Origin of the sequence: Methylobacterium mesophilicum, assembly GCF_036441335.1 — a bacterium.
In the GTDB taxonomy this organism is placed as follows: Bacteria; Pseudomonadota; Alphaproteobacteria; order Rhizobiales; family Beijerinckiaceae; genus Methylobacterium; species Methylobacterium mesophilicum_B.
Genome location: NZ_MLBW01000004.1, coordinates 4,788 through 59,237 on the forward strand (window position 1 = coordinate 4,788; position 54,450 = coordinate 59,237).

Genomic DNA, 54,450 nt, shown 5'->3' on the forward strand with positions numbered 1-54,450 from the left:
CGGGTCGAGGCGGAGCCCGAGCATCCCTACGCGTCCCGCGGCGGCCTCAAGCTCGCCGCCGCGCTGAACGCGTTCGGCGTCGATCCGGCCGGCCGCGTCGCCCTCGACGTCGGCGCCTCGACGGGCGGCTTCACCGACGTGCTGCTCGCCCGCGGCGCGCGCCACGTCCACGCCGTCGACGTGGGCCGGGGGCAGCTCCATCCGCGCCTCGCCGGGGACCCGCGCGTGACCAACCGCGAGGGCACCGACATCCGCGGCCTCGGCCCGGACGCCCTCGTGCCGCCCCCCGATCTCGCGAGCGTGGACGTGAGCTTCATCGGCCTGCGCCTCGTGCTGCCGGTCCTGCCGGGCCTGCTCGGGCCGGGGTCTCCGATCGTCGCGCTGATCAAGCCGCAATTCGAGGCCGGCCGGGCCCGGGTCGGCCGCGGCGGCCTCGTGCGCGATCCGGCGGTCCACGCCGAGGTCTGCGCGGCCGTCCGCGGGACCCTGGAGGGGCTCGGGGCCGCGATCCTGGGCCTGATCGACTCGCCAGTGCCGGGCGGCGACGGCAATGCCGAGTTCCTGATCGGCGCGAGGTTGCCGTGAGCGACGCAGTGGACAGCGAGACGGTCATCATCCGGGCGCTCGGCGCCCGCGGCGACGGGATCGCCGAGGACGGGACTCCGGTGCCCTACACGCTGCCCGGAGAGCGCGCGGAGATCCGTCGGGAGGCGCGCCGCGCCGCGCTGCTCGGCATCGCCCAGGCCTCGCCCGACCGGGTCGCGCCGTTCTGCCCGTACTACATGCGCTGCGGCGGCTGCCGCACCCAGCACCTCGCGCGGCCCGCGGAACTCGCCTGGAAGCGCGACCTCGTCGCCCAGGCCCTGTCCCAGGCGCGCCTCGACGTGACGCCCGAGGCGACCCTGGACGCCCACGGGGCGGGACGCCGCCGCCTCACCCTGCACGTGCGCGAGATCGGCGGCCGGGCCGAGGCCGGGCTGATGGCGMCGCGCAGGTGCGCGAAGAACTGCTCGCCCGACGGGAAGCCGCCGGGGATCGAGAAGCGCATGTCGTTGGTGTCGAGGGTGTAGGGCACCACGAGGTGGTCCCGGCCGGCGACGCGGACCCAGTAGGGCAGGTCGTCGGCGTAGCTGTCCGAATCGTAGAGGAAGCCGCCCTGNCGGCGACGCTATAACTTCGGCTCTGTACCTGACCCAACGCCTCAGGACTCGCGGTGGTCGTCGCGCAGCATGGCCGGCGCGCTTCATGGCGCCCTCGGTGCCGTGCCGGCCGAGTTCCTCCTCGGCGAGGCCGGTCACGACGATCGGCAGTTCGTGCGGCGGCAGCGCGTCGGTGTAGTGCAGCACCGAGGTGACCGGCAGGTTCTCGCAGCCGACCGGGCCGTCGATGACGACCTGGAGACCCTTGATCGCCGTGAAGACATAGACCGCGCCCCAGTAACCGCCGGCCCTGTCGTGATCGAGGATGAGCATCAGGCCATCTCCCCGATCGGCTTCTTCGGGCCCTCGATCTTCGGACCCTGGCGCCCTGTTCCGGCGGCCCCTGCTGCCCCCCGAACTCGACGCCTTCGACGCGGTGGTGTTCGACCCGCCCCGGGCCGGCGCGGAGGCCCAGGTCCGCCAGATCGCTGCGGCCCGCGTTCCCCTCGTGATCGGCGTCGCCTGCGACGCCGGAACCTTCGCGCGGGACGCGGCCACGCTGGTCGCCGGCGGGTACCGGCTGGAGACCGTCACGCCGGTCGACCAGTTCCGCCACTCGGGCCACGTCGAGATGGTCGGGGTGTTCCGGCGCGAACCCGCGCGGCGGCGCTAGGCCGCGCAACCTGCGGTCAAGTTTCACGTTCTCCCGGCGACGGGAGAGCTTTCATGATCCGCGGATTCCTCGGTACCGCGACGCTCGGCGCGCTGAGCCTCGCCATCGCCACGCCGCTCGCGGCGCAGACGCGGGCCCCCGACCAGACCGGCACGGGCGGCGGCCCGGCCTCGACGATCACGGCACCGAACACCAACAGCTTCGGCGTCACCAAGCCGCCGGGCACCTCCCTCGGCCCCGGCGAAGTGCCGAGCCGCGAGCAGCGGCGGCGCGAGCGCGCCCTGACCGACAAGATCGAGGGCAGCATCTGCGACGGCTGCAACTGAGGTCGCGGCCGCGTTCGCTCCGGCCCAGAATCCGATCCGGCGACGGCCTGTCCCGGCCGCGAGAACGGCCGGCGGCCCGCCCTCCTGAGACGGGACGTCCCGGCGCGGCAAGCCCGGTGATCGCCGCGTCGGCGCACCCCGCCGTCGCGTGCCCGCGTGGGCGCGCCGCCGACACGCCGCCCCTCGGGCGATCCGGCGCGGCAGGGCGTCGGGCATAACGTCAGATCGCGCCCGCTTCGGCCGCCCCGCCGGTCCGGCCGTGGGGAGGGCCGGGCCACACCGCGCGCCCGATACAGCAGCGCCGCGCGATCAGGATTGTTGTCAGCGCATATTTCCATATTGGCCGAAAACAAGCCCACATTCGCAGGCATTAATCCTGTCTTGAAGTCAATATTTTTGTTTTAAAATCCCAGATACATCTCCATAAATTATATAAAATGCTCGATAAAGTGGCGGATTATCAATCAAAAATCCGGATGACGTTTATTGCTTCGCAACTTTCTGCTTCGTAAGACTTACGTATCGCGGGTCCTAGCCTGGTGGGCGGAGACGTACAGCCGCGACTTCAGGTGAGGGAAGCGCCACCATGGCCCTCGTCAAGAAAGCCGCTCTGTCGGGATCGCACGCGCGGGCCCTGAAGAGTGAGCAGGCCAGTCTCAGCCAGCTCGGGCGCCTCAACGAGGAGAGCCGGCGCAAGGCCCGGACCTTCGCCAAGCAGCAGAAGGCGGCGGAGCGCATCGCGGCGGCGACCACCCAGCTCGCCAGCGGCGTGGCGGAGGCCTCGTCGGCGGCGGAGGAGTTGCGCAAGGCGATGGAGCAGATCGCCGCCGGCGCCGAGGAGGCGGCCGGCGCCTCCGAGCAGTCGCAGCGCGCCGTCACGGTCGTGTCGGAGGCGATCGGCACCGCCCGCAGCGAGGCCGAGACCTCGCGCCAGAAATCGGAGGCGCTCCAGGGGCTCATCGCCGGCGTGAGCCAGCAGATCCGGCTCAGCGTCGGCTCGATCGCCACGGCGGCCGAGCGCCAGGCGGCCTCGGTCACCCTGATCGTCGAGCTGGAGCGGCAGGCGGCGAATATCGGCGACATCGTCCGCGCCGTCGCCCGCATCGCCGACCAGACCAATCTCCTGGCCCTGAACGCCGCCATCGAGGCGGCCCGGGCCGGCCAGCACGGCAAGGGTTTCGCGGTGGTCGCCGACGAGGTCCGCACCTTGGCGGAGACCTCGGAGCGCAGCGCCCAGGAGATCCAGGCGCTGATCGGCCGGATCCAGGAGGACGTGAAGGTCATCGCCGAGGGCATCAACCGCGCGTCCGAGGGCGCCCGTCAGGAGGTCCAGCGGGGCGAGACGATCACCGCCCAGCTCGAGGCGGTGCGGCAGGCCATGGTCGAGATCATGCGCGGCGCCGAGGCCATCGCCCGGGCGGCGGTCGAGTCCGAGAAGGCCGCGGGCGAGGCGCAGAAGGGGTCCGAGCTGATCGCGGCGGCGGCCGAGGAGCAGTCCTCCGCCTGCCAGGAATCGCTCAAGACCATCGAGCAGCAGACCACCGCCCTCGGGGAGAGCGAGCAGGCCGCCACCGAGCTCGCGACCCTGATGGCCGAACTCGGCGGGATCGCCGAGACGACCACCCGGGTGCTCCTCGGGATGGCGCGGACGGACCTCGCCGAGGTCAAGGCGCAGAATGCGGCGGTGGGCCACGAGGTGCTGTCGGTCTTCGGCCAGGTTCAGTTCCAGGACGTCGTCCGCCAGCAGATCGAGGCGGTCGATGCCGCGAACGCGACGCTGCAGCTCTGCCTCGACGGCCTGCGCCGCCGGCTTTCGGGCACCGAGCCGGAGCGGGCGATCACGCCCGCGGAGATCCTCGGGACCGCGCGGGCGCGCTACGTCACCCAGATCCAGCGCCGCGTCGACGCGCAGGCCCTCGGCCAAGACCCCGGCTCCCCCCCAGGCTCCTCCCCAGGCTCCTCCCCCGGCCAGGCTGTGGCCGGCCCCGCGGCCCCCGACATCGAGCTGTTCTGACGGGCCGGACCGCGATGTCACGGAAGCGTCAGAAAACAGCGCCACATCCGCGGCACAGCTTGCATCGGCCATCGTGGTGCCGGATGCGGGCTGCGGCCCCGCGCTGTTCCGTGACCGATCCGCATCCGAGACCCGTACGTGATCTTCATCCACCAGCCCGCCGTCGGCGCCGGAGCCACGCTGCTTGAGCGCCGCGTCATCGATCTCCAGGACACGATCCCCGAGGACACGGTCTGGCTCGACCTGATCCGCCCGAGCCGCGAGGAGGAACTGAAGGTCGAGTCGTTCGCGGGCATCGAGGTGCCGACCCGCGAGGAGATGAAGGACATCGAGCCGTCGGAGCTGCTCTACGTCGAGGACGGCGCCCGCTACATGACCGGCCGGGTGCTCTCGAAGGTCAGCGACGCCGAGGAGCCGGGGCTGGCCGGCATCACCTTCATCCTGCGCGGCAACCGGCTGGTGACCGTGCGCCACGAGGAGCCGCAGGCCTTCCGCATGTACACGCAGCGCGCCGGCCGCTCGATGGGCAACGGCGGCGCGTCGACCCCCTCGGGCGAGTCGATCCTGGCCGGGCTGATCGAGGCGGTGATCGACCGGGCCGCCGACGTCCTGCAGCTCCAGGGCGAGCGCATCGACCGCCTGTCGGGCAAGATCTTCGAGGTGCAGGAGGACCCCTCCGCCCGCAACACCGCGCTGCAGGACACGTTGCGGGCGCTGGGCCGGCACGGCGATCTCATCTCCAAGCAGCGGGAGAGCCTCGTCTCCATGGAGCGGATCCTGCTCTCGCTGTCGGCGACCTACCGGACCAACAAGGCCCCGCGCGACCTGCGCGAGGATGTGCGCTCGACCCTGCGGGATCTTCAGTCGCTGGAGGAGCACGCCACCTTCCTGTCGACGAAGATCCAATTCCTGCTCGATGCGACCCTCGGGCTCGTCAACCTCGAGCAGAACAACATCATCAAGCTGTTCTCCGTCATGGCGGTCGTCTTCATGCCGCCGACCCTGATCGCGTCGATCTACGGCATGAATTTTAAGTCCATACCGGAACTAGATTTCGCGTTCGGCTATCCGATGGCGCTGATAATGATGGTCGTGGCCGCCGTATTTCCCTACTTCTTCTTCCGTTGGAAGAAGTGGCTCTGACAACAAATGCTGGTATAGAGCCGACGGAATTTTAAGACCTCTGCGGGAGCATGGTATGGCCTGAAGGCGCGGCACGGCCGCGAGGACGGAACTTCCCATGCGCTTCTCCCTCAAAACGGTCCTCGCCGGTGCCATCGGCCTGCTCGCGCTCGCCGCGGCCGGCCAGGGGATCGCCAGCGTCGTGAGCCTGTCGGAGATCGAGCGGAACGCCGCGGCGATCTCGCAGCAGGCCCTGCCCGTGCAGAACCAGGCCGAGGCCATCGGGACGGCCGTGCAGGACGCGCGCCTGCGGCTCTACCGGCTCGCGGTGGCCTCGCCCGACGCGGCGGCCCTGGACAGGAACCAGACGGCGCTGACCGACGCCCTCGGCGAGCTGTCGGGCCTTCGGCAGGCCTATCAGGAGCGCCTGACGAGCCCGGAGGCCCGCGCGATCTACGAGCGCTTCACCAATGCCTGGAACGCCTACCAGAACGTCCAGCTGCAAGTGGTCGAGCTGATGATCGCGGGCGACCAGCCGGGCGCCCTCGCGCTCGTCCTGGATCCCGCGACGGGGGCGCAGAACGACGCCGCGGTGGCCAGCCTGACCGAGTCGATCGCGGCGGCCCGGGGCCAGACCGAGGCCAACGTCACCCAGACCGTGCAGGCGGCGACGCGGGCCAAGCTGATCGCGCTGATCGCCACCGTGGTCGGCCTCGCGGTCGCGGCGGCCGCGATGCTGTTCGCCCTGTTCGGGATCGCGCGCCCGATCGAGCGCATGACCGGCGCGATGGGCCGCCTCGCCGAGGGCGACGAGACCGTGCCGGTCCCCCATACGGGCCGCCGCGACGAGATCGGCGCGATGGCTGCGGCCGTGCAGGTCTTCAAGGACAACCTGATGCACACCCGCGCCCTGGAGCGGGAGACCGCGCTGGCGCGGGAGGGCGCCGAGGCGCAGCGCCGGCGCGCGGTCCACGCCATGGCCGAGTCGTTCGAGGCCGCGGTCGGCGGCGTGCTGGCCCNGCCTGCGGGCCGACGCCGAGGCGATGAGCGGCACGGCCACGCACACGGCCGAGCGCTCGGCCACGGTGGCGGGCGCCGCGCAGGAGGCCGCCCAGCATGTCGGCACGGTCGCGGCCGCCGCGGAGGAACTCGGCGCCTCGGTGCAGGAGATCGGCCGCCAGGTCGACGGGTCCGCCGAGCTCGCCCGGAGCGCGGTGGTCCAGGCCGGCGACACGGCCGGCCTCGTGCAGGAACTGAGCGACGCCGCGGGCCGGATCGGCGACGTCGTCCGCCTCATCACCGCCATCGCCGGCCAGACGAACCTGCTGGCGCTCAACGCCACCATCGAGGCGGCCCGCGCCGGCGACGCGGGACGCGGCTTCGCGGTGGTCGCCAGCGAGGTGAAGCAGCTCGCCGCTCAGACCGCCCGCGCCACCGAGGAGATCGCCGGTCAGGTCGGCCGCATCCAGGGCGCGACCGGGCAGACCGTGGACGCGATCGACGGGATCGCGGCGCGGATCCGCGAGATCGACGAGGTCGCGACCTCGATCGCGGCCGCCGTCGAGCAGCAGGGCGCGGCCACCCGGGAGATCGCCCGGAACGTCGCCGAGGCGGCGTCCGGGACCGGCGCGGTCACGGGCACGATCGACGCGGTGGCGCGGGCGGCGGACGATACCGGCACGGCCGCCACGCGGATGCTGGCCTCGGCGTCGAGCCTCTCGGAGGAGGCCGCCGAGCTGCGCCGGGAGATCGACGCCTTCCTGCACACGGTGCGCGCGGCCTGAGGTCCAGCCGGGACTCAGCCGGGGCTCGACAGCTTCATCAGGACGAGCCCGGAGCCGATCAGGCCGGCCGCGACGATCCGGCTGGCGCTCGCCTGCTCCCCGAGCACGGCGATGCCGACCAGGAAGGCGCCGACCGCGCCGATGCCGGTCCAGATCGTGTAGGCGGTCCCCAGCGGCAGCGTGCGCATGGCCAGCGCCAGGAAGCCGACGCTGCCGGCCATCGCCGACGCCATGAGGGCGGTCGGCCAGAGGCGCGTGAATCCGTCCGACTGCTTCATCGCGAAGGCCCAGACGACCTCCAGCAGGCCCGCGGTGACGAGATAGATCCAGGCCATGGCGGCCCTCCCGAAAGGGCCGGGCCGTCCCGGACTTGTGCCCCGCGCGGCGGGGGGAGGACGTGGCCTCGCGGCGCGTCAGCTAGAGAGGATCGACCGGGCCCGCAAGCGCGGCGGCGCCGGAAGCTCCGCACCGCCCCATCCTGGATGCCGCGTCAGCGGCCTCCGGAGGCCTCCTCCGAGGCCTCCGCCGCGCTCCGGCAGACGGGAGGATCCGCGGCGCGGATCCCTCAGGCCACCGCCGCGAGGTGCTTGACCTCGGCCTTGGCCACCACCTTGCCGACCGGCGGCGCCTTGCAGGTCTCGGCCTCGGGCGCCAGGACCGGCGGCTGCACCCAGCGGCCGGCGTCGAGGTCGGCGATCCGGCCGTTGATCTCGCGGATGACGTAGCGCGAGAACGGGTAGACGTGCAGGTAGATCACCATATTGGTGACCACCGCCTCCAGGGCGGCCGGGTTGCGGCGGGCGGTCTCCAGGAACACGCTCCAGAAGTGCTTGGCGAGTTCCGGACGCCGCACGGTCATCCGCCAGCACACGCGCAGCAGCGAGTAGAGATCGTGCGCGACGTGGCGCCAGTTGAGCTTCTGGGCGGCGAATTTCGGCCGCTTCACCTGCCGCGCCACCACCCGCACCCGGTCGAAGAAATTCGGCGGGTCGTAGATCTCCTGGAGGACGTCGCGGTAGTCGCCGAGCACGTCGCGCTGCGGGCGCAGGGTCACGAAGTTGATGCCCTGCGTGCACTGGTCGCCCTGGTCGGCGGTCGTCGCCGCGTAGTTCTCGTAGAGGCGGCCCTCCTTGCGCAGGCGGCGCGAGAGCTGCGTGTTCGGCAGCGCGAAGAGCAGGCCGACCATGGCGATCGGGATGCCGGTCTGGCTGATGCACAGCGACATCGCCTTGCTGATGCTGTCCTTCTCGGTGTCGAAGCCGACGATGAAGCCGGCCGTGACGAACATGCCGTGCTCGTAGAGCTTGTGCACGCTGTCGGCGATGGACCGCTTGGTGTTCTGCTTCTTCTGCGTCTGGATCAGCGTCGCCTCGTCGGGCGTCTCGATCCCGGTGAACAGGGCGAAGAAGTTCGCGTCCCGCATCATCCCGAGCAGTTCGTCATCGTCCGCGAGGTTGAGCGAGGCCTCGGTGGAGAACTTGAACGGGTAGCCGTGCGCCTCCTGCCACTGGATCAGGTGCGGCAGGAACAGCTTGATCGCCTTCTTGTTGCCGATCAGGTTGTCGTCGACGAAGTCGACATGGCCGCGGTAGCCGAGGCCGTAGAGCCGGTCGAGCTCGGCCAGCATCTGCGGCGTGGTCTTGGTCCGCGGGGCGCGGCCGTAGAGCTCGATGATGTCGCAGAACTCGCAGGTGAACGGGCAGCCGCGCGAGAACTGGACGCCGATATAGAGGTAGTGGCTGAAGGTCAGCAGGTCGAAGCGCGGGATCGGGCTCTTGGTGACGTCGGCCTTGAACTTCTCGGCCGTGAGCCGGCCGCGGCGCTCGCCGGCCTCCCAGGCGGCCACGAACTTGTCGAGGATGCCCTCGGCCTCGCCGAGCACCAGGAAGTCGGCCTTGTCGTAGACCTCCGGCGTCGAGGTCGGGGCCGGGCCGCCGACGCAGACCGGGGTGCCGAGCGCAACGCAGCGGTCGATGACCACGAGGCAGTCCGGCTCCTGGGGCAGCATGCCGCCGGTCATCACGAGGTCGGCCGCCCGGATCTGCGCGTCCGTCAGCTCCTCGCAGTTGCGGTTGACCAGCGTCACCTGCCAGGCCGGCGGCAGCATCGCGGCGAGCGTGATGAGGCCGAGCGGCGGCGCGGGCGCGCGGGCGCCCTGCAGCTCCATGGCCTCTTTGAAGTTCCACATGGAGTTTTCGTAGAACTTCGGGAACACCATCAGCACGCGCGGGGCCGTGTTCGCTTCCGACATGCCAGTTTCCCTCGTTCACACGCACGGTCCCGACCCGACCGGAGATCGGAGCGGGCACAGGATCGACCCCTGACCTGCGGGCGAATTAAGGCCGTTTTTCGCTCCCGCAGCAATCGGAGCCGCCGATCCCGACAGGACGCGCGTCCGGGCCCCGCGAATCAACCCCGCCGACGGGTCCCGGGGCGGATCCGGCCCGTTTGCCGCGGGGCTGCGCCATTCGGGCGACAGGTCCCGCCGGAACCGTCACGGCCCGACGCGGAACCGCTCCGGCCGCGTCCCGTCGGCGTCGGTGAAGCCGTAGACGCGCGCGAGGTCGCCGGCGTGCAGCACGGCGCCCGCCCGGGCGGCGATGTCGGGGTCGGCGGCGAGCGCCGCCAGCGCCCGGSCGGCGTAGAGGGGGCTCTCGGTGGCGAGCTGCTCCTGGCCGAGGTCGCGCGCCCGCTCGGTGGCGACGAAGCCCGGCGACAGGCCGAGGGCGGTGACGCCGTGGGGCGCGAGTTCCCGGGCGAAGGCCAGGGTCAGCCGGTTGGTCGCGGCCTTGGCGGAATCGTAGAACACGTCGCCGAGGTAATCCTCGGTCCCGAAGGAGACGAGCGCCAGCAGCCCGGCCCGCGCCGCCACCATGGCGGGGGCGACCGCCCGGGCGAGCAGCAGGGCCGGCAGCGGCCCGGCCTCGAGGAGGCCGATGTACGGCTCCGCCGAGCGGCGCCAGAACGGCGTGCCCCAGCCGGCCCCGTCCGGGTAGCGCTCGCCGTCGTAGCCCTCGTTGCCGCTCCACACGCTGCAGGCCACGACGTCGATCCGCCCGAACCGGCGCAGCGCCCAGTGAACCAGCGCGTCGGTGGCCCGCTCGGAGCGGTGGTCGCACAGGTAGTGGTGCCCGCGCCCGCCGGCCGCGTCGACCGCGCGGGCCGTGTCCTCGATCGCCTCGGCGCGCATCTCGGTGCGCGGGCCGGTCTCGCTGGAGCGGGCCGTGACGATCACCGTGGCCCCCGCCTCGCCCAGCGCCCGGGCGAGGCCCCGGCCGACGCCCCGCGACGCGCCCGCGACGAGGCAGATCTTCTGGGAGAGGTCGGGCGGGGTCACGCCGAGGCGGCGGGCTTCGACCGCGACAGGAAGGCGGCGAGCCGCTCCTGGGATTCGGGCGAGCGCAGCTGCGCGTCGAAGGCCTTCGCCTCCGCCTCCAGGGCCGCCTCCACCTGCGCCTGGTCGCCCCGGATCAGCGCCCGGGACGCCGTCAGCGCCCCGCGCGGCAGGGCGGCGAGGCGCGCGGCCTGCGCGATGGCCTGCTCGACCAGCATGTCGGCGGGCAGCACCGCGTTGACGAGGCCCAGGGCCTGCGCCTCGTCGGCCTCGAGCGGCCGCGACAGGAGCAGCAGCTCGGTCGCCCGGAGCCGGCCGACCCGCAGGGGCAGCAGGTAGCTCGACGCCGCCTCCGGCACGAGGCCGAGTTCCACGAACGGCATGCGCAGGCGCGCCGCCGGGCTCGCGTAGACGAGGTCGCAGTGCAGGCAGAGGGTCGCGCCGATGCCGACCGCGATCCCGTCGACCGCCGCCACCATCGGGGTGCGGGTCCGGGCGAGCTGGCGGATGAAGGCCAGCGCCGGCGAGGAACTGAATCCATCACCGGCATGCCCCATGAAGTCGGCGAGGTCGTTGCCGGCGCTGAACATGCCGGGCTGCCCGGCGAAGACCACGGCGCCGACCGCGTCCGACGCGTCGGCCTCCGCCAGGCCCGCGCGCATCGCGTCGTACATGGCGCCCGTCAGGGCGTTCTTCTTCTCCGGACGGTTCAGGATGATCAGGCGGACGCCGCCCGCGCGGTCGTCGATCGTGACGGGTTCGGCCATGGTCCGCTCCTCAAACCGCCAGCGCCAGGGCGGCGTCGTCCGTGAAGGCGCCGCCCTCGACCACCGCCTGCTCCAGGCCGGAGGCGGCGACCAGGAGGTTCTCGGCGTAGAACCGGGCGAGGGCGATGCGGGCCGCGTGCGCCGGATCCGTCTCGCCCGCCTTCCGGGCGGCGCTCGCGGCCAGCGCACCGCGGGCGAGGCAGGCGGCGCCCAGCGTGAGGCCGAACAGGCGCAGGTACGGCGTCGCGCCGCGCCGCCTCGGGGCGGTTCGAGCTCAGCGCGGCGAGCTGGTGGCTCGTCGCCCGGTCGAGGCTGCCGATCCCGTCGCGCAGCCGCGCCGCCATGTGGCCGAAGGCCGGGTCGCCGGCCTTGAGCAGCCCCTCCGCGGCCCGGCGCATCCAGGCGATCTGCGACCGCGCGGTGCCCCCGCCGTTCAGCGGCAGCTTGCGGGCGGTGAGGTCGATGGCCTGGATGCCGTTGGTCCCCTCGTAGATGCCGAGGATGCGGGCGTCGCGCATGAGCTGCGCCGCCCCGGTCTCCTCCACGAAGCCCATGCCGCCGTGGACCTGCACGCCGAGCGAGGTCACCTCGTTGGCGAGGTCGGTGGCGAAGGCCTTCGCCACCGGGGTCAGCAGCGAGGCGCGGTCCAGGGCGGCCTGCCCCTCGGGCCCCTTCGACGCGTCGAGGGCCGCGGCGGTGAGGTAGCAGATGGCGCGGGCGGCGGCCGTCGAGGCCTTCATGGTGAGCAGCATGCGCTGCACGTCCGGATGGGCGGCGATCGGGCTGGTCGCCTCGGCGGCGCCGACGGCCTTGCCCTGGCGGCGCTCCTGCGCGTAGGCCAGCGCCCGCTGGGTCGCGGCCTCGGCGACGCCGACGCCCTGCAGGCCGACATTGAGCCGCGCCGCGTTCATCATCGTGAACATGCAGGCCAGCCCCCTGTTCTCCTGGCCGATCAGCCAGCCGGTGGCGCCGCCGCCGTCGCCGAACGCCATCGAGCAGGTCGGCGAGGCGTGGATGCCGAGCTTGTGCTCGATTCCGGAGCAGCGCAGGTCGTTGCGGGTCCCGTCCGGCAGCACCTTCGGCACCAGGAACAGCGAGATGCCCCGCGTGCCGGCGGGCGCGTCGGGCAGCCGGGCCAGGACGAGGTGGACGATGTTCTCGGCGAGGTCGTGCTCGCCGTAGGTGATGTAGATCTTGTTGCCGATGATCCGGTAGGTGCCGTCGCCCGCCGGCACGGCCCGGGTGCGCAGGAGGGCGAGGTCGGAGCCCGCCTGCGGCTCGGTCAGGTTCATGGTGGCGGGCCATTCACCCGAGACCAGCTTCTCGAGATAGCGCGCCTTCAGGTCGTCGGAGCCGTGGGCCGCCAGCGCCTCGATGCCGCCCTGGGTCAGGAGCGGGCAGAGGCCGAAGGCGAGGTTGGCGCCGTTCCACATCTCCGTGCAGGCGGCCTCGATCAGCTTCGGCAGGCCCTGGCCGCCGTGGTCGGCCTCGGCCGAGAGCCCGTTCCAGCCGCCCTCCGTGAAGGTGCGGTAGGCCTCGCGCCAGCCGGGCGGCGTGGTGACGCGCCCGTCCGCGAAGGGGGTGCCGTGCCGGTCGCCGACCCGGTTGAGCGGCGCGATCACCCCGGCGGCGATCCGCCCGGCCTCGGTCAGGATCGCCTCGGCGTCGTCGGGATCGACCGCGTCGAGCCCGGCCACGTGCCGCAGCGTGAAGAGCATCTCGGGGACCGGGGCGCGGTAACTCATACGATCCTCCCGTGTGGCGGCCCGCCCGCTCGTTCGATCCGGGGCGGGTTTGACCGCGCCCGCGCACCGGCGCTAGGGCGGGGCGAGGATAGGCGCGAGGGGCTCGCGCCGCCATGACCTCGGAGACGGCTTCCCGCATGAATGATCCCGGGTCAACGGTCCCGGCCGCGACCCGGCGGCTCACCGCCGGCGCGGCCGGCCTCGCGGAGGCCGCCGCGCTCCTGCGGGCCGNGGCGCCCGAGGCGGCGGATGCCGACCGGCCGGCGGGTCCGGGCATGCTCGCCTCGCACTACGCGCCGCGGGCGCGTGTCCGGCTCGACGCGGTGCGGGTCGCGCCCGGCGAGGCGGTCCTGCTGTTCGGCTCGCACCTCCCGGCGGATCACGAATTCGCGCGGGCCAGCCTCAACCTGAGCCCGGCGGGCGATCCCGCCGAGGCCGCGTCCCGGCTGTTCGGCGCCCTGCGCGACCTCGACGCCTCGGGCGCCGAGACCATCGCGGTCGCGCCGATCCCCGAGGAGGGCCTCGGCGAGGCGATCCGCGACCGCCTCGCCCGGGCGGCCGCGCCCCGCTGACGGCGCAGAAATTTTCGCCGTCCGCGGAACAGAGTTCGGCCTGATCCGTTTACTGATCACGAAGGCCTTCTCAGCCCCCAATGGCCTTTTTCCTTTCAGGCTCGGAGCAATCCGAGCCTTTTTTCTTGCCTCCTCAGTCTCGGGCCAGCTTGGCCGCGATGCCGGCCACGTGGCGGCCCTGGAACCGCGCGCCCTCCAGCTCGACGGCGCTCGGCTGGCGGGACCCGTCGCCGTCCGCGATCGTGCTGGCGCCGTAGGGCGTGTTGCCCTTCACCGCCTCGACGCCCGCCTGCCCCTGGAAGCTGTAAGGAAGGCCGACCACCACCATGCCGTGGTGGAACAGCACCGTGTGGAAGCTCGTCAGGGTCGTCTCCTGGCCGCCGTGCTGCGAGGCCGTGGAGGTGAAGACCGAGCCGACCTTGCCGACCAGCGCGCCCTTCATCCAGAGGCCGCCGGTCTGGTCGATGAACTGCTTCATCTGCGAGGCCATGTTGCCGTAGCGGGTCGGCGTGCCGAAGATGATCGCGTCGTAATCGGCGAGTTCGGCGACCGTCGCGACCGGCGCCGCCTGATCGAGCTTGAAGTGGTTCTGCCGGGCAACCTCCTCCGGCACCAGCTCGGGCACGCGCTTCACGACGACCTCGGCGCCCGTCTCGCGGGCGCCCTCCGCGACCGCGTAGGCCATCTGCTCCACGTGGCCGTAGGTCGAGTAGTACAGCACCAGAACCTTCGCCATGGGATGGTCTCTCCTGCGTGTCGGACGTCCGGCCGAATCGACGGCCGGCGGAAGGCCCCTGCATCGCGCATTCGCTGCCTTGCAAGAATGCCCCGACATGCAAGATTGATCTTGCACAGACGCAAGGATTTGGGCGTGACGCTCGACTGGGACGAATTCCGGTTCGTGAAGGCCGTGGCCGACCGGGGCGGCCTGACCGCGGCGGCGGCCGAGCTCGGGATCAATCACTCGACGGCGTTCCGGCGCCTCGCCGCCTTGGAGGCACGGCTCGACACGCGCCTGTTCGAGCGGCTGCGCACGGGTTACCTGCCGACCGCCGCCGGGCAGGCGATGATCGAGGCGGCCGGGCGGATCGAGGCGGACGTGGCGCGGTTCTCCCGCGCGGTGGCGGGACAGGGCGAGACGCCGTCCGGCGAGTTGCGGGTGACCGCGCCGGCGGGCTTCGCCGCCGAACTGCTGATGCCGATGCTGGCGAGCTTCGCGGCGCGCTACCCGGAGATCCGGATCGAGCTCATCCTCGCCGAGGCGACGCTCAATCTCTCGCGCCGGGACGCCGACGTGGCGATCCGGATCAGCCGGGAGCCGAGCGAGACCCTGGTCGGGCGCCGACTCGCCCTCACCGCCTGGGCGGTCTACGGCCGCGCCGATCGCACCTACGGCGACCTCGCCCGCGAGGACTGGGTCAGCCCGGGTCCGGCGGTGGCGGGAGGGACGCTCACCCGGTTCGTTGAGGCGCGGGCGCCGCCCGACCGAATCCGCCTCCGGATCAACGCGGTGCTGGGCCTGGAGGCGGCGGTGGAGGCGGGCCTCGGCATCGGCCCGCTCCCCTGCTTCACGGCCGACGTCAACCCGGCGCTGCGTCGCCTGTCCGGACCGCACCCGGAACTCGGGGCAGATCTCTGGATCCTGACGCATCCGGACCTGCGCCACGCGGCGCGGGTCCGGGCCTTCATGGAGCACGTCGCCGAGGCGCTGCTGCCGCTGCGGCCGCGCTTCGAGGGGCGGTGACCCGCCTCAGCGGATCTCGACCACCTCGACCTCGTGGCCGTTCACCTCGACCACGTCGCCGATCGTCTTGCCGGTGATCGCCCGGGCCAGCGGTGCCACGTACGAGATCGAGCCCTTGTGCGGGTCGGCCTCGTCCTCGCCGACGATCCGGAAGGTCTGCCGGGTCTCCTTGCCGGCCTCGTCCTCGCGGAGCACCGTGACGATGGAGCCGAACTGCACGGTGTCGCCGCCCTTCGGCTCCACGAGCTGCGCGGTGTTCTTCCGGGCCGCCCAGTAGCGCAGGTCGCGCCCGATGCGGGAATCCTCCGCCTTGTCGGCGGGGTCCAGCGAGGCGACCTCCTTCTCCAGGCGCGCGACCTCGGCCTCGATCTGCGCGAGCCCCTCCGGCGTGACGAAGTTCGTGTGCGGCGAGATCGGCCGATCCGGCAGATTCTCGAACGCTTCCCCACCCTCGGGCTCTTTGACGAATGCGACGCTCATGAAGACGCCAACACGCGAGGTACGGCGAAGGTTCCCGCGCGACCGCGTTTCGGCCGGCCCGGCGTTTTCGCAATGGCGCGGGACGGGTACCGCTCGCTAGACTCTCGGGCGAGTCACCCGGAGCCGTCGATGTCGTCCCTGTCAGCCGCCGAGGCCGTCGCCGCCAACCGCCAGGCCTGGGATGCCTCCGCGCCGCTGCACCGGGACGACCCGTCGTGGGACCGGCTCACGCGGTCCTTCGCGCAGGATCCCGGCTTCTCCTGCTTCGACCCGCCGATGGAGGCGGCCCTGCGGGCGATCGGGCTCGCCGGGGCCTCCGTCGCGCAGCTCTGCTGCAACAACGGGCGCGAGACGGTCTCGCTGATGAATCTCGGCGCCCGGTCGGCGACCGGGTTCGACCAGTCGGAGGCGTTCCTCGCCCAGGCCAGGGAGCTCGCCGGCATCGCCGGGCGCGACTGCCGCTTCGTCGCGGGCGACGTGCACGCGATCGAGGCGCGCTACGACGGCGCCTTCGACCTCGCGGTGATCACCATCGGCGTGCTGGGCTGGATGCCCGACCTGCCGCGCTTCCTCGCCGTGGCGGCGCGTCTCCTGCGCCCGGGCAGCCGGATCCTCGTCCACGAGGAGCATCCCGTCGTGAACATGTTCGAGCCGCGGGCGGAGCAGCCGCTCCTGGTCCGGCACTCCTATTTCCGCACGGCGCCGTTCGTGGGCGAGGACGCCATCGTGTACGGCGACGGGCCGGTCCCGCGGGTCGGACCGCATTACTGGTTCGCCCACCCCGTCGGCGCGCTGATCGAGAGCCTGATCGGCGCGGGCCTCGCGATCGAGCGGTTCCGGGAATTCCCCGACAACATCAGCACGACGGCCTGCGACGCGCTCGCCGCCGACCGGCTCCTGCCGATGAGCTACCTGCTCCAGGCCCGGAAAGGCGCCTGACGGACGCCGGACCTACGCCACCGTCACCACGGTCCGGCCCCGGACCTTGCCGGCCAGGATCTCGTCGCCGAGCCGGCCGACCTCCTCCAGGCGGACCGTGCTGGTCATGGCGGCGAGCTTGCCGAGGTCGAGCTCGCGGGCGAGGCGCGCCCAGGCCGCCCGGCGCTTCGGCTGCGGGGTGGTGACGCTGTTGATGCCGAGGAGCGACACGCCGCGGAGGATGAAGGGCGCCACCGAGGTCGGCAGGTCCATGCCCTGCGCCAGCCCACAGGCCGCGACGGCGCCGTCCGCCCGGGTCATGGCGAGGACGTTGGCGAGGGTCGTGGAGCCGACGGCGTCGACGCCCGCGGCCCAGCGCTCCTTGCCCAGCGGCTTGCCGGGCTTCGACAGTTCGGCCCGGTCGAGGATCTCGGCCGCACCGAGCCCCTTCAGGTAGTCGGACTCGCCGTCCCGGCCGGTGGAGGCGATCACGTGCCAGCCCGCCCGGGCGAGGAGCGCCACCGCGACGGAGCCGACGCCGCCCGAGGCGCCGGTGACGATCACCGGGCCGTGCTCGGGCGTCACGCCGTGGGCGTCCAGCGCCATGCAGCACAGCATCGCCGTGTAGCCGGCGGTGCCCACCGCCATGGCCTGCTCGGCCGTGAGTCCCTGCGGCAGCGGCACCAGCCAGTCGCCCTTGACCCGGGCGCGCTGCGCGTAGGCGCCGAGATGGGTCTCGCCGACGCCCCAGCCGGTGAGCACGACCGCGTCGCCCGGCCTGTAGTCCGGATGGTCTGAGGTCTCGACGATCCCGGAGAAGTCGATGCCCGGGATCATCGGAAAGCGGCGCACCACCGGCGACTTGCCAGTGAGCGCGAGGCCGTCCTTGTAGTTCAGGGTCGAGTGCGTCACCCGCACGGTGACGTCGCCGCCCATCAGGTCGGCGTCGTCGAAATCCCTGAAGGCGAGGCTCTGGCCGGCCTCGCCCTTGTCGACCACCCAGGCCTTGAACGTCCCCATCGTCACCTCCCGTGCTGCGCGGTGAGGTGTGGCCGGGACGCCCGGAATCAAGGCGGACGGCGGTCGTTACCGGCTCAGTATCCCTCGTACCGGCTGCCCGTGTAGAAGCCGAGACCGACGCCGATATCCGACGAGCTGGCCCCGGTGATGCCGAGGGCGTCCGGGATGGAGCCGACGAGCGGCCCACCGTAGGCCGCGGGCCGGTAGCCGTAGCCCCCGCCGTACCCCCCGCCGATCGGCGCCCAGCCGGCCCGGGCCGGCGCCACGAGGACGCGGCGGCTGACGCTGGCGTATTCCGGCGGGATCGTCTCGGGGATCGTCTGTGCCGGGCGGACCAGCACGGTCCGGGTGCGGACCGCGAAGCGCGGGGGCGCGGTCACCCAGCAGCCGATCAGCTCGCCGCCGGGGCCGCGGCTGGTTTGCCAGTAGCGGCCGCCGGGCGAGACCATCACGCGCTCCGACACCGTGTCGTAGACCGGCGGCGTGGTGCGGTAGACCGTCCGGGGCGGACGCACCAGCACGTTCTCCTGCACGGTGTCGTAGACCGGCGGCGTGACGACGCGGCGATAGCATTCGGAGCCGTAGCAGCCGCCGGCCTGGGCGGGAGCGGCGAGGAGCGCGCCGCCGAGGGCGGCGGCGAGGAGAGCGGTGCGAGCGACCGGCACGGTCATGGAAGTCCTCTGATACGCATTACTGCGAGACGCGGCGCGAGCGCGGCGCTCGTCTCGACGTACCAGAGGCCAGACTCGTTGCCCGGCGCGCAAGCATTATCGGGAAGGAAGGTAAAATTAACCCTTGGTTTCGACTGCTTAGGCGTCAGCTACCTAGGTAGGATTGTTCGGATCTTCGACAGTCCCTCTTATGAAGTCCGACGCGGCCCGGGTCAGGTCTGGCCGGCCCGGAGCTGGTAGAAGATGTGCCGGCCGATCACGTCCATCTTGCGCAGGCGGCGGGCCCAGCCCGGACGCACGTAGTCGGCGTGGTAGTGGGTCGCGGCGCCGACCTCCGCGAGGTAGGTCCGGCCCTCGATCACCGAGCGGGCGATGCGGGTGGCGGACTCCCAGGCGCCGGCATCGGTGATGCGCAGGGACTTGCCCTCGCAGGCGAAGGAGAACTGGCAGCCCATGTAGTGGTGCCGGTTCTGGTAGACGACGCCGCAGACGCTCGCCGGGTAGAGGCCGCTCTTCACCCGGTTGAGCACCACCTGGGCGACGGCGGCCTGGCCGGCCTCGGGCTCGCTCCGGGCCTCGAAATAGACCGCCTCGGAGAGGCAGCGCTGCTCCTTGTCGAGGGCGTTCGGGTCGATCAGGTCGGCGTAGCGCCGGCGCGCGTCCTCGGGCACCGACTGGGCGCCGTCCGGGCGCTCGGTGCGGATCGCGAAGTCGGGGAGCGCGAGGCTCGCCGCGGCGATCTCGACGGGGATCGCGTCCGCGGGCGCCGGCGTCGTGGACGACAGGGCGATGGCCCGCGGCACCGGCGGGGTCGAGCCGTCGAAGCGCTCGGGGCCGCCATCCTCGGTGAGGTCGGCCGTCCCCGCGCCCGTGGAGGCGGCGGTGCCGCTGCCGGTGGTGAGGCCGAGATCCGGCACGGGGACGAAGGCGGCCTCCGGCTCGGATTCCGGATCCCAGATCGCGGAGCCCTGCGTCAGCACGCCGGTGACGCTGCCGGTGACGTCGCCGAAGACCAGGGCGCCGCCCGCCTCGCGCAGGCTCGCGGCCCGGCGGGCGAAGCTCTCGGCCGGCGGCCGGGTCGGGTCGCCCTTGCCGGCCCGCTGCACGACGGGGAAGACGTGCGCGCCGGTCTTGAAGATCGCCTGGGGCGGCTCGTCGCCGAGGCGGCGGAGGGCCGACCCGATCAGCAGGGTGCCGGGCGGCAGCGGCGGGACCGTGTCGGCATCGATCACCCCGAGCCGGCTCGCCCCGATGGCGTTCTCCGTGCCGGCATCGGCGGTGAACGACACCAGCAGGCCCAGCCCGACCATCCAGGGCGTCAGGGCCGCCGAGAGCCAGCGCAGGCTCGATTCCCGTCCTCGTCTCGTGCCCACGACGCCAGACCCGCACTCACGCACCCGAACCGGCCCGATCCTCCCCGTTTCCAGGGTGTTTCTGCGGCCGCGCCGAATTTATCGCGCGGTATGGTTGAGCCGCCGTTAAGGCCGGATGGACCCGCGTGTCTCGATCCGGCCTCGGATGGGACGGTACCGTCGACGCTTCCGAACCCCTTCAACGCGAGCGCAGCGAAGCGACCCAGGGATCGCCCGGGTCGGGGATCGCGCGCCACCCCGGCCTGCTTCGCTGCGCTCGCGAAGACGGCGGCGCTGAGCGAGGCACGCCACGAAAGAAAAGGGCGGCCCGAAGGCCGCCCTCTCTCGTCTCGGACCTGCCGGCCGCCTCACTCGGCGGCGGCGGGCGGAAGCTCCTCGACCGGCATCGCGCCGCTCTCGGTCTGCTTCTGCTGCAGGATCATCGCGTCGCGGCGGCGGGCGATGGCGCGGATATCCGCCACCATCGAGCCGGTACCCGCCGGAATCAGCGAGCCGACGATCACGTTCTCCTTCAGGCCTTCCAGGGTGTCGACCTTGCCGTTGACCGCCGCCTCGGTGAGGACGCGGGTGGTCTCCTGGAACGAGGCCGCCGAGATGAACGACTTCGTCTGCAGCGACGCCTTGGTGATGCCGAGCAGGACCGGGACGCCCTGGATCGGCTTCTTGCCCTCGGCGAGCAGCTTCTCGTTGTAGTCGGTCAGCTCCGTGCGATCGATCTGGTCGCCCGAGAGGATGTCCGAATCGCCGCCGTCGGTCACCTCGACCTTCTGCAGCATCTGGCGGACGATCACCTCGATGTGCTTGTCGTTGATCGACACGCCCTGCAGCCGGTAGACCTCCTGGATCTCGTTGACGAGGTAGGCCGCGAGCTCCTCGACGCCCTTGATCGCCAGGATGTCGTGCGGCGCCGGGTTTCCGTCGACGATGTAATCGCCGAGTTCGACCACGTCCCCGTCCTGCAGGTGGATGTGCTTGCCCTTCGGGATCAGGTACTCGACCGCCTCCGAGCCGTCATGCGGCGTCAGCGTGAGCCGACGCTTGTTCTTGTAGTCGCGGCCGAACGCGATGGTGCCCGACTTCTCGGCGATGATCGCCGCATCCTTCGGGCGCCGGGCCTCGAACAGCTCCGCCACCCGCGGCAGACCGCCGGTGATGTCGCGGGTCTTGGCCGAGTCGGTCGAGACGCGGGCGAGGATGTCGCCGGCCTTGACCGTCGCGCCCGGGTCGAAGCCGATGATGGCGTCGACCGGGAGGAAGTAGCGGGCGTCCGAGCCGCGCGGCAGCTTGAGCGCCTTGCCGTCCCGGTCGACCACGACCATCGCGGGCTTCAGGTCCGAGGTCCGGGCCGACCCGCGCCAGTCGACGACGACGCGCTTGGCGATGCCGGTCGACTCATCGGTGGTCTCGGTCATGGACTGGCCGTCGACCAGATCCTCGTAGGCCACGATGCCGTCGACCTCGGTGAGGATCGGACGGGTGTAGGGATCCCACTCGGCGATCCGCTGCCCGCGCTTGATCTTGTCGCCCTCGTCGACCCGGAGCTTGGCGCCGTACTGCAGGCGGTGGACCGCCCGCTCGACCCCGTCCGACCCGACGATGACGACCGCCACGTTGCGGCCGGTGGCGATCAGGTCACCGTCCGTGTTCTTGGCGATCGCGCGGTTGCGGATCTTGATCGTGCCCTCGAAGCTCGACTCGATGAAGGACGAGTCGGCGATCTGGGCCGCGCCGCCGATGTGGAAGGTGCGCATCGTGAGCTGCGTGCCCGGCTCGCCGATCGACTGCGCCGCGATGACGCCGACCGCCTCGCCCATGTTGACGGGCGTGCCGCGGGCGAGGTCGCGCCCGTAGCAGGTGGCGCAGACGCCGCTCTTGGTGGCGCAGACCAGCACCGAGCGGATCTTCACCTCCTGGATGCCGGCGGCGTTGATCGCCGGCAGGTGCCGCTCCTCGATGGTCTCGCCGGTCTTGACGATCACCGTGCCGTCCGCGGCCACGAGATCCTCCGCCGTGGCGCGGCCGAGGATGCGGGTGGCGAGCGTCGCCACGACCTGGCCGGCATCCACGATGGCGCGCATCTTGATGCCGCTGGTCGTGCCGCAATCCACCTCGCGGATGACCGCGTCCTGCGCCACGTCGACGAGGCGGCGGGTCAGGTAGCCGGAGTTGGCGGTCTTCAGCGCGGTGTCGGCGAGGCCCTTACGGGCACCGTGCGTGGAGTTGAAGTACTCCAGCACGTCCAGGCCTTCCTTGAAGTTCGAGATGATCGGGGTCTCGATGATCTCGCCCGACGGCTTGGCCATGAGGCCGCGCATCGCCGCGAGCTGCTTCATCTGGGCAGGCGAGCCGCGGGCACCCGAGTGGCTCATCATGTAGATCGAGTTGACCTGCTTGTCGGCGCCCTTCTCGTCCTTCTGGACGCTGGAGATGCGGCCCATCATCTCGGCGGCCAGCTTGTCCGAGCACTTCGCCCAGGCATCGACCACCTTGTTGTACTTCTCGCCCTGGGTGATCAGGCCGTCGTTGTACTGCTGCTCGTAATCCTTCACGAGCGCGCGGGTCGTGTCGACGATCGACCACTTGTTCTCCGGCACGACCATGTCGTCCTTGCCGAACGAGATGCCGGCCTTGAACGCGTGGTTGAAGCCGAGCGCCATGATCCGGTCGCAGAAGATCACCGACTCCTTCTGACCGCAGTGGCGGTAGACGGTGTCGATCATCGCCGAGATCTCCTTCTTGGTCATCAGCTTGTTGACGACGTCGAAGGGCACCTTGGCGTGCTTCGGCAGGGCGCCGGACAGGATCACCCGGCCCGGGGTGGTCTCGTAGGTCTTGGTCAGGGGCTCGCCGTCCGGGCCGATGCCGGTCCAGCGCCACTTGATCTTCGAGTGCAGCGACACGGCCTTGGCGGCCAGGGCGTGCTCCAGCTCGCCCATGTCGCCGTAGACGCCCTGCATCGGGTTCTTGGCGTTGTCGGCCTTGTACTCGCCCGGCGCACCCTCGGCCACGATCGACAGGTAGTAGAGGCCGAGCACGATGTCCTGCGACGGCACGATGATCGGCTGACCGTTGGCCGGGTGCAGGATGTTGTTGGTCGACATCATCAGGACGCGCGCTTCCAGCTGCGCCTCGAGCGACAGCGGGACGTGCACGGCCATCTGGTCGCCGTCGAAGTCGGCGTTGAACGCGGCGCAGACCAGCGGGTGCAGCTGGATCGCCTTGCCCTCGATCAGCTTCGGCTCGAAGGCCTGGATGCCCAGCCGGTGCAGCGTCGGCGCGCGGTTCAGCATCACCGGGTGCTCCCGGATCACCTCATCGAGGATGTCCCAGACCTCCGGCTTCTCCTTCTCGACGAGCTTCTTGGCCTGCTTGACGGTGGCCGAGAAGCCCTTGGCGTCGAGGCGCGCGTAGATGAACGGCTTGAACAGCTCCAGAGCCATCTTCTTGGGCAGGCCGCACTGGTGCAGCTTCAGCTCCGGGCCGACCACGATGACCGAGCGGCCCGAGTAGTCGACGCGCTTGCCGAGCAGGTTCTGGCGGAACCGGCCCTGCTTGCCCTTCAGCATGTCGGCGAGCGACTTCAGCGGGCGCTTGTTGGCGCCCGTGATGACGCGGCCGCGGCGGCCGTTGTCGAACAGGGCGTCGACCGCCTCCTGCAGCATCCGCTTCTCGTTGCGGATGATGATGTCGGGGGCGCGCAGCTCGATCAGCCGCTTCAGGCGGTTGTTGCGGTTGATGACGCGGCGGTACAGGTCGTTCAGGTCGGAGGTCGCGAAGCGGCCGCCGTCCAGCGGGACCAGCGGACGCAGGTCCGGCGGGATCACCGGCACGACCGTGAGGATCATCCATTCCGGCTTGTTGCCGGACATCTGGAAGGCCTCGATGATCTTGAGCCGCTTCAGGAGCTTCTTGGGCTTCAGCTCCGAGGTGGTGACGGCGATCTCCTCGCGCAGATCGTTGGCGATCTTGTCGAGGTCGAGCTCCTGCAGGATGCGCCGGATGGCCTCGGCGCCGATCATGGCGGTGAACGAGTCCTCGCCGTACTCCTCCTGCGCGCGCAGGTACTCCTCCTCCGACAGGAGCTGGCGCTCCTTCAGGGGGGTGAGGCCCGGCTCGATGACGCAGTACGACTCGAAGTACAGGATCCGCTCGAGGTCCTTGAGCGCCATGTCGAGCAGCAGGCCGATGCGGCTCGGCAGCGACTTCAGGAACCAGATGTGCGCGACGGGGGCGGCGAGCTCGATGTGGCCCATGCGGTCGCGCCGGACGCGCGCGAGGGTGACCTCGACGCCGCACTTCTCGCAGATGACGCCCTTGTACTTCATGCGCTTGTACTTGCCGCACAAGCACTCGTAGTCCTTGATCGGCCCGAAGATGCGCGCGCAGAACAGGCCGTCGCGCTCGGGCTTGAAGGTCCGGTAGTTGATGGTCTCGGGCTTCTTGATCTCGCCGTACGACCAGGAGAGGATCTTCTCCGGGGACGAGATCGAGATCTTGATCTGGTCGAAGCTGACCGGCGTGGCCTGCTGGTTGAAAAGGTTCATGACCTCTTGGTTCATGATCCGCTCCTTGTTGACGCCGACAGCCCCGCGCCGGGCCACCGCGTCCTGAAAAAGATCCGGCGCCGCGCCCCGCACGGGCGCTGCTCACCGTCGTCGAACCCTGGAAGGCCCCTCCCCTTCCCGCTCGACCGTGGCGGCGGCACGCCGCCGCCACGGGAGGTTTTCTTCCGGCTTACTCGGCCGCGTCGGCCGGCGGCTCGAGCTGGTCGTTGGCGGCCTTCTTGGAGGACGTCAGCTCGACGTTGAGGCCGAGCGAGCGCATCTCCTTGACGAGCACGTTGAACGACTCGGGGATGCCGGCCTCGAACGTGTCGTCGCCGCGGACGATCGCCTCGTAGACCTTGGTGCGGCCGGCCACGTCGTCCGACTTCACCGTGAGCATCTCCTGCAGCGTGTAGGCCGCGCCGTAGGCCTCCAGCGCCCAGACCTCCATCTCGCCGAAGCGCTGACCGCCGAACTGCGCCTTGCCGCCCAGCGGCTGCTGGGTGACGAGCGAGTACGGGCCGATCGACCGGGCGTGGATCTTGTCGTCCACGAGGTGGTGCAGCTTCAGCATGTAGATGTAGCCCATCGTCACCTTGCGGTCGAAGGGCTCGCCGGTACGCCCGTCATAGAGCGTCGACTGCGCCGAGCGGTCGAGACCGGCCATCTCCAGCATCTGCTCGATGTCGGCCTCCTTGGCGCCGTTGAACACCGGGGTGGCCATCGGCACGCCGCGGCGGACGTTGTTGCCGGCCTCGGCCAGCTCCTCGTCCGTCAGGCCGTCGAGCTCGCCCGGGGAGTAGATCGCCTTCATCTCCTCCCGCAGCGGCGCGATATCCTGCGTCTTCAGATAGGCATCCACCGCCTTCGACACCTTGCGACCCAGGCCCGCAGCCGCCCAGCCCAGGTGCGTCTCCAGGATCTGGCCGACATTCATGCGCGAGGGCACGCCCAGCGGGTTGAGCACGATGTCGGCATGCGTCCCGTCCTCCAGGAACGGCATGTCCTCGATCGGCACGATCCGCGACACGACACCCTTGTTGCCGTGACGGCCGGCCATCTTGTCGCCCGGCTGGATCTTGCGCTTCACCGCCACGAAGACCTTGACCATCTTCATGACGCCCGGAGGCAGTTCGTCGCCGCGCTGCAGCTTCTCGACCTTGTCGAGGAAGCGCTGCTCCAGGCGCTTCTTCGACTCGTCGTACTGCTTCTGCATCGCCTCCATCTCGGTCATGAGACGGTCGTCGATGACGGCGAACTGCCACCACTGCGAGCGCGGGTAGTCGTTGATCAACTCGCGGGTGAGCGGGGTGTCCTTCTTGAAGCCCTTCGGGCCGGCCACCGGCGCCTGGCCGATCAGCACGTCCGCGAGGCGGGCGTAGGTGTTGCGGTCGAGGATCGCCTGCTCGTCGTCGCGGTCCTTGGCGAGCCGCTCGATCTCCTCGCGCTCGATCGCCTGGGCGCGCTCGTCCTTGTCGACGCCGTGGCGGTTGAACACCCGGACCTCGACGATCGTGCCGGTGACGCCCGGCGGCACCCGCAGCGAGGTGTCGCGGACGTCCGAGGCCTTCTCGCCGAAGATGGCGCGGAGCAGCTTCTCCTCCGGCGTCATCGGGCTCTCGCCCTTCGGGGTGATCTTGCCGACGAGGATGTCGCCCGCGTTCACCTCGGCGCCGATATAGACGATGCCGGCCTCGTCGAGGTTCTTGAGCGCCTCTTCCGACACGTTCGGGATGTCGCGGGTGATCTCCTCCGGCCCGAGCTTGGTGTCGCGGGCCATCACCTCGAACTCCTCGATGTGGATCGAGGTGAACACGTCATCCTTCACGATCCGCTCGGAGAGCAGGATCGAGTCCTCGAAGTTGTAGCCGTTCCACGGCATGAACGCGACGAGCACGTTCCGGCCGAGCGCCAGCTCGCCGAACTCGGTCGAGGGACCGTCGGCGATGATCTCGCCCTTCTTCACGAACTCGCCGACGCGGACCAGCGGCTTCTGCGTGATGCAGGTCGACTGGTTGGAGCGCTGGAACTTCTGCAACCGGTAGATGTCGACGCCCGGCTTGTTGGCGTCGGCCTCTTCCGTGGCGCGGATGACGATGCGGGTGGCGTCCACCTGATCGATGATGCCGGCCCGGCGGGCCGCGATGGCGGCGCCGGAATCGCGGGCGACCACCGCCTCCATGCCGGTGCCCACGAACGGGGCGTCGGCGCGGACGAGCGGCACCGCCTGGCGCTGCATGTTCGAGCCCATGAGCGCGCGGTTGGCGTCGTCGTTCTCGAGGAACGGGATCAGCGCCGCGGCGACCGAGACGAGCTGCTTCGGCGACACGTCCATGAGGTCGACGCGCTCGGGCCCCACGACGATCACCTCGCCGGCCCGGCGGCAGACCACGAGGTCCTCCGTGAGCTTGCGGTTCTCGTCCATCTGGGCGTTCGCCTGGGCGACGTAGTACTTCGCCTCCTCCATGGCCGAGAGGTAGGCGACCTCGTCGGTGACCACGCCGTCGCGCACGCGCCGGAACGGGGTCTCGATGAAGCCGTACTTGTTCACCCGCGCGAAGGTGGCGAGCGAGTTGATCAGGCCGATGTTCGGGCCTTCCGGCGTCTCGATCGGGCAGATGCGGCCGTAATGGGTCGGGTGCACGTCGCGCACCTCGAAGCCGGCGCGCTCGCGGGTCAGACCGCCCGGGCCGAGGGCCGAGAGGCGGCGCTTGTGCGTCACCTCGGACAGCGGGTTGGTCTGGTCCATGAACTGCGACAGCTGCGACGAGCCGAAGAACTCGCGCACGGCCGCGGCCGCGGGCTTCGCGTTGATCAGGTCCTGCGGCATGACCGTGTCGATGTCGACCTGGCTCATGCGCTCGCGGATGGCGCGCTCCATGCGCAGGAGGCCCAGGCGGTACTGGTTCTCCATGAGCTCGCCCACCGAGCGGACGCGGCGGTTGCCGAGGTGGTCGATGTCGTCGACCTCGCCCTTGCCGTCGCGCAGCTCGACCAGCGCCTTGACGACCGCCAGCATGTCCTCCTTGCGGAGGGTGCGGACCGTGTCGGCGGCGTCGAGGTCGAGGCGCATGTTCATCTTCACGCGGCCGACCGCCGAGAGGTCGTAGCGCTCGGAATCGAAGAACAGCGAGTGGAACATCGCCTCGGCGGTCTCGAGGGTCGGCGGCTCGCCCGGGCGCATGACCCGGTAGATGTCGAACAGCGCGCCCTCGCGGCTGGAATTCTTGTCCACCGCCAGCGTGTTGCGGATGTAGGGCCCGATGTTGACGTGGTCGATGTCGAGCACCGGCAGCTCGGTGATCCCGACATCCTCCAGGCTCTTCAGGAGCTTGTCGGTGATCTCCTCGCCGGCCTCGGCCCAGATCTCACCGGTCTGCGCGTTGACCAGATCCTCGGCGACGTACTGGCCGACGAGATCCTCGTCGGTCGCCTTGAGGAACTTGGTACCCTTCTCGGTGATCTGGCGGGCGTTGCGGGCGTTGAGCTTCTTGCCGGCCTCGAGCACGACCTCGCCGGAATCGGCGTCGATCAGGTCGACCGTGGCCTTCAGGCCCTTCATGCGCTCGGCGTCGAACGGCACGCGCCAGTCGGCGCCGTCCCGGTCGTAGACGACCTTGTTGTAGAAGGTCGACAGGATCTCCTCGCCGTCGAGGCCGAGCGCGTAGAGCAGCGACGTCGCCGGCAGCTTGCGCTTCCGGTCGATGCGGACGTGCACGATGTCCTTGGCGTCGAACTCGACGTCGAGCCAGGAGCCCCGGTACGGGATGATGCGGGCGGCGAACAGGAGCTTGCCCGAGGAGTGGGTCTTGCCCTTGTCGTGGTCGAAGAACACGCCCGGCGAGCGGTGCATCTGCGAGACGATGACGCGCTCGGTGCCGTTGACGATGAAGGTGCCGTTCTCCGTCATCAGGGGCATGTCGCCCATGTAGACGTCCTGCTCCTTGATGTCCTTGACCGACTTGGCCTGGGTGTCGGGATCGACATCGAACACGATGAGGCGCAGCGTGACCTTCAGCGGCGCCGCGAAGGTGATGCCGCGCTGGCGGCACTCGTCCACGTCGTATTTCGGGGCCTCGAAGGTGTAGCGCACGAACTCGAGCAGCGCCGTCGAGGCGAAGTCGGAGATCGGGAACACCGACTTGAACACGCTCTGCAGCCCCTCGTCGGCGCGCCCGCCCTCGGGCTCGTCGACCATCAGGAACTGGTCGTAGGACGCCTTCTGAACCTCGATGAGGTTCGGCATCTCGGCAACTTCCTTGATCTTGCCGAAGAACTTCCGAATGCGCTTGCGACCGACCAGCGTGTTGGCCATGTGACCTCGCTCCTACCCGCGTGCCTCGCGCCCGGGGAAGCGTTCCCGAAAGGGACCTCCCGCGCCGGGCCGTGACGCGCGCCCCGCCGAGCCGCGCCACCGAACCGAATCTCTCGCCGGCCCCTTCCGGGACCATCCGCCGAAGCGGCCTAAAGCCCGCGGGCGCTGACCCGCGGGCTCCGGTCACGACAGGCCCGAAACGGACCTCCGTGGGGTGATGGGCCGGGACCGGCCCATCGTCGACTTACTTGAGCTCGATCTTGGCGCCGGCCTTCTCGAGCTGGGCCTTGAGCTTCTCGGCCTCGTCCTTGGCGACGCCTTCCTTGACCGGCTTCGGCGCGCCCTCGACCAGGTCCTTGGCCTCCTTGAGGCCGAGGCCGGTGATCGCGCGGACCTCCTTGATGACCTCGATCTTCTTGTCGCCGGCGGAGGCGAGGACGACCGTGAACTCGGTCTGCTCCTCGACGGCGGCGGCGGCGCCACCGGCGGCCGGGCCGGCGGCGACGGCGACGGCAGCGGCGGCCGAGACGCYCCACTTCTCCTCGAGCATCTTGGCCAGGTCAGCGGCCTCGAGCACGGTCAGCGAGGACAGGTCGTCGACGAGCTTGGCGAGATCAGCCATTTTGAATTCCTCTCAGATATCGGTTTGAACGGATGGATTTTGAAGGGCCTCAGGCGGCCTCGTCCTTCTTGGCATAGGCCCCGAACACGCGGGCGAGCTTGGAAGCCGGCGCGTTGACGACCTGAGCGATCTTGGTCGCGGGCGCCTGCACGAGGCCCACGATCTTGGCGCGCAGTTCGTCGAGGGACGGGAGCGAGGCGAGCGCCTTCACGCCGTCCGGGTTCAGGGCGGTCTTCCCCATCGCGCCGCCGAGGATCACGAGCTTGTCGTTGGCCTTGGCGAAATCGACCGCGACCTTCGCGGCAGCGACCGGATCGCCGGAATAGGCGAGCAGGGTCGGGCCCTTCAGGAGCGGCTTGATGGAGGCGACGTCCGTGCCATCGAGTGCGATGCCGGCGAGGCTGTTCTTGGCGACCTTCACGGTGGCGCCGGCCTGCTTCATCTGCGCGCGCAGCTTCTGCATGTCGGCGACCGTGAGGCCCTTGTAGTGGGCCACGACGACGACGGCGCTCTGATTGAACACGCCGTTGAGCGTCGAGACGAGATCAGCTTTAGCTGTCCGGTCCACTGGGCTCTCTCCGGTTGGCGGAACCCGGTCTCGGGTCCGCCGGTTGCACATGCCGCCCGGACGTGGTCTCGGCCTTCAGAAGACCGGGAACGTCCGAACGACGCTTCGCGGCCCTGTCCCCGCGCGTGCCCCTTCGGGCCGCCTCGGGCGAGTTGGTTCAAACCGACACCCCTCCGCGGCGCGAACCGCGGCGAGGCGTTTTGAATTCGGTCTTCCCCGTCTGTGCAGGCTGGCGGATTAAGCCGGCGAACCGGCACCTGCAGTCTCGGACAGGACATGGCCGGGCAAGGCTCCGCGGGGCTCGTCGCCCCTGGGATCCTTCCGGCCAGTGCCACCCGGTTGCCCGGGCGACATTTCGAGCGGAAACCGGCCGATCGGCCGTTCTCCTTCCGTGAGGATGAAATGCGTGAGGCGCGGTGTATAGAGCCTAGCAAGCCGCCTGCCAAGGGCCGGAACGCGACTTTTCCGCCGCAGGCAAGGGGCTGTGCGGAAGATCGGCTTGGGACGCATGTCTCACTTCAGCTCTGACCGAGCCCGGCGGCCGTGTCGCGTTCTGCAAGCCAGGAGGCCGCTATAGGGACGCTTCATGTGGCTGGAGGATGTTGACGACCGTCGTCAGGCCGTTGGCGTCCATTGCAATGAGAAGGTCGGAGGCTGTCATCGTCGGCCTGTTCAAACGCTGACGCATTGTGCGGATCGCCGCCACGGCCTTACCAAGATCCAGAGCGATGGTGTCGGCGATGAACGTGTCCGCAGACCGGGCCTCCAGACCGAGCGGCTCAAGCAGGGCTGGCTGAAAATGCTTCAGGTTGTCGGTCACGATGACTTGGGCCTGCGTCTTCAGGGCCGCAGCGATGACATGGGCATCATCGGGATCAGCACCTTGGCAGATCGGCAGGTAGACGGCGTAATCAGACACCATCGCGTCTTCAAACGCTTGCTCCATCGCTAGGCGCGCGCGTGATGCCTTCTCGACCGCTTGCAGATCACCCTTCCTGGCGAACATGCTCGCGATTGCGCGCTCCGTTTCGCCGAGGATCTGATCCGACCATCGCAGGCGGAAGAACTCCCACTGCGCCAGCGTCAGGATCAGATTCCGCCTGAGCACGCCCGCGAGAACGCAGGCGTCGATCATCGCGGTGAATCGATTCGCGAACACGGGCTACAGCAACTCTCCATCCAATGCGGCCAGTGCCGACAATGCTTCGTTGCGATGCCTGTCTCTGGCCGCCTTGTAGGCGTATAGATCCTCGGCCCTGATGCGCCGGTGGCGCCCGACTGACTCGAAGGGAATCTCTCCCTTCTGCAGAAGCGAGATGAGGAACGGCCGCGAGACGTTCAGAATGTCGGCGGCCTGCTGGGTGGTCAGCATCTGCGACACGGGCACGAGCGTTACCGCGTCGCCGCGACCGATGGGATGAAGAACCTCCATCAGCAGCTTCGAGATCGCTGGTGTCAGGGTTATGTCGGTAATCTTTCCGCCATCATCGGACAGGCGCAGGTTCGCCTCGCCGGAGGCCTGAAGCGCCAGCAGGCGTCGCAGCTGATTGGCCGTTTCACGCTCCAATTCGGAGGGCAAACGCCCCCCGAGCCCCTTGGCGGAAGCGGGCATCGTCATGTCGGCTCCTCCTTGCTCAGCGAACGATGCGTATAATCGCAATAAACGAAACTGACGCAACAGGCGTAACCGCACACCGCGTCGTTCGTTCTCGCAACCGTGTGGATCAATCGATAAGGCAGTCGCGATCCGGGCTCGGATCGAGGTCGGACGAGACCGATGCGAGACCTTCGGGGGGCCTTGTTTTCGGCTACGCCGCCTCGCGCTCCGGCACCAGCTTGCGCCGCGCCGCCTCCCACCAGCTCCGGTCGCGGGCCTCCTTCGCCTCCGCGGCCTTGGCGGCGTAGAACGAGGCGTTGTGCTCGCCGCGCAGGGCCTCGCGGGTGAAGCGGATCAGATGGTGGGCGACGAAGCCCATGTTGAACACCGCCTCGATCTGCCCGCGCTTCAGCGCGTAGCCGGCCGCGCTCCAGAACGGCTTGCGGTAGTCGGAGAAGATCCCGACCCGGGTGATGATGTTGAAGCCGAGGATCAGGCCGCGGCGCAGGTTGGTGAAGGTGAGCTTGCCGGCCGTCGGCGTGGTGATGCGGTTCGGGTAGGTCACCGCGCACTGGTGCTTGAACCGCTCGAAGATCTTCTCGGGCTCGTAGGCGTGCGCGATCGCCCGGCGCCAGCTGCTGACCACCGAATCGTGCGGCCGCTTGAACAGGACGTTCGATTCGAGGCTGGCGTCGTGCAGGAGCCGGCCCTCGCGCTCCAGCCGGTCCCAGAGCGGGGTTTTGGGCAGCGCCTGGAGCAGGTTGATGGTCAGCACGGGAATCGCCGAGCGGTCGATGAAGTCGATCAGGTTCTGCTCGGACTTGTCGGTGTCGGAGTCGAGACCCAGGATGATGCCCGAGGTCACCTCGAGCCCGTAGGAATTCAGCGTCTCGATCGCCTCGTACATCGGCACGGCGGCGTTGTGGGTCTTGTCGATGCCCTTGAGCGCCTCCGCCTCCGGCGTCTCGATGCCGACGAACACCGTCATGAAATTGGCCTGCCGCATCAGCTCGAGGATCTCGGGCTGCTTGGCCATGTTGAGCGTCGCCTCGCAGGCGAACTGGAGCGGGTAGTTGTTCTTCTTCTGCCATTCCACGAGGTGCGGCAGCATCTCGCGGGTCGCCTTGCGGTTGCCGATGAAGTTGTCGTCGACGAAGTAGACCACCGCCGGGTGGCCCGGCTGGCTGACGATGGCGTCGAGCTCGGCGCACATCTGCTCGGGGCTCTTCAGGCGCGGCTGGCGGCCGTAGAGCTGCGGGATGTCGCAGAACTCGCAGCGGTAGGGGCAGCCCGAGGAGAATTGCAGGGAGCCGATCAGGTAGCGCTTGAGCGGCGCGCGCTCGTAGGCTGGGGCCGGGAAGTCGGCGAGCGCGAGGCGGTCCTTCGTCTCCAGCACCACCTGGGCGGGCGGCGGCGTCAGGTCGGCGTCGAGGCGCGCGACGAGGTCGTCGGTGGCGTCGCCGATCTCGCCGATGTGGAGGTAGTCGAAATCGCCGTACTTCTCCGGGGCGCCCGAGACCGAGGGGCCGCCCAGCACCGTGACCTTGCCGGCCGCGCGGGCGCGGTCGCGGATGTCGTGGATCTGCGGCTCCTGGATGTGCATCCCGGAGACGAAGACCGCGTCGGCCCAGGCGAAGTCGGCCGGGCCCGCGCGGCGGATATTCTCATCGATGAACCGGCATTCCCACGCCTCCGGCATGTAGGCCGCGATCAGCAGTAGTCCCTGCGGCGGCATGAACGCCTTCACCCCGCCCATCAGCGGGTAGGCGTGGGAGAATGTCCCGAAGGACGGCGTGTAGGCGGGAAAGACGCACAGGATGCGTCGCTTGGAGGTGACCGTCAGGGTGCATCGCATGGCGGCCTATCTAGCACAGCCGCGGCCTTTGGCGCCCCCCCTCCGTGGTTGAGAATGGCGTGAGGAGCGCGGGTTCGGGGTCGCCGCCGCGGCTTGTCTTCCTGTCGCATCCCGGACCGCGTCCCGCCGGTGCCGCGCGACCCGCGACGGCGACGCCCCCGCGCGGCGCTGCGCCGCCCGGAAAGCGGCGGCGCGCGGCGAGACCGGCTCGGGGATGGGGCATCGGCCATCCCACAACGCAGAGCGCCCGGCCGTTCCCGGCCGGGCGCTCCGCAGCGTGAACGATTCGTCCCGCCTCAGGCGGTCAGGACCGTGTTCGGCTCGACCTTCACGCCCGGGCCCATCGTCGAGGTGACGGCGATGCGCTGGACGTAGGTGCCCTTGGCACCCGCGGGCTTCGCCTTGGCGACGGCGTCCGCGAAGGCCTTGATGTTCTCGACGAGCTTGTCGGCGTCGAACGAGACCTTGCCGACGCCGGCGTGGACGATGCCGGCCTTCTCGACGCGGAACTCCACCGAGCCGCCCTTGGCGCCGGCGACGGCGCCCTTCACGTCCATGGTGACGGTGCCGACCTTCGGGTTCGGCATCAGGCCGCGCGGGCCCAGCACCTTACCGAGACGGCCGACCAGCGGCATCATGTCCGGCGTGGCGATGCAGCGATCGAACTCGATCTTGCCGCTCTGCACGATCTCGAGGAGGTCCTCGGCGCCGACGATGTCGGCACCCGCGGCCTTGGCGTCGTCCGCCTTGGCGCCGCGGGCGAAGACCGCCACGCGCACCGTCCGGCCGGAGCCGTTCGGCAGGTTGCAGACGCCGCGGACCATCTGGTCGGCGTGGCGGGGATCGACGCCGAGGTTCATGGAGACCTCGACGGTCTCGTCGAACTTCGCGGTCGCCCGCTCCTTGACCAGCTTGATCGCCTCGTCGAGCGCGTAGAGCTTGGTCGCCTCGATGCCCTCGCGGGCGGCACGGATGCGCTTGCCTTCCTTAGCCATGCTGCCCTCCCTTACGCGACGACTTCGAGGCCCATGGCCCGCGCGGAGCCACGGATCATCGCGACGGCCGACTCGACCGTGTCGCAGTTGAGGTCGGGCATCTTCTTCTCGGCGATCTCGCGGAGCTGCGCCTCGGTGATCTTGCCGACGGTCGGGCCCTTGCCCGGGGTCTTGGAGCCGGAGGCCGGCTTCTTGCCGAGCTTCAGGCCGACGGCCTTCTTCAGGAAGAAGGTGACCGGGGGCTGCTTCATCTCGAAGGTGAAGGAGCGGTCCTGATACGCGGTGATGATCACCGGGATCGGGGTGCCCTTCTCCATCTGCGCGGTCTTCGCGTTGAAGGCCTTGCAGAATTCCATGATGTTGAGGCCGCGCTGACCGAGCGCGGGGCCGATCGGCGGCGACGGGTTGGCGGCGCCGGCCGGGACCTGAAGCTTCACGTAGCCCGTGATCTTCTTCGCCATGGGACTGCTCCCAATGAAAATCCGCCCCCACGCGGCCTGAAGCGCGGCGGGTCGGACGGTTGCAGGTCGCGGTGCGAGCCGTGGATCCCGGAGGCGAAGCCGGGCGGTTCTCCCGCGGATGGTGCCGCGCCCTCGGCGGAACGCGGCGGCTTCGCGATCCCCGCACCCGGTGGGGATGCGTCGACCGGAAAGGACGGGCGGCCGGAGGGCCGCCGCGATCGGGGGCTCAGGCCTTCTCGACCTGGGCGTATTCGAGCTCGACCGGCGTGGCGCGGCCGAAGATCGACACCGCCACCTTGAGGCGGGAGCGGGCGTCGTCGATCTCCTCGACGGTCCCGTTGAAGCTGGCGAACGGCCCGTCGGCGACCCGGACGGTCTCGCCGATCTCGAAGGAGATCGAGGGCTTCGGCCGGTCGACGCCCTCGGCGACCTGGCCCTTGATCCGCTCGGCCTCGGCGTCCGGGATCGGGACCGGCTTCGACTTGTCGGCGCCCAGGAAGCCCGTGACCTTCGGGGTGTTCTTGATCAGGTGGTAGACCTCGTCGGTGAGGTCGCACTTCACCAGCACGTAGCCGGGGAAGAACTTGCGCTCGGCATCGACCTTCCGGCCGCGGCGGACCTCCACGACCTTCTCGGTCGGGACCATCACCTCGTCGAACAGCTCGGTCAGCCCGCGCTGGGCCGCCTGGTCCTTGATGGACTGGGCGACCTTGTTCTCGAAGTTCGAGTAGGCGTGGACGATGTACCAGCGCTTCGACACGGTTCCGTTCAACTCCGACAAGTCCCCGGGGTCACCCCCGATCGGCGGCGAGCCGCCCTCAGACGCCCAGGATCCCTCAGACGCCCAGGATCAGGCCGACCACGAAGCGCAGGGCCTGGTCCACGACCGTGAAGAAGACGCTCGCGGCCACGACCATCACGAACACCATGATCGTCGTGATCGTGGTCTCCCGGCGGGTCGGCCACGTGACCTTGCGGGCCTCGTCGCGCACCTGGGCGAAGAACTCGCCCGGCGTCGCGCGCTTCTGCGGCGCGCGGACGGGAGTCGCGGGACGGGCGGGCGGCGGATTCGCGGGACCGCGGGCCGCGCCGCGCACCAGGTCCACCTTCTTGGTCGCTTCGTTCGATGCCATGGCGCCAGTGTCTGTGCGTGTTCGGCCCCGAGGCAGAGACCGCATCCGGGAATGCGAATGTCGGCGCCGAGGACCCGGATGGGCCCGCACCGACGGTCGCTTCAGATCTCGGATTGCGCCCGCTCTAGCGCAACTCCCCCGGCTTGTCGACCGGGCCGCCGCGCGGGATCGGGCTGAATGTCTGGCAGGAGTGGAGGGACTCGAACCCGCAACCTCCGGTTTTGGAGACCGGCGCTCTGACCAGTTGAGCTACACTCCTAGCGCACCGCCCAATGCCCCATCGCGGCGCGGCTTGCAAGGGGTCGCGTGCGGGAAGCGCCCGGGTAGAGGCCGCTCAGAGGCCGGGCACAGGCCGGGCACAGGCTCGGCGCAGCCCCGCTGCCCGCCCGGAACGACGACGCCGGCCCCCGTCGGGACGGGGGCCGGCGCCGGAGAGGCGGAGCGGCGCGCGGCGCCGCTCCGGATCGGGTGTCAGTCGTTGATGGCGGCGACGACGCCGGCGCCGACGGTGCGGCCGCCCTCGCGGATGGCGAAGCGCAGCTTCTCCTCCATGGCCACCGGCACGATCAGCGCCACGTCCATGGTCACGTTGTCGCCCGGCATCACCATCTCGGTGCCCTCGGGCAGCGTGCAGATGCCGGTCACGTCCGTGGTCCGGAAGTAGAACTGCGGCCGGTAGTTGGTGAAGAACGGCGTGTGGCGGCCGCCCTCCTCCTTGGTCAGGATGTACGCCTCGGCCTTGAACTTCGAGTGCGGCTTCACCGAACCCGGCTTGCACACGACCTGGCCGCGCTCCACGTCCATCTGCGCCGCGCCCGTGATCATGTTCTTCACGTAGTCGGCGTGACCGGGGCAGTCCACGTGCGCGTAGTGACGGTTCTGCGTCTCGTACTCCACGTGCGCCGTCGAGATCGTGATCCCGCGCGCCTTCTCCTCAGGAGCCTTGTCGATCTGGTCGTAGGCCGTGAACGTCGCCCCGCCCGTCTCGGCCAGAACCTTCGTGATCGCCGCCGTCAGAGACGTCTTGCCGTGGTCAACGTGGCCGATCGTGCCAATGTTGCAGTGCGGCTTGGTGCGGGAGAACTTTTCCTTGCCCATGATTCCCATTCCTGCGGCGGGGACCACGCAAGGGCCCCGAATCCTGGTCAGCCGCCCCGAAGTTCCGACAGGGGCGAAAAACGCGGTCCGCTTAGAGGGTCGGCCGCCAGGGATCAAGCTCCGCGACGCGCGGGAGCCCGCCGACCGGCCCCGCTGTCAAGCCGCCGACGCGAGTCTTGAACGCCGAAACAACAATCACAGGCAGTATCCGCGCCGCTTTCGCGCCACAGTGTGGCATCGCGGGCATAGCGGGATCCGTGCGGCCGAGCTTAAGTGGCGACAACAACGCGTCACCTCGGACCCCCCGCCATGATGAAGAAGCTCCTCCTCGCCACCGCCGCGACGGCCCTGGTCACGACGGCCGCCTCCGCCGCCGACCTTCCGCGCCGTGCCGCGCCGCCGCCGGTCTTCACGCCGGTGCCGGTCTTCACCTGGACGGGCTTCTACGGCGGTCTCGAGTCCGCCTACACCTTCACCGACCGTGAGCGCATCACGACCGTCGGCGTCCAGCCCGGCAACGCCGCCAACGTCGCCCTCGGCCGCCGCCCGTTCGCGACCTCGACCACGCAGGACGGCTTCGCCAACATCGGCGGCACCGCCGGCTACAACTACCAGTTCACGCCGGGCGCCGGCATCGTGGTCGGTCTCGCCAACAGCATCGACTGGACGGACATCACCAAGAACCGGGTCGTGCTCGGCACCGGCAACGTCGCCGGCGGCCCGCCGAACATCAGCCAGTTCCGTCAGAGCCTCGACTGGCTCGGCACCCTGACCGGCCGCGTCGGCTACGCCTTCGACCGCGTCCTGGTCTACGGGATGGGCGGCCTCGCCTACGGCAACGTGTTCCACGACGCCAACTTCTACACCCCGGGCGGCCGCCTCCAGTTCGCCGGCCGCTACGACGACTTCAAGATCGGCTACGCCTACGGCGGCGGCATCGAGTTCGCCCTGCCGACCGACAGCTTCCTGAACACCTTCGCGCTCGGCCGCTACATCGGCATCAAGTACGACGCCATCACGGTGAAGGCCGAGTACCTGCACTACGACCTCGGCAGCCAGAACGTGCTCGTCGGCGCGGTCCCGGGCGTGGGCAACGGCGCGTACATCTCGCGCTTCCGCACCGAGGGCAGCATCGTTCGCGCCGGCTTCAACTACAAGTTCGGCGGTATCTGAGTCGAACGGCGCCGGGGTTTCCCCGGCGGTTACCAGCGAGGGCGGGTGCCGGCATCGGCGCCCGCCCTTTTTCGTGGCGCGCGCGCCGCGCGCGGGCGTGCGGCAGCCCGGCTCGCGGCCCGAGNGCGGCCGCGGGCGGCGATGCGCCGCGCCAGGATCTCGGGGGGCGCCGTGATCTCGACGACGCTCACCCGCGGACCGGCCGCCCGCGCCTGCGCGACGACGCGGCGCGAGACGTTGCAGACCACCACGTGGCCGTCGGCGACGCGTCGGCCGACCGCCTCCGGGAGCGCGTAGCCGAGGCCGTGGGCGCGCCAGCTCAGGGTGAAGCGCCCGGCCGCGCAGCCCGCGGCGAAACCGGCCTCGTCGATCTCGTCGTTGTCCTCGTCGGCCGAGGGCGGGCGGGTGACGAGGCGGCGCGGGAAGACGTAGCGCGGGTCGTCGGCCAGGGCCGCCCGGGCGAGCCGGAGCAGCGTGTCCTTGCCGGCCCCGCTCGGGCCGACCACGAGGACGAGGCAGCCCGCCATCAGGCGACCCGCCGGCCGGCGCGCCAGACCTCGCGGACCACCGGCACGCCCTCGGCCCGCTGCACGCGCACGAGGTCTGCCCGCAGCCCGGGCGCCAGGGCGCCGCGATCGGTCAGGCCGGTGGCGCGGGCGGGGTTGGCCGTGACCGTGGCGAGCGCGGCGGGCAGCGTGATCGCGGGCGCCTGCTCGGGCAGCAGGAAGGCCGCCATCAGCAGGCTCGCCGGCACGTAGTCCGACGAGAGGATGTCGAGGTGCCCGACCTCGGCCAGCGCGAGGGCGGCGACGTTGCCGGAATGCGAACCGCCGCGGATCAGGTTCGGCGCGCCCATCATCACGGTGATGCCCTGCCGGTGCGCGGCCTCGGCCGCCTCCAGGGTGGTGGGGAACTCGGCCAGCCGCACGCCCTCGCCGACCGCGAGCTCGACGTCGGCCAGGGTGGTGTCGTCGTGGCTCGCGAGCGGGATGCCCATCTCGCGGGCGAACTGGACGAGGGCCGGCCGGTTCTTCGCGTTGAGCGCCCGCCCGTCGCGGACCTTGCGCTCGGTGTTGGCGCGGATCTCGTCCATCGGCCGACCGCCGCGGGTGGCGTAGGTGTAGTACTTCTCCATGTCGCGGAACTGCCGCTGGCCGGGCGTGTGGTCCATCAGCGAGATCAGGCCGACCTTGTAGCGGGCCGTGAAGGCCGCCACCGTGTCGAGCACGTCCAGGGAGGGCAGCTCGCAGCGCAGGTGCGTGAAGTGCTCGGCCCGGAACAGGTCCCCGGCGCGCGCGGCGGCGATGGCGCCGGCGAGCTGCTCCAGCTCGGAGCCGAGGCCGCTGCCGTCCGGATCGCTGCCGGCGCGGAGCGAGTCGAACACCGTGGTGATGCCCGAGGCGGTGATCTGCGCGTCGTAGGCCAGGACGGCGCCGAGGGGGTGCCAGCGCACCTTCGGGCGCGGCGCGAAATGGCTCTCCAGGTGGTCGGTGTGCAGCTCGATCAGGCCGGGGATCAGGTGGTCGCCGCCGAGATCGAGGCCGCGCGCGGGCGGGCGCCCCTCGCCGATCTCCGCGATCGCCCCGTCCGAGACCGCGAGCCAGCCGCGCTGCACCCGGTCCGGCAGGACCAGGGTCGCGTTCTCGAGGATGAAGTCGTCCATCGTGCGGATCCTCAGGCTGCCCGGGCGCGCGGCGCGAAGCGGGTGACATCGACCACCCGGGTCGCCACAGCGTCGCGCATCTCGCTGTCGTGGAAGATGCCGAGCACGCCGGCCCCGGCGCGGAGCTTCTCGCGGACGAGCTCGGCCACCACGGCGCGGTTCTCCGCGTCAAGGGAGGCGGTCGGCTCGTCGAGGAGCAGGAGCGGCCGGTCGGCGATCAGGCCCCGGGCGATGTTCACCCGCTGCTGCTCGCCGCCCGAGAAGGTCGCGGGCGGCAGGCCCCAGAGCCGCTCGGGCAGGTTCAGCCGGGCCAGCAGGGTCTCGGCCCGCCCGCGCGCCGCCGCTTCGGACAATCCGCCCTCGCGGCCGGCGGCCTCGACGACGTCGAGGGCCGGGACCCGCGGGATCACCCGGAGGAACTGCGAGACGTAGGCGATGACCCGCGCCCGCAGGGCCAGGACCGCCCGCGGATCGGCCCGGACGACGTCCACGACCGTCGCGCCGTCGCGGACCAGGATCGCGCCGCCGTCGCAGCGGTAATTGCCGTAGGCCATCTTCAGCAGCGAGGATTTCCCCGCTCCGGACGGGCCGCCCAGCACCACGCACTCGCCGGGCTCCACGGACAGGCTGACATCGCCCACCACCGGCAGGACGACGCCGCCGCGCAGGTGCAGGGTGAAGCTCTTGGCGACGGTCTCGAAGGTCAGGAGCGCGGTCATGCGGCGAGCACCGAGGCGACGAGGAGCTGGGTGTAGGCGTGCTCGGGATCGTCGAGCACCCGGTCGGTGAGGCCGGTCTCGATCACCCGGCCGGCGCGCATGACCATGATCCGGTGCGAGAGGAGCCGCGCCACCGCGAGGTCGTGGGTGACGATGATCACCGCGAGCCCCAGCTCGGCCGAGAGCCGGCGGATCAGGTCGAGGAGCCGGGCCTGGACCGAGACGTCGAGGCCGGAGGTCGGCTCGTCCATCAGCACCAGGCGGGGGCCGGTGACGAGGTTCCGGGCGATCTGCAGGCGCTGGCGCATGCCGCCGGAGAACCGCGTCGGCGGGTCGTCGATCCGGTCGGGGGCGATCTCGACCCGGCCGAGCCAGTCGAGGGCCTGGGCGCGGATCCGCCCGTAATGGCGGTCGCCGAGCCCCATCAGCCGCTCGCCGACATTGCCGCCGGCCGAGACCGCCATGCGCAGGCCCTGGGCCGCGTCCTGGCGGACGAACCCCCACTCGGTGCGCATCAGCGCCCGGCGCCCGGCCTCGCTGAGGGTGCCGAGGTCGCGCAGCGCGCCGTCGCGCATCCGGTAGGCGACCGTCCCGGAATCGGGCGCCAGCTCGGTGGCGATGAGGGAGAGGAGCGTCGACTTGCCGGAGCCGGATTCGCCCACGATCGCCAGCACCTCGCCGGGGACGAGGTCGAACGACACGTCGGCGCAGGCGAGGCGGGCACCGTAGCGCTTGGTCAGGCCGCGGACCTGAAGCAGGGATTCGCTCATCGGGTCGCCTCCGCGGCGTCGGGCAGGAAGGGGGGAACGAGGCGGAAGCTGTAGCCGTAGCGCTCGAAGCCGAGGCTCTCGTAGAAGGCGTGGGCCGGCTTGGCGTCGGCGTTCGACGACAGGGCGAGCTTGTAGCAGCCCCGCGCCTCGGCGAGGCGGGCCGCCGCGCGCATCATCGCCCGGCCGAGACCGCCGCCGCGGTGCCGGGACGCGACCACGACGCTCTCGACGAGGGCCGAGGGCGTGCCCCAGTGGGCGATGTTGTCGAGGATGACGAGGCAGAAGGTGCCGACGACCGCGCCGTCGCGCTCGGCCACGTAGAGCCCGTAATCGGGATAGGCCGCGAGCCGGTCGAGGAGCGCCCCGGCCTGCGCCAGGGTCGCGACCCGCCCGCCGTTCAGCTCGGCGTAGAGGTCGAGGATCGCGGGCAGGTCCGGTTTCCCGGCCCGGCGGACCGTGAGGTCGCCGGCGTCGCGTCTCACATCGCCACTCATGCCGCGTCCCCCGTGCCGACATGGCCGTCCGCGCGGCGCCCCTCGCAATGATCGGTGTCCGAGCAGACGAACATCCGCCTTCCGGCATCGTCCAGCAGCACCTCGTCGAGGTAGACGCACTCGGCACCGCACAGCGCGCAGGGATGCTCGAACGCCTGGATCCGGAACGGGTGATCCTCGAAGTCGAGGCTGCGCACCCGCGTGTCGGGCGGCACCGCGTAGATCCGCCGCTCGCGGCCCGCACCGAAGAGCTGGAGCGCCGGGCAGTCGTCCATCTTGGGGTTGTCGAATTTCGGCGTCGGCGACGGGTCCATCACGTAGCGGCCCGCCACCTCCACCGGGTACGCGTAGGTGGTGGCGATGTGGCCGTGGCGGCTGATGTCCTCGTAGAGCTTGACGTGCATGGCGCCGTACTCGGCCAGCGCGTGCAGCTGGCGGGTCTCGGTCTCCCGGGGCTCGAGGAAGCGCAGGGGCTCGGGGATCGGCACCTGGTAGATGAGGGTCTGTCCCTCGGTGAGCGGCGTCTCGGGGATGCGGTGGCGGGTCTGGATCACCGTCGCCTCCGCGGTGCGGGTGGTGGTGGCCACCCCGGCGGTCTTGGCGAAGAAGCGGCGGATCGAGACCGCGTTGGTGGTGTCGTCGGCCCCCTGGTCGATGACCTTGAGCACGTCCGAGCGGCCGAGGATCGCGGCCGTGACCTGCACGCCGCCGGTGCCCCAGCCGTAGGGCATCGGCATCTCACGGGAAGCGAAGGGCACCTGGTAGCCCGGTACCGCGATGGCCTTGAGGATGGCCCGGCGGATCATCCGCTTCGTGCCCTCGTCGAGATAGGCGAAGTTGTAGCCCGGTTCGCTCTCCGGGCGCTGCGCGATCGCGGCGCTCATTCGGCGGCCTCCTGCATCTCGGCGGCGTCGGACCCGCGCTCGAACTCGGTGCGTAGCCGGCGAACAAGTTCCAGCTCGGCCTGGAAGTCGACGTAGTGGGGCAGCTTCAGGTGCTCGACGAAGCCGGTCGCCTGGAGGCTGTCGCAGTGGGCCAGCACGAATTCCTGGTCCTGGGCCGGGCTCGCCACCGGCTCGCCGAGTTCCTCCGCGCGCAGCGCCCGGTCGACCAGGGCCATCGCCATGGCCTTGCGCTCGCTCTGCCCGAAACTCAGCCCGTAGCCGCGGGTGAACTGGGGCGGGGCCGCCCCCGAGCCCTTGAACTGGTTCACCATCTGGCACTCGGTGAGCCGCACCCGGCCGAGCGGCACCGCGAAGCCCAGCTCCTCGGGCACGAACTCCACGGCCACCTCGCCGACCCGGATCTCGCCGACGAACGGGTGGGTGCGGCCGTAGCCGCGCTGCGTCGAGTAGGCGAGTCCGAGCACGAAGCCCTCGTCGCCCCGGGCGAGCGCCTGCAGGCGCAGCGCCCGGTCGGCGGGATAGTCCACCGGCTCGCGGGTGAGGTCGCCCGCTGGCGCGCCGTCGTCCGGGGGCGACGGTTCGATCAGGCCGTCCCGGGCCAGCAGGTCGGTGACCCGCGGGCAGGTGCCGGCATCGGCCCGCGGCTCGGCCTCGGCGGCGGGCTCGATCCCGGCTTCGGTCTCGGCCGCGAGCGCGAAATCGACCAGCCGGTGGGTGTAGTCGAAGGTCGGCCCGAGCACCTGCCCGCCCGGCAGGTCCTTGAAGGTCGCGGAGATCCGGCGCTCGACCGCCATCGCCCCGGTGTCGACCGGCGCCGAGGCGCCGAACCGGGGCAGCGTGGTCCGGTAGGCGCGGACCAGGAACACCGCCTCGACCACGTCGCCGCGGGCCTGCTTGAGCGCCAGCGCCGCGAGGTCCGGATCGTAGAGCGAGCCCTCGGTCATGACCCGGTCGACCAGCAGCGCCATCTGCGCGCGGATCTGCGCGACGGAGAGCTCGGGCACGGCCGGGTCGCCCCGGCGCGCCTCGGCGAGGAGCCGGTGGGCGTTGTCGATGGCGGCCTCGCCGCCCTTCACGGCCACGTACATGGATCAGGCCTCCGTCACCGTCGTGGAGCGCGGCAGGCCGGCCACGCGGCCGGGCGCCGTCAGGATCAGGTCGACGCCCAGGGGGAAGCCCGCGCGGTTCTCGGCGAGCTGCGCCGCGAAGCCGTCCGGCAGGGGCGCCGGCGCGATCCGGGCGGTGCCCCGGATGCCGGGGCCGGACAGGTGGAGCCCCTCCCCCTCCGCGAGCGCGTCGAGGGCGAGCACCAGGGTCGTGGCGGTGTCGGGATAGGCCGGCGTCCCGGGGGCGAACTCCGCCAGCGGCGGGCAGCGTGCCGGGTCACGGACCAGCGCGAAGGCCGCCGCGGCCGGGTCGCCGGTGAGCGGCGCGCCGGTGTGGAAGCGCAGGTATTCCGCGACCTCCGGCGCCGCGGCGAGGGCCGGATCGAGCCAGACCGGCGTGTCGGCGTCGGTGAGCGTCAGCGCGACGGCGGCCAGTTCCGGCGTCAGGGGCGCGGGCGGCGCGAGGCCCGGCGCGAGAGGCCGGACGCGGCCGGGGCGGGCGAGGGCGTCCATCACGGCGCGGAACGTAGGCTCCACGAAGGTGCCCCGGCCCTGGCGGGCTCGTGCGCGCCAGCCAGGGCCGGGGCACCTTCGTGGAGGAGGCACCGCTCGCCTACCCGATCGGGCCGCGGACGCGCTTCTCCGAGATCGTCGCCGGGGCCGGGCGCGAGGCCTGGGGCGACCTCGTCGCCGCGACCACGGTCCCGGCCGGGACCGAGCAGGCGGCGTCCCTCGCCCTCGCCCCCGGCGCGCCGATCCTGGAGCTGTTGACGGTCCACCGGGCGGACGGCGCCCCGCTCTCGACGGCGCTGACCTGGCTGCCGCTGCCGCGCTTCGCGGGCTTCGCCGAGGCCTACGCGGCGCGCGGCTCGATCACCCGGGCCTTCGCGACCTGCGGCGTCCACGACTACACCCGGCTCTCGACGCGGATCCGGGCCCGCCCCGCGGATTCCGCCGAGGCGCAGCGCCTCGACATCGCGCCCGGGCGGGTCGTTCTGGTGGTGTCGAGCGTCAACGTCGATCCCGCCGGCGTGCCGATCCAGGCGAACCGCACCCTGTTCGCCGCCGACCGCGTGGAGCTGGTGATCGGCGGGTGACGCGACGGCGGCGGCACACCGTCCTCGCGAGCGGAGCGAATCAACCCGGGGCAGCGCGACCCGGAGTGATCGCACTCCACTGGTGATGCCGGAGAGCCGAGGCCTCCCTCAGCGCGCCGCCGGCCCGATGATCGCCCGGCGCAGGCGGGTCGAGACCCAGTCGATCGCCGCCACGGTCACGAGGATCATCAGCACCAGGAAGGCGACCTGCTGCAGCTCCAGCACGCGGATCAGCTCGGTGAGGTACTGGCCGATGCCGCCGGCGCCGACGATGCCGATGATCGTCGCCGAGCGGGTGTTCGACTCGAAGAAGTACAGGACCTGGCTCGCCAGCACCGGCAGCACCCCGGGGATCAACCCGAAGCGGATGCGGTGGAGCGCCGAGCCGCCCGAGGCGACGACGCCCTCGCCGGGCCGCCTGTCGCAGGTCTCGATCGCCTCGGAGAACAGCTTGCCGAGCGCCCCGAAATCCGAGCACGCGATCGCGAGCGCCCCCGCGAACGGGCCCAGGCCGACGACGTTGATCCAGATCAGCGCCCAGATCAGCACGTCGACCGAGCGCATCACGTCGAGGCCGCGGCGGACCGCGAACCGCGCGAAGGGGTTGGGCACGACGTTCCGGGCCGCCAGGAACGCCACCGGGAAGGCGAGGATCGCCGCCGCGAGCGTGCCCAGGAAGGCGATGCCGAGGGTCTCGCCCAGCGCGTGCAGGAAGGTCCAGAACTGGCCCTCCGGCGACGGCGGCAGCATCAGCACCGCGAAGGTGCCGAGCCGCCCGAGCCCGTGGAGGATCCGCGCCACCGAGAAGTCGAGGCGCCAGTAGCCGAGCGCGGCGAGCCCGACCAGCACGGCGAGCAGGGCGGCGAGCCGCGCCCGCCCCGGCCAGTCGGTGCGGAACTGCGCGGGGTAGCGGGCGCGCAGGCGGGCGAGGTCGGCCCGGGCCGCCGCCCGCAGGGCCTCGGGACGCGCGCTCATCGGGCGTGCTCCGCGCCGATCAGGCGGTGGCGGACCCGCTCGGTGGCGAGGTCGATGCAGAACACGGTCAGGATGATCAGCACGAGGATCGCGCTCACGTCCGCGTAGTAGAAATTGCGGATCGCCACGAGAAATTCCTGGCCGATGCCGCCGGCGCCGACGAAGCCCATCACCCCGGCGCCGCGCACGTTGATCTCGAAGCGCAGCAGCGCGTAGGAGGCGAAGTTCGACAGCACCTGCGGCAGGACCGCGAAGCGCACCGTCTGGACCCAGGTCGCGCCCGAGGCCGACAGGCCCTCGACGGGCCGCATGTCGATATTCTCGACCACCTCGGCGAACAGCTTGCCCAGCGCCCCCGTGGTGTGGATCGCGATGGCGAGCACGCCCACCATCGGGCCGAGGCCGAAGGCGATGACGAAGATCAGCGCGAACACCACCTCGGGGACGGTGCGGCACAGTTCCAGGAGGCGCTTGGCGCCGACGCGCAGCGCGCGCGACCGCACGAGGTTGGCGGCGGCCACGAAGCTGAGGGCGAAGCCCGCGAGCCCCCCGAGCAGCGTCCCGAGATAGGCCATGAGCAGGGTCTCGCCCAGCAGGCCGAGCCATTTGGGCAGGCCCCAGTACCAGGCGCGGACGTCCTCGAGCGGGTGCGCGAGGCCGATCGGCGGCAGGATCTGCTGGATGTAGGCGGTGAACTTGCCGATGTTCTCGGCGAAGACCAGCGGCCGCACCTCGGCGATCAGGCCGGCGACCACGGCGAGCGCCGCCACCAGGGCGAGGCCCGCCAGCGTGCGGCGGCGGGCCTCGTCGGTCGCCGCCGCGTAGAGGCCGGAGAGGGCGGCTGCCCGCTCCGGCGACAGGGGGGTCAGGCCGCGCAAGGCGGGCGGCTCCGGATCAGGACTTCCGGCGCTGCTCGTCGTTGAACCGCAGCATGTCGATGATCGGCTGGTAATCTTTGAGGGTCACCGGCGTGAGGTCCTGGTCCTTGCCGTCGGACAGCCGGTCGAAGGCGGCCTTGTCGGCCTTCGGCAGGGCCACGAAGGCGTCGCGGATCTTGGCCTTCAGGTCGTCCGGCAGGCTCGCCAGCATGGCGAAGGGCCCCTCCGGTAGGAAGTCGGACTTGAACACGACCCGGAAGTCCGACTGCTGCATCGGCGTGCCGTCGGGCTTCTTGAGCATGCCCTTGGCGGCCATGCGGGTGACCATCGTGTCGGTCTCGGAATTCCACAGGTTGGCGGCAGCGTCGGCGGTGCCCTGGGTGAGCGCCAGGACGGCGTTCTCGTGGCTGCCCGCGTAGAAGGTCTTGCCGAAGAACTTCTCGACGTCGTAGCCGGCCCGCTTGAGGAAGAAGCGCGGCGCCTGGTTGCCCGAGGTGGAGTTCGGATCGACCAGCGCGAGGTTCTTGCCCTTGAGATCCTCGACGGTCTTGTAGGGGCTGGAGGCCAGCACGTAGACCACCGAATAGTAGCCCGAGGCGCCGGTCTCGTGCTTCTGGTTGACGATCGGCTCGATCTTCACGCCGGTCATCACGGCCCGCGCGAACGAGGCGGGCCCGTACCACGCGATCTGGATGTTGCCGGCGCGCTGGCCCTCGATCACGGCGGCGTAGTCGCTCGCCACCCGCAGCTTCACCGGCACGCCGAGCGTCTTGGTCAGGTAGGCGGTGAGCGGCGCCCAGCGGTCGGCGGTGCCCGAGGCGTTCTCGGCCGGGATCACGCCCAGGGTCAGCTCCGGATACTGGGCCTTCCAGTCCTGGGCGGCGGCCGGCAGGCCGAGGAGGGCGAGGGCCGCGGCGGCGGCGGCGAGGGTGCGTCGGGTGATCATCGGGTCGTCCTTCGTGGCGTCGGCGAGGTTCGGCCGGCCAGAGGCCGGTCGGGCGTTTCCAAGACGGTGCGCGTTGGCGGTGCGCTTTGGCGGTGTTCGTTGGGGCCCGGGGCCCGGATCAGGCGCCGAGGGCGGCCTCGCGGACCGGCCGCGCCGGCACGTGACCGGGCCGGCCCGGCATCGCGGCCCGCTGCTCCGACTCGCGCTGCGCGGAATCGTCCAGCACCTCGCCGGCCTCCAGGCCGTAGAGCCGGCGCGCCACGTCCTCGGTGAGGTCGAAGGGGCCGCCCTCGAACACGACCCGCCCGGCCGCGAGGCCGACGAGGCGGTCGCAGTAGGCGCGGGCGAGGTCGAGGGAGTGCAGGTTGCACAGCACCGTGATGCCGTAGCGCCGGTTCACGTCGGCGAGCGCGTCCATCACGAGCCGCGTGTTGCGCGGGTCGAGGGAGGCGACCGGCTCGTCGGCGAGCAGGATCTCGGGCTCCTGCACGAGGGCGCGGGCGATGGCGACGCGCTGCTGCTGCCCGCCCGACAGGCCGTCGGCCCGCTGGCCGGCGAACTCGCCCATGTCGAAGCTCTCCAGGGCGGCGAGGGCCATGGCCCGGTCCTCGGCGGACCATTGCCGGAGCAGGGCGCGGTAGGTCGGCACGTGGCTGAGGCGCCCCATCAGCACGTTGGTCATGACGTCGAGCCGGCCGACGAGGTTGAACTGCTGGAAGATCATGGCGCAGCGGGTGCGCCACTCACGCAGCGGGCGGCCGCGCAGGGTCGTGACCTCACGGCCATCGTGGAAGATGCGGCCCGAACTCGGGTCCGCCAGCCGGTTGATGAGGCGCAGCAGCGTCGACTTGCCGGCACCGGACCGGCCGATCACCCCGACGAAGCTGCCGGGCTCGATCCGGAGCGACACGCCGTCGACGGCGCGCCGGTCGCCGTACTGGCGCGTGAGATCCTCGATAACCAGCATGCCACCATCCGCCGGGGAACGGCCGCACGTAGACGCCGGTTTGACGACGATTGGATGACGTATTCGGGACGATTATATTTGCCGGCGCAGCATCTCGGCCTTTCGATAGCCGACTTAATCTTCGTGGTGTTCCAGGAATGCTTCGATGGGCAGCTCGCGAAAATCCGGCAGCGCCCGGCGCAGGCGCTCGTGGTCCCAGTCCCACCACGCTAAGCGGGTCAGACGGTCCGCGACCGCCTCCGGGAAGCGGCGCCGGACCGGCCTGGCGGGATTGCCGACCACGATCGTGTAGGGCTCGACGTCGCGGGTGACGATGGCGCCCGCCCCCACCACCGCGCCGGTGCCGATCGTGCGCCCGGGCAGGACGACCGCGCCGTGACCGATCCAGACATCGTGGCCGATCGCCACCGGGCTCGCCCGGCGCCGGTCGAAGAAGGCGGGCTCGTCCGGTTCCTCCGGCCAGTAGGCGCGCGCCCGGTAGGTGAAGTGCGCCTGCGACGCCCGCTCCATCGGGTGGTTGCCGGGATTGATCCGGACGCTGGCGGCGATCGAGCAGAACTTGCCGATCGCGGTGTAGATCACCTCGCCGTCCTCACCGATGTAGGAATAGTCGTCGAGCACGGTCTCGGTGAGCCGGGTGCGGGCGCCGACCTCGGTGTAGCGGCCGAGGCGGCAGTCGACGACCCGGGCGCTCGGATCGAGCGCGGGTTCGAGGCCGAGGGGGCGGTCAACCACGGGCCTCTCCGAAGGGCAGGCGCGCCAGGAGCCGGAACGGCCCCGACCCGTCCTGGGTCAGGAGGCTGACGGCGTCGATCCGCAGGGGCTCCGGCCCCGCGGCGGCGTAGGCCTCGGACAGGCGCCGGTGCCAGGGATCGCGCTCCGCCTCCGGCAGGGCGTCGGTCAGGGTCATGTGGAAGCGGAAGGCCTCGAACACGTAGGGATAGCCCCAGCGGTCGAGGAGCGCGCGGCCGCGCGGGTCGAGGCGCTCCGGCCGGCGCTTGGCGCGCTCGGCCTCGGTGAGCGGTGCCCGGAACGGGTCGAGGGCGGCGACGCACTCGGCGGCGAGGAGGCCGAGTTCCGGCCGGCCAGCACCGCGAGATAGCTCTTGGCGATCGAGAAGGTCATGTCGGGGCGGGCCGTGTNATTTCGGCGGCTGGGTCGATCTCGCCTTCCAGCGCTTCATCGAGGTCTGGGGCGGCATCCCGACCCTCTACCTGATCATCATCATCTCGGCCTTCATCGCCCCGGGCTTCTTCGTCCTGCTCGGGATCATGCTGCTGTTCTCGTGGGTCGCGCTCGTGAGCGTGGTGCGCGTCCGCGAGGGCGCTGGCGGCGGCGACGAGGTCGGCCTCCCCGGCCCCCGGGGCGAGGCGCAGCGGCGCCTTGAGGGTGGCGTGGAACCCGTAGACCCGCGCGCCCGCCGTGACGGCGGCGAGATCGCTCAGCCCCTCCGGGTGGGGGACCGGCAGCCCGGAGGCGTTGTCGTGGCCGAGGACGGCGCGCCCGAAGGCTTCGAGGCGGGAGCCCGGGGCGGGCAGGCAGTAGAGGGCGTAGCGGCGCGACACGTCAGGGACTCCGGTCGCCGGGCGATCAGGCCGTCGGCGCGTAGGTGCGCGCGTCGGCGGCCCGCCGCGGACGCACGTCCATGGCGTTGCCCCGCCACACGATGGCGCTCCGCATCCAGGCGCCGACCCAGATCGCCGGGATCAGTGCGTCGCGCGCCAGGAAGGCGGCCAGCGTGCGGGGCGAGCGATGCCAGCCCGCGCGGACCGCGAGCCGGTACTCGGCGGCATAGCACAGGCCGGCGAGGCCGGCAGCGCCCGCGAGGCCCGCGAGGCTGCCGGCCCAGAGGGCGACGAGGAGCGCCGGCAGCAGGACGCCGCTGCCGATCTCGGGGGCGAAGAACAGCGGGAAGGTCACGCGGCGCAGGCGCGCCCAGCGCAGCTGCCGCGACCAGACCTCCCGGAAGCCGCGCGGGCCGAGCGGCTGCTCGAACGGGCTCGCCACGAGGTGGACCCGCTTGCCGGCGGCGCGCACGAGCTTGGTGGCGGCCGCGTCCTCGGCGATCTCGGCCGCCAGCGCCTGGAGGCCGCCCTGCCCCTCCAGGAAGGGCTTGTGCCAGAGCATGCTCTTGCCCTGCGCGAAGCCCAGCCCGAAGGCCTCGGCGGCGTACTGCCAGCGCGCCTGGAGGGTGTTCAGGAAGGCGCACTCCACCTCCGCCATGAAGCTGCCCGGGCGGGCGCCGGCCGGCGTGGAGCAGACGAGGCCGGTATCGGCGCGCCACGCCGCCTGGAGCCGCTGGAGGTAGTCCGGCGGCATGGCGACGTTGGAATCGGCGAGCACCACCCAGTCGTGGGCGGCGGCGCGCCAGCCGCGCAGGCAGTTGTTGAGCTTCGGGTTCGCGCTGACGCGCTCGTCGCCGCGGATCAGGCGGGCCGGCACGTGCGGGTGGGCCTCGATCAGCCGCTCCACCATCGGGACGATCGGGTCCGCCGGGTCGGCCACGCAGAAGATCAGCTCGTAGGCCGGGTAGTCGAGGCGGAAGCTGCGGAGGAGCATCTCCTCGCTGTAGGCCTCGACCCCGCGCAGCGGGCGGACCAGGGAGACGGCCGCGCCGTCCGGGAACCGCGACGGGCCGTGATCCCGGCCGAGGCGCCGGCCCGCGACGGCGATGCTGCCGATCTGGACGACGGCCAGGAGCGCGCCGAGGGACAGGGCCGGCACCGTGGCGTCAATCATGCGGATCCCTCGTGCGATCGGGCGAGCGGTCCGGTCCGCTAGCGGCCGGACCGCGTCAGGCGTGTGACAGCGCCGCCGCCCGACGCTCTCGGACCCGCTCGCCGACGCGGGGCGTCGCGGGCCGTCACCCAACCGTCACCGCGCGGTTTTAATCCCCGTTCACCACGAGAGATTCCGCGCGAGGGTTCATGTCCGATTCCGCCGTGATGCCGTCGGGGGCCGCGGGAGGCCGGAAGGCGGGCGGCCCCCGCCTCGACCACGGGACGCATCTCGGCGGGGTGGTCGCGTTCCTGCTCGTCCTCGTGGCGGGCCTCGGCTACGCGGTGGTGAGCCTCATCGCGGACATGAACGCGGTCGGGGAGGCGCCCCTGGCCTACGGCGCCTTCGCGCTGCTCGGCCTCGCCCTGCTGATCGCCCTCGCCTTCGAGTTCGTGAACGGCTTCCACGACACCGCCAACGCGGTCGCGACGGTGATCTACACCCACTCGATGCCGCCGCTCGTCGCGGTGATCTGGTCGGGCGTCTTCAACTTCCTCGGCGTGATGCTGTCCTCGGGCGCCGTGGCCTACGCCATCGTCACGCTCCTGCCGGTCGAGCTGATCCTCAACGTCGGCTCGCACGCGGGCTACGCGATGATCTTCGCGCTGCTGCTGGCGGCCATCCTCTGGAACCTCGGGACCTGGGCCTTCGGGCTGCCGAACTCGTCGTCCCACGCGCTGATCGGCTCGGTGCTCGGCGTCGGCCTCGCCAACCAGCTGATGAACGGCGGCGACGGCACCGCGGGGGTCGACTGGACCCAGGCGCTCAACGTCTTCAAGGCGCTGCTGTTCTCGCCGGTCTGCGGCTTCGTGCTCGCGGCGCTGCTGCTGCTCGCCCTGAAGGTCACGGTCCGCAGCCAGGACCTCTACGAGGCGCCCGAGGGCGACGCGCCCCCGCCCCCGTGGATCCGCGGCCTGCTGATCCTCACCTGCACGCTGGTCTCGTTCTTCCACGGCGGCAATGACGGGCAGAAGGGCATGGGCCTGATCATGCTGATCCTGATCGGCGCGGCCCCCACCGCCTACGCGCTCAACCGCACCATGGCGGACGACACGACGCCCGCCTTCGTGCAGGCCTCGACGGCGGCGAGCGCGGTGTTCTCCGCCCGCGCGCCCGGCGCGTCGGTTCCGGACGCCGCCGCCGCGCGCCGGACGGTGACGGAGGCGCTCAAGACCAAGGCGCTGAACACGCCGCCCGTCTACGCGGCGCTGGCGGCGCTCTCCGACGACATCGCCGCCAGCGTGAAGAATTACGGCGCGATCCGCACGGTGCCGGCCGCCCAGACCCAGAACCTGCGCAGCGACATGTACCTCGCCGCCGACGCGGTGCGCGTGCTGCCGGGCGCCGGGGCCGATTTCTCGGAGGCCGACAGGGCCGACCTGAAGCGCTACGCGGGCCTGCTCAACGACGGCACGCGCTACATCCCGGGCTGGGTCAAGGTCTGCGTCGCCCTGGCGCTGGGTCTCGGCACCATGGTCGGATGGAAGCGCATCGTCGTCACGGTGGGCGAGAAGATCGGCAAGACTCACCTGACCTACGCGCAGGGCGCCTCGGCCGAGATCGTCGCCGCCGGCACGATCGGGCTGGCCGAGCTCTACGGCCTGCCGGTCTCGACCACCCACATCCTGTCGTCGGGCGTCGCCGGAACGATGGCGGCCAACGGCTCCGGCCTCCAGATGTCCACGGTGCGCAACATGGCGCTCGCCTGGATCCTGACCCTGCCGGCGGCGATCACCCTCGCGGCCGTGCTGTTCTTCATCCTGCGCCACGTGTTCTGACACGGGTCCGGCCGGCGGGGCCGGGCCGGAGACCGCGCTCCGCCCCCCGACGCAGCGACCCGGTCTCCGGCTTCCTGCAGCGTGCCCCGACGCGTCAGGAACTCGCCATCGCCCGCACGAAGGCCAGGCAGGTCCGGCGCGCCGCCGGACTGTCGATCGTCACGAAGGCCGAGACGAGGTCGGCCGCCTGGGTCATGGCCGCGTCGGGCCGGTCGGCATCCGGGTAGAAGCTCGCCACCGGCACGTCGAGGATGCCGGCGATGCGGCTCAGGGCGTCGCTCGCGCAGGCCGTTGCCGGAGACGGCGCGCGGGTCCGGGCCGGATCGGCGGAAGCGTCGGGCGCCATCGCTCAGGCCGCCTTGTGGCCGAGCTGATGGCCGAGCTGGATCGCCCGGGCGATCTCCGAGCGCCGCGCGGCGTAGCCCGGGGCCACCATCGGGTAGTCGGCCGGAAGGCCGTACTTCGCCCGGTACCCCTCGGGGGTGAGGCCGTGCGCGGTGAGGTGGCGCTTCAGGGTCTGGTAGGATCGGCCATCGATGAAGCTGACCAGGCCGGTCTCCTGGATCGAGGCATCGACCTTCGACTGGCTCAGCCCCCGCCTTCCGAATTCCGACGGCGCGCAGCGGAGCACCGCGATCGCCGCGTGCACTTGATCGATCAGCGCCGGCAGCGCCGTGACCTCGATCGCGTTGCGCGAGACGTAGGCCGCGACGATCGCGCCGACCTTCTCGAGCATGAAAGTTGAACGGTGGTCGATAAGATGGTCCATCTGAGACATCGCTGTTGGAGGGCGTCCCGCGCTCCGGGCCCCGTCTCCGGCGGACCGGCTCGCGCGGGTCTCGGGGAGAGGCTGGCCCGGCCGCGAAGCGATCGAGGGATTTCTACCTCAAGTTGATTTATCTCCGTTTCTTGAGGTTGCAGATAATATACAATCTGGGCGGACGGGGGTTTGTCCGACGGCGCGAGGATTTTTGCTCCACCGCGCAACCGGACGCATTTCGGCAATGGTTACTGATACGTTCACTGTTTTCGGGCGCGAAGAGCGGTGCCGAAACCCGAGTTCGGGCGATCTCGGCCTCGGTGCCACGCCTCGGGACCGTCCGGTCGCGTGCCCGTCGCAATGCGTACGGCGGGGGGTGCCATCGGACAGCGGCGGCGCCCCCGACGGCCCGGAGGCAGGACGGCTCCCGAGCGCTGCGCGTGGTCGGGAAGCGCGCCGGCCGCGCGCTCATCCGGCCCTCTGCCGGCTCTCCGGCTCCGGGACGTGTTCCGCGCGGGCGGCCGGCCCATCGCCGACCGGATCCGGGAGCGCCGGCTGGCGGCGGCCGCGC

Annotated in this window: 48 protein-coding genes, 1 tRNA gene and 7 pseudogenes; 14 read left to right on the forward strand and 42 right to left on the reverse strand. The window is 71.0% G+C overall.

The window, feature by feature from the left end; translation table 11 throughout:
* Together MMR14E_RS02295 and MMR14E_RS02300 are read left to right on the forward strand one after the other, a co-directional pair.
* The coding region (locus tag MMR14E_RS02295) for a TlyA family RNA methyltransferase (protein WP_331312638.1) at positions 1-585 on the forward strand (585 nt) is incomplete at its 5' end.
* Positions 582-1,070, forward strand: a complete 489-nt coding sequence (locus MMR14E_RS02300) for a hypothetical protein (protein WP_331312639.1) — start codon at positions 582-584, stop codon at positions 1,068-1,070. The genes MMR14E_RS02295 and MMR14E_RS02300, both read left to right, overlap by 4 nt.
* Here MMR14E_RS02300 and MMR14E_RS02305 read toward each other — a convergent pair.
* Both MMR14E_RS02305 and MMR14E_RS02310 read right to left on the reverse strand, forming a co-directional pair.
* Positions 983-1,159 (reverse strand): annotated as a pseudogene (locus MMR14E_RS02305) (allantoinase); the annotation flags it as partial. The gene MMR14E_RS02300 and the pseudogene MMR14E_RS02305 overlap by 88 nt on opposite strands.
* A gap of 55 nt (positions 1,160-1,214) precedes the next feature.
* A pseudogene (locus tag MMR14E_RS02310) lies at positions 1,215-1,472 on the reverse strand (chlorophyllide reductase subunit Z); the annotation flags it as partial.
* Between the two features lie 55 nt (positions 1,473-1,527).
* On the opposite strand from MMR14E_RS02310, the pseudogene MMR14E_RS02315 reads away from it, so the two are divergent.
* From MMR14E_RS02315 to MMR14E_RS02335, 5 genes and pseudogenes are all read left to right on the forward strand, one after another.
* Positions 1,528-1,812: pseudogene (locus tag MMR14E_RS02315) on the forward strand (RNA methyltransferase); the annotation flags it as partial.
* 53 nt (positions 1,813-1,865) lie between these two features.
* Positions 1,866-2,138, forward strand: a complete 273-nt coding sequence (locus MMR14E_RS02320) for a hypothetical protein (RefSeq protein WP_331312640.1) — start codon at positions 1,866-1,868, stop codon at positions 2,136-2,138.
* Between the two features lie 586 nt (positions 2,139-2,724).
* Positions 2,725-4,152 (forward strand): methyl-accepting chemotaxis protein, encoded by a 1,428-nt coding sequence (locus tag MMR14E_RS02325; RefSeq protein ID WP_331312641.1) that lies wholly within the window; start codon positions 2,725-2,727, stop codon positions 4,150-4,152.
* A 138-nt stretch (positions 4,153-4,290) separates the two neighbouring features.
* Positions 4,291-5,295 carry a magnesium transporter CorA family protein gene (locus MMR14E_RS02330; protein ID WP_012320756.1) on the forward strand — a complete coding sequence of 335 codons (1,005 nt, stop codon included), beginning with the start codon at positions 4,291-4,293 and terminating at the stop codon, positions 5,293-5,295.
* A gap of 97 nt (positions 5,296-5,392) precedes the next feature.
* Positions 5,393-7,058, forward strand: a pseudogene (locus MMR14E_RS02335) (methyl-accepting chemotaxis protein).
* Between the two features lie 14 nt (positions 7,059-7,072).
* On the opposite strand, the gene MMR14E_RS02340 reads toward MMR14E_RS02335, so the two are convergent.
* The 5 genes and pseudogenes from MMR14E_RS02340 to MMR14E_RS02360 form a co-directional block, all read right to left on the reverse strand.
* A complete protein-coding gene (locus MMR14E_RS02340; RefSeq protein WP_331312642.1) occupies positions 7,073-7,393 on the reverse strand; it encodes a multidrug efflux SMR transporter in 321 nt (106 codons plus the stop codon).
* 230 nt (positions 7,394-7,623) lie between these two features.
* Complete coding sequence (locus MMR14E_RS02345; protein WP_331312643.1) at positions 7,624-9,309, reverse strand: B12-binding domain-containing radical SAM protein; 1,686 nt, start codon at positions 9,307-9,309, stop codon at positions 7,624-7,626.
* Positions 9,310-9,552: 243 nt separating this feature from the next.
* Complete coding sequence (locus tag MMR14E_RS02350) at positions 9,553-10,395, reverse strand: SDR family NAD(P)-dependent oxidoreductase (protein ID WP_331312644.1); 843 nt, start codon at positions 10,393-10,395, stop codon at positions 9,553-9,555.
* Positions 10,392-11,159, reverse strand: a complete 768-nt coding sequence (locus MMR14E_RS02355; protein WP_331312645.1) for an enoyl-CoA hydratase-related protein — start codon at positions 11,157-11,159, stop codon at positions 10,392-10,394. Before MMR14E_RS02355 ends, MMR14E_RS02350 begins: the two co-directional genes overlap by 4 nt.
* A gap of 10 nt (positions 11,160-11,169) precedes the next feature.
* Positions 11,170-12,904, reverse strand: a pseudogene (locus MMR14E_RS02360) (acyl-CoA dehydrogenase).
* Positions 12,905-13,077: 173 nt separating this feature from the next.
* On the opposite strand from MMR14E_RS02360, the pseudogene MMR14E_RS02365 reads away from it, so the two are divergent.
* Positions 13,078-13,476, forward strand: a pseudogene (locus MMR14E_RS02365) (Sua5 family C-terminal domain-containing protein); the annotation flags it as partial.
* A gap of 133 nt (positions 13,477-13,609) precedes the next feature.
* Here the strand turns inward: MMR14E_RS02365 and wrbA are convergent.
* The gene (gene wrbA / locus MMR14E_RS02370; protein ID WP_012320764.1) at positions 13,610-14,212 is read right to left on the reverse strand and encodes an NAD(P)H:quinone oxidoreductase; all 603 of its coding nucleotides are present in this window, start codon (positions 14,210-14,212) and stop codon (positions 13,610-13,612) included.
* Positions 14,213-14,347: 135 nt separating this feature from the next.
* Here wrbA and MMR14E_RS02375 point away from each other — a divergent pair, with 135 nt between their 5' ends.
* On the forward strand, positions 14,348-15,220 hold the full coding sequence (locus MMR14E_RS02375; RefSeq protein WP_331312646.1) for a LysR family transcriptional regulator: 873 nt from the start codon (positions 14,348-14,350) through the stop codon (positions 15,218-15,220).
* A 6-nt stretch (positions 15,221-15,226) separates the two neighbouring features.
* Here the strand turns inward: MMR14E_RS02375 and greA are convergent, their stop codons facing one another.
* Positions 15,227-15,700 carry a transcription elongation factor GreA gene (greA, locus tag MMR14E_RS02380; RefSeq protein WP_331312647.1) on the reverse strand — a complete coding sequence of 158 codons (474 nt, stop codon included), beginning with the start codon at positions 15,698-15,700 and terminating at the stop codon, positions 15,227-15,229.
* Between the two features lie 129 nt (positions 15,701-15,829).
* Between greA and MMR14E_RS02385 the strand changes: the two genes are divergently transcribed.
* Positions 15,830-16,639 carry a class I SAM-dependent methyltransferase gene (locus MMR14E_RS02385; protein ID WP_331312648.1) on the forward strand — a complete coding sequence of 270 codons (810 nt, stop codon included), beginning with the start codon at positions 15,830-15,832 and terminating at the stop codon, positions 16,637-16,639.
* A gap of 12 nt (positions 16,640-16,651) precedes the next feature.
* Here MMR14E_RS02385 and MMR14E_RS02390 read toward each other — a convergent pair whose 3' ends face one another.
* The 16 genes from MMR14E_RS02390 to MMR14E_RS02465 all read right to left on the reverse strand — a co-directional run bounded on the left by MMR14E_RS02390 (position 16,652) and on the right by MMR14E_RS02465 (position 36,870).
* Positions 16,652-17,638 (reverse strand): MDR family oxidoreductase, encoded by a 987-nt coding sequence (locus tag MMR14E_RS02390; protein ID WP_331312649.1) that lies wholly within the window; start codon positions 17,636-17,638, stop codon positions 16,652-16,654.
* 74 nt (positions 17,639-17,712) lie between these two features.
* Positions 17,713-18,309, reverse strand: a complete 597-nt coding sequence (locus MMR14E_RS02395; protein ID WP_331312650.1) for a hypothetical protein — start codon at positions 18,307-18,309, stop codon at positions 17,713-17,715.
* Between the two features lie 212 nt (positions 18,310-18,521).
* Complete coding sequence (locus tag MMR14E_RS02400) at positions 18,522-19,619, reverse strand: cell wall hydrolase (protein ID WP_331312744.1); 1,098 nt, start codon at positions 19,617-19,619, stop codon at positions 18,522-18,524.
* 410 nt (positions 19,620-20,029) lie between these two features.
* The gene (gene rpoC / locus MMR14E_RS02405) at positions 20,030-24,241 is read right to left on the reverse strand and encodes a DNA-directed RNA polymerase subunit beta' (RefSeq protein WP_331312651.1); all 4,212 of its coding nucleotides are present in this window, start codon (positions 24,239-24,241) and stop codon (positions 20,030-20,032) included.
* Positions 24,242-24,416: 175 nt separating this feature from the next.
* Entirely contained in the window at positions 24,417-28,541 is a 4,125-nt protein-coding gene (gene rpoB, locus MMR14E_RS02410; RefSeq protein ID WP_331312652.1) for a DNA-directed RNA polymerase subunit beta, read from the reverse strand.
* Between the two features lie 244 nt (positions 28,542-28,785).
* Positions 28,786-29,163, reverse strand: coding sequence for a 50S ribosomal protein L7/L12 (rplL, locus tag MMR14E_RS02415; protein WP_331312653.1), 378 nt, complete (start codon positions 29,161-29,163; stop codon positions 28,786-28,788).
* A gap of 49 nt (positions 29,164-29,212) precedes the next feature.
* Positions 29,213-29,731, reverse strand: coding sequence for a 50S ribosomal protein L10 (gene rplJ / locus MMR14E_RS02420; RefSeq protein WP_331294684.1), 519 nt, complete (start codon positions 29,729-29,731; stop codon positions 29,213-29,215).
* A gap of 571 nt (positions 29,732-30,302) precedes the next feature.
* Positions 30,303-30,866, reverse strand: a complete 564-nt coding sequence (locus MMR14E_RS02425; RefSeq protein WP_331312654.1) for a PIN domain-containing protein — start codon at positions 30,864-30,866, stop codon at positions 30,303-30,305.
* 27 nt (positions 30,867-30,893) lie between these two features.
* Entirely contained in the window at positions 30,894-31,349 is a 456-nt protein-coding gene (locus tag MMR14E_RS02430; protein WP_331312655.1) for a helix-turn-helix domain-containing protein, read from the reverse strand.
* 190 nt (positions 31,350-31,539) lie between these two features.
* Positions 31,540-33,183 (reverse strand): B12-binding domain-containing radical SAM protein, encoded by a 1,644-nt coding sequence (locus MMR14E_RS02435; protein ID WP_331312656.1) that lies wholly within the window; start codon positions 33,181-33,183, stop codon positions 31,540-31,542.
* A gap of 296 nt (positions 33,184-33,479) precedes the next feature.
* A complete protein-coding gene (rplA, locus tag MMR14E_RS02440; protein WP_020096224.1) occupies positions 33,480-34,178 on the reverse strand; it encodes a 50S ribosomal protein L1 in 699 nt (232 codons plus the stop codon).
* Positions 34,179-34,189: 11 nt separating this feature from the next.
* On the reverse strand, positions 34,190-34,639 hold the full coding sequence (rplK, locus tag MMR14E_RS02445; protein WP_010686899.1) for a 50S ribosomal protein L11: 450 nt from the start codon (positions 34,637-34,639) through the stop codon (positions 34,190-34,192).
* A gap of 226 nt (positions 34,640-34,865) precedes the next feature.
* Positions 34,866-35,399 (reverse strand): transcription termination/antitermination protein NusG, encoded by a 534-nt coding sequence (nusG, locus tag MMR14E_RS02450; protein ID WP_012320778.1) that lies wholly within the window; start codon positions 35,397-35,399, stop codon positions 34,866-34,868.
* Between the two features lie 76 nt (positions 35,400-35,475).
* Positions 35,476-35,772, reverse strand: coding sequence for a preprotein translocase subunit SecE (secE, locus tag MMR14E_RS02455; protein ID WP_331312657.1), 297 nt, complete (start codon positions 35,770-35,772; stop codon positions 35,476-35,478).
* 182 nt (positions 35,773-35,954) lie between these two features.
* Positions 35,955-36,031, reverse strand: a tRNA-Trp gene (locus tag MMR14E_RS02460).
* A 212-nt stretch (positions 36,032-36,243) separates the two neighbouring features.
* Positions 36,244-36,870: a GTP-binding protein gene (locus MMR14E_RS02465; RefSeq protein ID WP_331312658.1), complete on the reverse strand. Its 627-nt coding sequence runs from the start codon at positions 36,868-36,870 to the stop codon at positions 36,244-36,246.
* A 309-nt stretch (positions 36,871-37,179) separates the two neighbouring features.
* Between MMR14E_RS02465 and MMR14E_RS02470 the strand changes: the two genes are divergently transcribed.
* Entirely contained in the window at positions 37,180-38,043 is an 864-nt protein-coding gene (locus MMR14E_RS02470; RefSeq protein WP_331312659.1) for a porin family protein, read from the forward strand.
* Between the two features lie 29 nt (positions 38,044-38,072).
* Here MMR14E_RS02470 and MMR14E_RS02475 read toward each other — a convergent pair whose 3' ends face one another.
* From MMR14E_RS02475 to phnH, 8 genes are read right to left on the reverse strand one after another with little or no spacing between them, the layout of a single operon-like run.
* The gene (locus MMR14E_RS02475; protein ID WP_331312660.1) at positions 38,073-38,570 is read right to left on the reverse strand and encodes a phosphonate metabolism protein/1,5-bisphosphokinase (PRPP-forming) PhnN; all 498 of its coding nucleotides are present in this window, start codon (positions 38,568-38,570) and stop codon (positions 38,073-38,075) included.
* Positions 38,570-39,706: an alpha-D-ribose 1-methylphosphonate 5-triphosphate diphosphatase gene (locus MMR14E_RS02480; protein WP_331312661.1), complete on the reverse strand. Its 1,137-nt coding sequence runs from the start codon at positions 39,704-39,706 to the stop codon at positions 38,570-38,572. The genes MMR14E_RS02475 and MMR14E_RS02480 overlap by 1 nt, the downstream gene beginning before the upstream one ends.
* An 11-nt stretch (positions 39,707-39,717) precedes the next feature.
* A complete protein-coding gene (phnL, locus tag MMR14E_RS02485) occupies positions 39,718-40,425 on the reverse strand; it encodes a phosphonate C-P lyase system protein PhnL (protein WP_331312662.1) in 708 nt (235 codons plus the stop codon).
* Positions 40,422-41,195 carry a phosphonate C-P lyase system protein PhnK gene (phnK, locus tag MMR14E_RS02490; protein ID WP_331312663.1) on the reverse strand — a complete coding sequence of 258 codons (774 nt, stop codon included), beginning with the start codon at positions 41,193-41,195 and terminating at the stop codon, positions 40,422-40,424. The genes phnL and phnK overlap by 4 nt, the downstream gene beginning before the upstream one ends.
* Positions 41,192-41,677, reverse strand: coding sequence for a GNAT family N-acetyltransferase (locus MMR14E_RS02495; RefSeq protein WP_331312664.1), 486 nt, complete (start codon positions 41,675-41,677; stop codon positions 41,192-41,194). Before MMR14E_RS02495 ends, phnK begins: the two co-directional genes overlap by 4 nt.
* Before the next feature lie 8 nt (positions 41,678-41,685).
* Positions 41,686-42,573, reverse strand: coding sequence for an alpha-D-ribose 1-methylphosphonate 5-phosphate C-P-lyase PhnJ (locus tag MMR14E_RS02500; protein WP_331312665.1), 888 nt, complete (start codon positions 42,571-42,573; stop codon positions 41,686-41,688).
* Entirely contained in the window at positions 42,570-43,682 is a 1,113-nt protein-coding gene (locus MMR14E_RS02505) for a carbon-phosphorus lyase complex subunit PhnI (protein WP_331312666.1), read from the reverse strand. The genes MMR14E_RS02500 and MMR14E_RS02505 overlap by 4 nt, the downstream gene beginning before the upstream one ends.
* Before the next feature lie 3 nt (positions 43,683-43,685).
* Positions 43,686-44,237 (reverse strand): phosphonate C-P lyase system protein PhnH, encoded by a 552-nt coding sequence (gene phnH, locus MMR14E_RS02510; protein WP_419539285.1) that lies wholly within the window; start codon positions 44,235-44,237, stop codon positions 43,686-43,688.
* Positions 44,238-44,263: 26 nt separating this feature from the next.
* Between phnH and phnF the strand changes: the two genes are divergently transcribed.
* Positions 44,264-44,797, forward strand: coding sequence for a phosphonate metabolism transcriptional regulator PhnF (gene phnF, locus MMR14E_RS02515; RefSeq protein ID WP_331312667.1), 534 nt, complete (start codon positions 44,264-44,266; stop codon positions 44,795-44,797).
* Positions 44,798-44,905: 108 nt separating this feature from the next.
* Here the strand turns inward: phnF and phnE (MMR14E_RS02520) are convergent, their stop codons facing one another.
* From phnE (MMR14E_RS02520) to MMR14E_RS02545, 6 genes are all read right to left on the reverse strand, one after another.
* Positions 44,906-45,772: a phosphonate ABC transporter, permease protein PhnE gene (phnE, locus tag MMR14E_RS02520; RefSeq protein WP_331312668.1), complete on the reverse strand. Its 867-nt coding sequence runs from the start codon at positions 45,770-45,772 to the stop codon at positions 44,906-44,908.
* Entirely contained in the window at positions 45,769-46,650 is an 882-nt protein-coding gene (phnE, locus tag MMR14E_RS02525) for a phosphonate ABC transporter, permease protein PhnE (protein WP_331312669.1), read from the reverse strand. The genes phnE (MMR14E_RS02520) and phnE (MMR14E_RS02525) overlap by 4 nt, the downstream gene beginning before the upstream one ends.
* Positions 46,651-46,666: 16 nt before the next feature.
* On the reverse strand, positions 46,667-47,596 hold the full coding sequence (phnD, locus tag MMR14E_RS02530) for a phosphonate ABC transporter substrate-binding protein (RefSeq protein ID WP_331294672.1): 930 nt from the start codon (positions 47,594-47,596) through the stop codon (positions 46,667-46,669).
* Between the two features lie 118 nt (positions 47,597-47,714).
* Positions 47,715-48,563 (reverse strand): phosphonate ABC transporter ATP-binding protein, encoded by an 849-nt coding sequence (gene phnC / locus MMR14E_RS02535; RefSeq protein WP_331312670.1) that lies wholly within the window; start codon positions 48,561-48,563, stop codon positions 47,715-47,717.
* Positions 48,564-48,677: 114 nt separating this feature from the next.
* Positions 48,678-49,298, reverse strand: a complete 621-nt coding sequence (locus MMR14E_RS02540) for a chloramphenicol acetyltransferase (RefSeq protein ID WP_331312671.1) — start codon at positions 49,296-49,298, stop codon at positions 48,678-48,680.
* Positions 49,291-49,764 carry a DUF1045 domain-containing protein gene (locus MMR14E_RS02545; RefSeq protein ID WP_419539286.1) on the reverse strand — a complete coding sequence of 158 codons (474 nt, stop codon included), beginning with the start codon at positions 49,762-49,764 and terminating at the stop codon, positions 49,291-49,293. Before MMR14E_RS02545 ends, MMR14E_RS02540 begins: the two co-directional genes overlap by 8 nt.
* On the opposite strand from MMR14E_RS02545, the pseudogene MMR14E_RS02550 reads away from it, so the two are divergent.
* Positions 49,709-49,876 (forward strand): annotated as a pseudogene (locus tag MMR14E_RS02550) (ABC transporter permease); the annotation flags it as partial. The gene MMR14E_RS02545 and the pseudogene MMR14E_RS02550 sit on opposite strands and share 56 nt — an antisense overlap.
* Before the next feature lie 277 nt (positions 49,877-50,153).
* On the opposite strand, the gene MMR14E_RS02555 reads toward MMR14E_RS02550, so the two are convergent.
* On the reverse strand, positions 50,154-51,302 hold the full coding sequence (locus MMR14E_RS02555; protein WP_331312672.1) for a ceramide glucosyltransferase: 1,149 nt from the start codon (positions 51,300-51,302) through the stop codon (positions 50,154-50,156).
* 188 nt (positions 51,303-51,490) lie between these two features.
* On the opposite strand from MMR14E_RS02555, the gene MMR14E_RS02560 reads away from it, so the two are divergent.
* The gene (locus MMR14E_RS02560; protein WP_331312673.1) at positions 51,491-53,119 is read left to right on the forward strand and encodes an inorganic phosphate transporter; all 1,629 of its coding nucleotides are present in this window, start codon (positions 51,491-51,493) and stop codon (positions 53,117-53,119) included.
* Positions 53,120-53,213: 94 nt separating this feature from the next.
* Here the strand turns inward: MMR14E_RS02560 and MMR14E_RS02565 are convergent, their stop codons facing one another.
* Positions 53,214-53,465, reverse strand: a complete 252-nt coding sequence (locus MMR14E_RS02565) for a hypothetical protein (protein ID WP_331312674.1) — start codon at positions 53,463-53,465, stop codon at positions 53,214-53,216.
* A gap of 3 nt (positions 53,466-53,468) precedes the next feature.
* Positions 53,469-53,888 (reverse strand): MucR family transcriptional regulator, encoded by a 420-nt coding sequence (locus tag MMR14E_RS02570; RefSeq protein ID WP_331312675.1) that lies wholly within the window; start codon positions 53,886-53,888, stop codon positions 53,469-53,471.
* Positions 53,889-54,450 lie beyond the last annotated feature (562 nt).

Coding starts and splice junctions, on each gene's coding strand:
- MMR14E_RS02320 (WP_331312640.1), top strand. CDS start 1,866: ATGATCCGCGGATTCCTCGGTACCGCGACGCTCGGCGCGCTGAGCCTC.
- MMR14E_RS02325 (WP_331312641.1), top strand. CDS start 2,725: ATGGCCCTCGTCAAGAAAGCCGCTCTGTCGGGATCGCACGCGCGGGCC.
- MMR14E_RS02340 (WP_331312642.1), bottom strand. CDS start 7,393: ATGGCCTGGATCTATCTCGTCACCGCGGGCCTGCTGGAGGTCGTCTGG.
- MMR14E_RS02345 (WP_331312643.1), bottom strand. CDS start 9,309: ATGTCGGAAGCGAACACGGCCCCGCGCGTGCTGATGGTGTTCCCGAAG.
- MMR14E_RS02355 (WP_331312645.1), bottom strand. CDS start 11,159: ATGGCCGAACCCGTCACGATCGACGACCGCGCGGGCGGCGTCCGCCTG.
- wrbA (WP_012320764.1), bottom strand. CDS start 14,212: ATGGCGAAGGTTCTGGTGCTGTACTACTCGACCTACGGCCACGTGGAG.
- greA (WP_331312647.1), bottom strand. CDS start 15,700: ATGAGCGTCGCATTCGTCAAAGAGCCCGAGGGTGGGGAAGCGTTCGAG.
- MMR14E_RS02385 (WP_331312648.1), top strand. CDS start 15,830: ATGTCGTCCCTGTCAGCCGCCGAGGCCGTCGCCGCCAACCGCCAGGCC.
- MMR14E_RS02390 (WP_331312649.1), bottom strand. CDS start 17,638: ATGGGGACGTTCAAGGCCTGGGTGGTCGACAAGGGCGAGGCCGGCCAG.
- MMR14E_RS02395 (WP_331312650.1), bottom strand. CDS start 18,309: ATGACCGTGCCGGTCGCTCGCACCGCTCTCCTCGCCGCCGCCCTCGGC.
- MMR14E_RS02400 (WP_331312744.1), bottom strand. CDS start 19,619: ATGGTCGGGCTGGGCCTGCTGGTGTCGTTCACCGCCGATGCCGGCACG.
- rpoC (WP_331312651.1), bottom strand. CDS start 24,241: ATGAACCAAGAGGTCATGAACCTTTTCAACCAGCAGGCCACGCCGGTC.
- rpoB (WP_331312652.1), bottom strand. CDS start 28,541: ATGGCCAACACGCTGGTCGGTCGCAAGCGCATTCGGAAGTTCTTCGGC.
- MMR14E_RS02425 (WP_331312654.1), bottom strand. CDS start 30,866: ATGATCGACGCCTGCGTTCTCGCGGGCGTGCTCAGGCGGAATCTGATC.
- MMR14E_RS02430 (WP_331312655.1), bottom strand. CDS start 31,349: ATGACGATGCCCGCTTCCGCCAAGGGGCTCGGGGGGCGTTTGCCCTCC.
- MMR14E_RS02435 (WP_331312656.1), bottom strand. CDS start 33,183: ATGCGATGCACCCTGACGGTCACCTCCAAGCGACGCATCCTGTGCGTC.
- rplA (WP_020096224.1), bottom strand. CDS start 34,178: ATGGCTAAGGAAGGCAAGCGCATCCGTGCCGCCCGCGAGGGCATCGAG.
- rplK (WP_010686899.1), bottom strand. CDS start 34,639: ATGGCGAAGAAGATCACGGGCTACGTGAAGCTTCAGGTCCCGGCCGGC.
- secE (WP_331312657.1), bottom strand. CDS start 35,772: ATGGCATCGAACGAAGCGACCAAGAAGGTGGACCTGGTGCGCGGCGCG.
- MMR14E_RS02465 (WP_331312658.1), bottom strand. CDS start 36,870: ATGGGCAAGGAAAAGTTCTCCCGCACCAAGCCGCACTGCAACATTGGC.
- MMR14E_RS02470 (WP_331312659.1), top strand. CDS start 37,180: ATGATGAAGAAGCTCCTCCTCGCCACCGCCGCGACGGCCCTGGTCACG.
- MMR14E_RS02480 (WP_331312661.1), bottom strand. CDS start 39,706: ATGGACGACTTCATCCTCGAGAACGCGACCCTGGTCCTGCCGGACCGG.
- phnL (WP_331312662.1), bottom strand. CDS start 40,425: ATGACCGCGCTCCTGACCTTCGAGACCGTCGCCAAGAGCTTCACCCTG.
- phnK (WP_331312663.1), bottom strand. CDS start 41,195: ATGAGCGAATCCCTGCTTCAGGTCCGCGGCCTGACCAAGCGCTACGGT.
- MMR14E_RS02500 (WP_331312665.1), bottom strand. CDS start 42,573: ATGAGCGCCGCGATCGCGCAGCGCCCGGAGAGCGAACCGGGCTACAAC.
- MMR14E_RS02505 (WP_331312666.1), bottom strand. CDS start 43,682: ATGTACGTGGCCGTGAAGGGCGGCGAGGCCGCCATCGACAACGCCCAC.
- phnE (WP_331312668.1), bottom strand. CDS start 45,772: ATGAGCGCGCGTCCCGAGGCCCTGCGGGCGGCGGCCCGGGCCGACCTC.
- phnD (WP_331294672.1), bottom strand. CDS start 47,596: ATGATCACCCGACGCACCCTCGCCGCCGCCGCCGCGGCCCTCGCCCTC.
- phnC (WP_331312670.1), bottom strand. CDS start 48,563: ATGCTGGTTATCGAGGATCTCACGCGCCAGTACGGCGACCGGCGCGCC.
- MMR14E_RS02555 (WP_331312672.1), bottom strand. CDS start 51,302: ATGATTGACGCCACGGTGCCGGCCCTGTCCCTCGGCGCGCTCCTGGCC.
- MMR14E_RS02560 (WP_331312673.1), top strand. CDS start 51,491: ATGTCCGATTCCGCCGTGATGCCGTCGGGGGCCGCGGGAGGCCGGAAG.
- MMR14E_RS02565 (WP_331312674.1), bottom strand. CDS start 53,465: ATGGCGCCCGACGCTTCCGCCGATCCGGCCCGGACCCGCGCGCCGTCT.
- MMR14E_RS02570 (WP_331312675.1), bottom strand. CDS start 53,888: ATGGACCATCTTATCGACCACCGTTCAACTTTCATGCTCGAGAAGGTC.